Source organism: Micromonospora sp. PLK6-60, assembly GCF_019890675.1.
In the GTDB taxonomy this organism is placed as follows: domain Bacteria; phylum Actinomycetota; class Actinomycetes; order Mycobacteriales; family Micromonosporaceae; genus Micromonospora.
On record NZ_JAIOAA010000011.1, the window covers coordinates 115,343 to 170,106 of the forward strand.

56 protein-coding genes and 1 riboswitch (2 of these 57 running past the window's edge) are annotated in these 54,764 nt (G+C 73.4%); of the genes, 28 read left to right on the top strand and 28 right to left on the bottom strand.

All coding sequences use genetic code 11. The features are described from left to right. Together K7640_RS20645 and K7640_RS20650 are read left to right on the top strand one after the other, a co-directional pair. Window positions 1–765 carry the 3' portion of a multicopper oxidase domain-containing protein gene (locus K7640_RS20645; RefSeq protein ID WP_222956513.1) on the top strand. The gene continues 438 nt to the left of window position 1, outside the view, so only the last 765 of its 1,203 coding nucleotides appear in the window; the start codon falls outside the window, past its left edge; it ends in the stop codon at window positions 763–765. Between the two features lie 34 nt (window positions 766–799). Then, window positions 800–4,768 carry a ThuA domain-containing protein gene (locus K7640_RS20650; RefSeq protein WP_222956514.1) on the top strand — a complete coding sequence of 1,323 codons (3,969 nt, stop codon included), beginning with the start codon at window positions 800–802 and terminating at the stop codon, window positions 4,766–4,768. A 120-nt stretch (window positions 4,769–4,888) separates the two neighbouring features. Here the strand turns inward: K7640_RS20650 and K7640_RS20655 are convergent, their stop codons facing one another. Further along, entirely contained in the window at window positions 4,889–5,218 is a 330-nt protein-coding gene (locus K7640_RS20655) for a hypothetical protein (RefSeq protein ID WP_222956515.1), read from the bottom strand. Between the two features lie 90 nt (window positions 5,219–5,308). Between K7640_RS20655 and K7640_RS20660 the strand changes: the two genes are divergently transcribed. Together K7640_RS20660 and K7640_RS20665 are read left to right on the top strand one after the other, a co-directional pair. Further along, window positions 5,309–6,898: a glycosyltransferase 87 family protein gene (locus K7640_RS20660; RefSeq protein WP_222956516.1), complete on the top strand. Its 1,590-nt coding sequence runs from the start codon at window positions 5,309–5,311 to the stop codon at window positions 6,896–6,898. A gap of 63 nt (window positions 6,899–6,961) precedes the next feature. After that, window positions 6,962–7,246: a DUF2277 domain-containing protein gene (locus tag K7640_RS20665; RefSeq protein ID WP_222956517.1), complete on the top strand. Its 285-nt coding sequence runs from the start codon at window positions 6,962–6,964 to the stop codon at window positions 7,244–7,246. A 29-nt stretch (window positions 7,247–7,275) separates the two neighbouring features. Here K7640_RS20665 and K7640_RS20670 read toward each other — a convergent pair whose 3' ends face one another. The 3 genes from K7640_RS20670 to K7640_RS20680 form a co-directional block, all read right to left on the bottom strand. Beyond that, window positions 7,276–7,647: a helix-turn-helix transcriptional regulator gene (locus K7640_RS20670; RefSeq protein ID WP_222956518.1), complete on the bottom strand. Its 372-nt coding sequence runs from the start codon at window positions 7,645–7,647 to the stop codon at window positions 7,276–7,278. 112 nt (window positions 7,648–7,759) lie between these two features. Beyond that, window positions 7,760–8,776: an LD-carboxypeptidase gene (locus K7640_RS20675; protein ID WP_222956519.1), complete on the bottom strand. Its 1,017-nt coding sequence runs from the start codon at window positions 8,774–8,776 to the stop codon at window positions 7,760–7,762. A gap of 40 nt (window positions 8,777–8,816) precedes the next feature. Then, window positions 8,817–9,680: an NAD(P)H-binding protein gene (locus K7640_RS20680; RefSeq protein WP_222956520.1), complete on the bottom strand. Its 864-nt coding sequence runs from the start codon at window positions 9,678–9,680 to the stop codon at window positions 8,817–8,819. Between the two features lie 87 nt (window positions 9,681–9,767). On the opposite strand from K7640_RS20680, the gene K7640_RS20685 reads away from it, so the two are divergent. The 5 genes from K7640_RS20685 (at window position 9,768) to K7640_RS20705 (ending at window position 12,394) form a co-directional block, all read left to right on the top strand. Beyond that, complete coding sequence (locus tag K7640_RS20685; protein ID WP_222956521.1) at window positions 9,768–10,175, top strand: MarR family winged helix-turn-helix transcriptional regulator; 408 nt, start codon at window positions 9,768–9,770, stop codon at window positions 10,173–10,175. 84 nt (window positions 10,176–10,259) lie between these two features. Further along, entirely contained in the window at window positions 10,260–10,553 is a 294-nt protein-coding gene (locus tag K7640_RS20690; protein WP_222956522.1) for a hypothetical protein, read from the top strand. Window positions 10,554–10,599: 46 nt separating this feature from the next. Next, a complete protein-coding gene (locus tag K7640_RS20695; RefSeq protein WP_222956523.1) occupies window positions 10,600–11,145 on the top strand; it encodes a hypothetical protein in 546 nt (181 codons plus the stop codon). A 38-nt stretch (window positions 11,146–11,183) separates the two neighbouring features. After that, window positions 11,184–11,741 (top strand): dihydrofolate reductase family protein, encoded by a 558-nt coding sequence (locus tag K7640_RS20700; RefSeq protein WP_222956524.1) that lies wholly within the window; start codon window positions 11,184–11,186, stop codon window positions 11,739–11,741. Between the two features lie 95 nt (window positions 11,742–11,836). Beyond that, a complete protein-coding gene (locus K7640_RS20705; protein WP_222956525.1) occupies window positions 11,837–12,394 on the top strand; it encodes a hypothetical protein in 558 nt (185 codons plus the stop codon). Window positions 12,395–12,438: 44 nt separating this feature from the next. Here K7640_RS20705 and K7640_RS20710 read toward each other — a convergent pair whose 3' ends face one another. Together K7640_RS20710 and K7640_RS20715 are read right to left on the bottom strand one after the other, a co-directional pair. Further along, complete coding sequence (locus K7640_RS20710; protein WP_222956526.1) at window positions 12,439–14,856, bottom strand: transglycosylase domain-containing protein; 2,418 nt, start codon at window positions 14,854–14,856, stop codon at window positions 12,439–12,441. Window positions 14,857–15,012: 156 nt separating this feature from the next. Next, on the bottom strand, window positions 15,013–15,792 hold the full coding sequence (locus K7640_RS20715) for a hypothetical protein (protein ID WP_222956527.1): 780 nt from the start codon (window positions 15,790–15,792) through the stop codon (window positions 15,013–15,015). 269 nt (window positions 15,793–16,061) lie between these two features. On the opposite strand from K7640_RS20715, the gene K7640_RS20720 reads away from it, so the two are divergent. Both K7640_RS20720 and K7640_RS20725 read left to right on the top strand, forming a co-directional pair. Next, on the top strand, window positions 16,062–16,469 hold the full coding sequence (locus K7640_RS20720) for a YciI family protein (RefSeq protein ID WP_222956528.1): 408 nt from the start codon (window positions 16,062–16,064) through the stop codon (window positions 16,467–16,469). Beyond that, window positions 16,466–17,620: an RNA polymerase sigma factor gene (locus K7640_RS20725; protein WP_222956529.1), complete on the top strand. Its 1,155-nt coding sequence runs from the start codon at window positions 16,466–16,468 to the stop codon at window positions 17,618–17,620. Before K7640_RS20720 ends, K7640_RS20725 begins: the two co-directional genes overlap by 4 nt. A gap of 95 nt (window positions 17,621–17,715) precedes the next feature. Here the strand turns inward: K7640_RS20725 and K7640_RS20730 are convergent, their stop codons facing one another. From K7640_RS20730 to K7640_RS20780, 11 genes are all read right to left on the bottom strand, one after another. Beyond that, window positions 17,716–18,342, bottom strand: a complete 627-nt coding sequence (locus tag K7640_RS20730; protein ID WP_222956530.1) for a response regulator transcription factor — start codon at window positions 18,340–18,342, stop codon at window positions 17,716–17,718. Further along, window positions 18,339–19,622 (bottom strand): histidine kinase, encoded by a 1,284-nt coding sequence (locus tag K7640_RS20735; RefSeq protein ID WP_222956531.1) that lies wholly within the window; start codon window positions 19,620–19,622, stop codon window positions 18,339–18,341. The genes K7640_RS20730 and K7640_RS20735 overlap by 4 nt, the downstream gene beginning before the upstream one ends. Before the next feature lie 5 nt (window positions 19,623–19,627). Further along, window positions 19,628–20,083: an ABA4-like family protein gene (locus K7640_RS20740; RefSeq protein ID WP_222956532.1), complete on the bottom strand. Its 456-nt coding sequence runs from the start codon at window positions 20,081–20,083 to the stop codon at window positions 19,628–19,630. Further along, complete coding sequence (locus K7640_RS20745; RefSeq protein WP_222956533.1) at window positions 20,080–21,012, bottom strand: hypothetical protein; 933 nt, start codon at window positions 21,010–21,012, stop codon at window positions 20,080–20,082. The genes K7640_RS20740 and K7640_RS20745 overlap by 4 nt, the downstream gene beginning before the upstream one ends. 114 nt (window positions 21,013–21,126) lie before the next feature. Beyond that, window positions 21,127–21,840: a DNA alkylation repair protein gene (locus tag K7640_RS20750; RefSeq protein ID WP_222956534.1), complete on the bottom strand. Its 714-nt coding sequence runs from the start codon at window positions 21,838–21,840 to the stop codon at window positions 21,127–21,129. A 27-nt stretch (window positions 21,841–21,867) separates the two neighbouring features. Beyond that, on the bottom strand, window positions 21,868–22,713 hold the full coding sequence (locus K7640_RS20755) for a helix-turn-helix domain-containing protein (protein ID WP_222956535.1): 846 nt from the start codon (window positions 22,711–22,713) through the stop codon (window positions 21,868–21,870). A gap of 36 nt (window positions 22,714–22,749) precedes the next feature. Beyond that, window positions 22,750–23,682, bottom strand: a complete 933-nt coding sequence (locus K7640_RS20760) for an SDR family oxidoreductase (RefSeq protein WP_222956536.1) — start codon at window positions 23,680–23,682, stop codon at window positions 22,750–22,752. 77 nt (window positions 23,683–23,759) lie between these two features. Then, on the bottom strand, window positions 23,760–24,257 hold the full coding sequence (locus tag K7640_RS20765; RefSeq protein WP_222956537.1) for a hypothetical protein: 498 nt from the start codon (window positions 24,255–24,257) through the stop codon (window positions 23,760–23,762). Then, window positions 24,257–25,054: a hypothetical protein gene (locus K7640_RS20770; protein ID WP_222956538.1), complete on the bottom strand. Its 798-nt coding sequence runs from the start codon at window positions 25,052–25,054 to the stop codon at window positions 24,257–24,259. Before K7640_RS20770 ends, K7640_RS20765 begins: the two co-directional genes overlap by 1 nt. Window positions 25,055–25,063: 9 nt before the next feature. After that, on the bottom strand, window positions 25,064–25,387 hold the full coding sequence (locus tag K7640_RS20775; RefSeq protein WP_222956539.1) for a hypothetical protein: 324 nt from the start codon (window positions 25,385–25,387) through the stop codon (window positions 25,064–25,066). Between the two features lies 1 nt (window position 25,388). Beyond that, entirely contained in the window at window positions 25,389–26,138 is a 750-nt protein-coding gene (locus K7640_RS20780; protein WP_222956540.1) for a YbaB/EbfC family nucleoid-associated protein, read from the bottom strand. A gap of 119 nt (window positions 26,139–26,257) precedes the next feature. On the opposite strand from K7640_RS20780, the gene K7640_RS20785 reads away from it, so the two are divergent. From K7640_RS20785 to K7640_RS20795, 3 genes are read left to right on the top strand one after another with little or no spacing between them, the layout of a single operon-like run. Beyond that, window positions 26,258–27,103: an ABC transporter ATP-binding protein gene (locus tag K7640_RS20785; RefSeq protein WP_305072233.1), complete on the top strand. Its 846-nt coding sequence runs from the start codon at window positions 26,258–26,260 to the stop codon at window positions 27,101–27,103. A 9-nt stretch (window positions 27,104–27,112) separates the two neighbouring features. Then, a complete protein-coding gene (locus K7640_RS20790) occupies window positions 27,113–27,874 on the top strand; it encodes an ABC transporter permease (protein WP_222956541.1) in 762 nt (253 codons plus the stop codon). Window positions 27,875–27,902: 28 nt separating this feature from the next. Continuing rightward, entirely contained in the window at window positions 27,903–28,673 is a 771-nt protein-coding gene (locus K7640_RS20795; protein ID WP_222956542.1) for a MerR family transcriptional regulator, read from the top strand. Between the two features lie 13 nt (window positions 28,674–28,686). Here the strand turns inward: K7640_RS20795 and K7640_RS20800 are convergent, their stop codons facing one another. Beyond that, window positions 28,687–29,661, bottom strand: a complete 975-nt coding sequence (locus K7640_RS20800) for an SDR family NAD(P)-dependent oxidoreductase (protein ID WP_222956543.1) — start codon at window positions 29,659–29,661, stop codon at window positions 28,687–28,689. 84 nt (window positions 29,662–29,745) lie between these two features. Here K7640_RS20800 and K7640_RS20805 point away from each other — a divergent pair, with 84 nt between their 5' ends. Then, window positions 29,746–30,654, top strand: coding sequence for an AraC family transcriptional regulator (locus K7640_RS20805; protein WP_222956544.1), 909 nt, complete (start codon window positions 29,746–29,748; stop codon window positions 30,652–30,654). A 216-nt stretch (window positions 30,655–30,870) separates the two neighbouring features. Then, window positions 30,871–32,982, top strand: coding sequence for a cellulose binding domain-containing protein (locus K7640_RS20810; RefSeq protein WP_222956545.1), 2,112 nt, complete (start codon window positions 30,871–30,873; stop codon window positions 32,980–32,982). Window positions 32,983–33,051: 69 nt separating this feature from the next. Here the strand turns inward: K7640_RS20810 and K7640_RS20815 are convergent, their stop codons facing one another. Together K7640_RS20815 and K7640_RS20820 are read right to left on the bottom strand one after the other, a co-directional pair. Next, the gene (locus tag K7640_RS20815) at window positions 33,052–33,660 is read right to left on the bottom strand and encodes a hypothetical protein (protein WP_222956546.1); all 609 of its coding nucleotides are present in this window, start codon (window positions 33,658–33,660) and stop codon (window positions 33,052–33,054) included. A 102-nt stretch (window positions 33,661–33,762) separates the two neighbouring features. After that, a complete protein-coding gene (locus K7640_RS20820) occupies window positions 33,763–34,752 on the bottom strand; it encodes an AraC family transcriptional regulator (protein ID WP_222956547.1) in 990 nt (329 codons plus the stop codon). A 143-nt stretch (window positions 34,753–34,895) separates the two neighbouring features. Between K7640_RS20820 and K7640_RS20825 the strand changes: the two genes are divergently transcribed. Next, the gene (locus K7640_RS20825; RefSeq protein WP_222956548.1) at window positions 34,896–35,324 is read left to right on the top strand and encodes a DUF6069 family protein; all 429 of its coding nucleotides are present in this window, start codon (window positions 34,896–34,898) and stop codon (window positions 35,322–35,324) included. On the opposite strand, the gene K7640_RS20830 is transcribed toward K7640_RS20825, so the two are convergent. Beyond that, window positions 35,325–36,548: an erythromycin esterase family protein gene (locus K7640_RS20830; RefSeq protein ID WP_222956549.1), complete on the bottom strand. Its 1,224-nt coding sequence runs from the start codon at window positions 36,546–36,548 to the stop codon at window positions 35,325–35,327. A gap of 59 nt (window positions 36,549–36,607) precedes the next feature. On the opposite strand from K7640_RS20830, the gene K7640_RS20835 reads away from it, so the two are divergent. Both K7640_RS20835 and K7640_RS20840 read left to right on the top strand, forming a co-directional pair. Further along, window positions 36,608–37,324, top strand: a complete 717-nt coding sequence (locus K7640_RS20835) for a TioE family transcriptional regulator (RefSeq protein ID WP_222956588.1) — start codon at window positions 36,608–36,610, stop codon at window positions 37,322–37,324. Between the two features lie 70 nt (window positions 37,325–37,394). Beyond that, window positions 37,395–37,646, top strand: coding sequence for a hypothetical protein (locus K7640_RS20840; RefSeq protein ID WP_109802644.1), 252 nt, complete (start codon window positions 37,395–37,397; stop codon window positions 37,644–37,646). Between the two features lie 85 nt (window positions 37,647–37,731). Here the strand turns inward: K7640_RS20840 and K7640_RS20845 are convergent, their stop codons facing one another. Beyond that, window positions 37,732–39,150, bottom strand: a complete 1,419-nt coding sequence (locus tag K7640_RS20845) for a glycine hydroxymethyltransferase (RefSeq protein ID WP_222956550.1) — start codon at window positions 39,148–39,150, stop codon at window positions 37,732–37,734. A gap of 18 nt (window positions 39,151–39,168) precedes the next feature. Beyond that, window positions 39,169–39,258: riboswitch (ZMP/ZTP riboswitch) on the bottom strand. Window positions 39,259–39,384: 126 nt separating this feature from the next. On the opposite strand from K7640_RS20845, the gene K7640_RS20850 reads away from it, so the two are divergent. Continuing rightward, window positions 39,385–40,269, top strand: coding sequence for a metallophosphoesterase (locus K7640_RS20850; protein ID WP_222956551.1), 885 nt, complete (start codon window positions 39,385–39,387; stop codon window positions 40,267–40,269). Window positions 40,270–40,315: 46 nt separating this feature from the next. Here K7640_RS20850 and K7640_RS20855 read toward each other — a convergent pair whose 3' ends face one another. From K7640_RS20855 to K7640_RS20870, 4 genes are all read right to left on the bottom strand, one after another. Further along, window positions 40,316–40,816, bottom strand: coding sequence for a hemerythrin domain-containing protein (locus K7640_RS20855; protein ID WP_222956552.1), 501 nt, complete (start codon window positions 40,814–40,816; stop codon window positions 40,316–40,318). Window positions 40,817–40,927: 111 nt separating this feature from the next. Next, a complete protein-coding gene (locus K7640_RS20860) occupies window positions 40,928–42,406 on the bottom strand; it encodes a S8 family serine peptidase (RefSeq protein WP_222956553.1) in 1,479 nt (492 codons plus the stop codon). A 147-nt stretch (window positions 42,407–42,553) separates the two neighbouring features. After that, the gene (locus K7640_RS20865; protein ID WP_222956554.1) at window positions 42,554–43,423 is read right to left on the bottom strand and encodes an NAD(P)H-hydrate dehydratase; all 870 of its coding nucleotides are present in this window, start codon (window positions 43,421–43,423) and stop codon (window positions 42,554–42,556) included. Next, window positions 43,407–44,138 (bottom strand): histidine phosphatase family protein, encoded by a 732-nt coding sequence (locus K7640_RS20870; RefSeq protein ID WP_222956555.1) that lies wholly within the window; start codon window positions 44,136–44,138, stop codon window positions 43,407–43,409. Before K7640_RS20870 ends, K7640_RS20865 begins: the two co-directional genes overlap by 17 nt. 131 nt (window positions 44,139–44,269) lie before the next feature. Here K7640_RS20870 and K7640_RS20875 point away from each other — a divergent pair, with 131 nt between their 5' ends. The 3 genes from K7640_RS20875 (at window position 44,270) to K7640_RS20885 (ending at window position 45,992) form a co-directional block, all read left to right on the top strand. After that, window positions 44,270–44,500, top strand: coding sequence for a hypothetical protein (locus K7640_RS20875; protein WP_222956589.1), 231 nt, complete (start codon window positions 44,270–44,272; stop codon window positions 44,498–44,500). Window positions 44,501–44,641: 141 nt separating this feature from the next. Next, window positions 44,642–44,968 (top strand): hypothetical protein, encoded by a 327-nt coding sequence (locus K7640_RS20880; protein WP_222956556.1) that lies wholly within the window; start codon window positions 44,642–44,644, stop codon window positions 44,966–44,968. 52 nt (window positions 44,969–45,020) lie between these two features. After that, complete coding sequence (locus tag K7640_RS20885; RefSeq protein WP_222956557.1) at window positions 45,021–45,992, top strand: DNA polymerase domain-containing protein; 972 nt, start codon at window positions 45,021–45,023, stop codon at window positions 45,990–45,992. Window positions 45,993–45,996: 4 nt separating this feature from the next. Here the strand turns inward: K7640_RS20885 and K7640_RS20890 are convergent, their stop codons facing one another. After that, complete coding sequence (locus tag K7640_RS20890; RefSeq protein WP_222956558.1) at window positions 45,997–46,503, bottom strand: Lrp/AsnC family transcriptional regulator; 507 nt, start codon at window positions 46,501–46,503, stop codon at window positions 45,997–45,999. A gap of 106 nt (window positions 46,504–46,609) precedes the next feature. Here K7640_RS20890 and pdhA point away from each other — a divergent pair, with 106 nt between their 5' ends. The 5 genes from pdhA to K7640_RS20915 all read left to right on the top strand — a co-directional run bounded on the left by pdhA (window position 46,610) and on the right by K7640_RS20915 (window position 53,640). After that, complete coding sequence (gene pdhA / locus K7640_RS20895; RefSeq protein ID WP_222956559.1) at window positions 46,610–47,803, top strand: pyruvate dehydrogenase (acetyl-transferring) E1 component subunit alpha; 1,194 nt, start codon at window positions 46,610–46,612, stop codon at window positions 47,801–47,803. Further along, window positions 47,803–48,807, top strand: a complete 1,005-nt coding sequence (locus K7640_RS20900) for an alpha-ketoacid dehydrogenase subunit beta (protein ID WP_222956560.1) — start codon at window positions 47,803–47,805, stop codon at window positions 48,805–48,807. Before pdhA ends, K7640_RS20900 begins: the two co-directional genes overlap by 1 nt. 53 nt (window positions 48,808–48,860) lie before the next feature. Then, on the top strand, window positions 48,861–50,267 hold the full coding sequence (locus K7640_RS20905) for a dihydrolipoamide acetyltransferase family protein (protein ID WP_222956590.1): 1,407 nt from the start codon (window positions 48,861–48,863) through the stop codon (window positions 50,265–50,267). A 121-nt stretch (window positions 50,268–50,388) separates the two neighbouring features. Next, on the top strand, window positions 50,389–52,068 hold the full coding sequence (locus K7640_RS20910; protein ID WP_222956561.1) for a right-handed parallel beta-helix repeat-containing protein: 1,680 nt from the start codon (window positions 50,389–50,391) through the stop codon (window positions 52,066–52,068). Between the two features lie 312 nt (window positions 52,069–52,380). Beyond that, window positions 52,381–53,640 carry an Ig-like domain-containing protein gene (locus K7640_RS20915; protein WP_222956562.1) on the top strand — a complete coding sequence of 420 codons (1,260 nt, stop codon included), beginning with the start codon at window positions 52,381–52,383 and terminating at the stop codon, window positions 53,638–53,640. Between the two features lie 186 nt (window positions 53,641–53,826). On the opposite strand, the gene K7640_RS20920 is transcribed toward K7640_RS20915, so the two are convergent. Further along, on the bottom strand, window positions 53,827–54,764 hold the 3' portion of the coding sequence (locus K7640_RS20920; RefSeq protein ID WP_222956563.1) for an SMP-30/gluconolactonase/LRE family protein. It continues 97 nt past the right edge of the window; 938 of the gene's 1,035 nt are visible here — the last part of the coding sequence; its start codon lies off the right edge, out of view; the stop codon is at window positions 53,827–53,829.

Consider the following 54,764-nt stretch of genomic DNA (forward strand, 5'->3'; position numbering starts at 1 on the left):
GTCTCGCTGCACGTGCACGGCGTGAAGTACACCCAGCTCTCCGACGGCACCACGCAGAGCTTCTCGTACGTCCCGCCCGGCCAGTCGCGCACCTACACCTGGTACGCCAAGAAGCGCGACAAGGAGAAGGGCACGCCCGGCACGGCCGGCTACTGGTGGTACCACGACCACGTGGTGGGTGGCCCGCACGGCACCCAGGGCCTCGGCGCCGGCCTCTTCGGCGGCCTGGTGGTACGCCGCCCGGGCGACCCGCGCCCGGACCGCACCTACACCACGGTCTTCGGTGACCGGCAGAGCATCAACCTGCGCCGGGGCGCGGCGGCCGACACCTGTGACCGCGACAACCCGCAGCCGGGGCCCAGCTGCCTGGTGGCGAAGAAGGGGGAGCGGGTCGAGTTCATCGTGGTCGGCATCGGCAACGACATGCACACCTTCCACGTGCACGGGCACTCCTGGGCGGACACCCGCACCGGGGCGGTGACCGGCACCGACGCCCAGACCGACCAGGTGCCGACCATCGACAACAAGACCCTCGGCCCGGGTGACTCGTTCGGTGTGCAGATCGTCGCCGGCGACTCGGTCGGCCCGGGTCACTGGATGGTGCACTGCCACATGCAGTTCCACTCCGACGCCGGCATGTACACGATGCTGCACGTCCTGGACGAGAACGGAAACATGCCGCCGGGCGGGGAGCACGACCACTCCGCCGCCCCGGCCGCCGCCGCCCCGGCCCCGGCCGGCGCCGCCACCCACCAGCACAACTGAGCTCAGGTCCGCCTCAACCTGAAAAGGAGTCGAGATGGCCGACAGACGCCATTTACCCCGGCGGTTCGCCGCCCTGGCCGGCAGCGCCCTGCTGGCGCTCGGCCTGCTGGCCGTGCCCGCCCAGGCCACGGCCGTCACCCAGACCGCGACCCAGGCCGCCCTGGCCACCCCGGCGCCGGTGAAGGTGCTGGTCTTCCACGGCCGGGCCGGCAAGCAGGACGACCCGGTGGGCCCGGCCACCACCGCGATCAAGAAGCTGGGCCGGCAGCACGGCTTCACCGTCGACGTGGCCACCGACCCGAGCGTGTTCACCTTCGACAACCTGGCCCAGTACCGGGGCGTGGTCTTCCTGTCCGCCAACGGCATCACCCTCGACGACGCCCAGGAGGCCGCCTTCCAGGCGTACGTCAAGGGTGGCGGCGGGTTCGTGGGCGTGCACGACGCGGCGCGCGCCCAGCCGGACTCGGCCTGGTTCACCGGCCTGCTCGGCAGCCGGCCGGCGGCGAGCCTGCCGAACGCGGAGAAGGTGGTCTCGGCCACCGCGAGCGGCGAGAACCCGCCGAACGAGACCGCCGCCAAGGCGGTCGACGGCTCGACCAGCAGCAAGTGGTTGGCCCGCACCCCGACCGGCTGGCTCACCGCCACGCTGGCCAAGCCGGTGGTGGTCTCCCGGTACGCGCTGACCTCGGCCAACGACTTCCCCGGCCGGGACCCGAAGGACTGGAAGCTGCAGGGCTCGGTCGACGGCAGCACCTGGGTCGACCTGGACCGCCGCACCGGCGAGACGTTCCCGCAGCGGTTCCAGACCAAGCAGTACTCGTTCACCAACACCACCGCCTACCAGCACTACCGGCTGGACATCACGGCCAACAGCGGGGAGCCGCTGATCCAGCTCGCCGAGCTGTGGCTGATCGGCCCGGACGCCGGCCCGTCGCCGGACAGCACGGTGCAGGAGGCGGTCGTCGACCTCACCGACCGGCAGCACCCGGCCAACAAGGGCCTGCCGCTGACCTGGACCCGGTCCGACCAGTGGATCAACTGGGACCCGAGCCCGGTCGGGAAGGTGCACACCGTCGCACAGGTCGAGGAGGGCAGCTACAACCCGGGCCTGAGCGGCAACGGGGCGTTCCACCCGATCTCCTGGTGCCAGGACTACGACGGCGGCCGGTCGTTCTACACCGGCATGGGCCGCACCCCGGAGAGCTGGACCGACGACACCCGGTTCCAGGGCCACCTGGCCGGCGCGATCAAGTGGGCCACCGGCATGGTGCGCGGCGACTGCCAGGCGACCATCGCCGCGAACTACCGCATCGAGCGGCTCACCGCGGCGAACCAGCCGGGCCAGCTCGACCAGATCGGTGAGCCGCACGGGCTGACCGTGGCCGAGGACGGCACGGTCTTCTACATCGGCAAGGCCGCCTGCCCGAGCGGGCCGGTGGTCAGCTGGGACGACCCGAACGTCGGTCTCGGCTGCGGCACCATCCACCAGTGGGACCCGAAGAACAAGCAGGTCAAGCTGCTCACCACGCTGAAGGTGATGGGCAACCGGGGCAGCGGCAGCGAGCTGGTGAAGAACGAGGAGGGCCTGGTCGGCATCACCCTGGACCCGAAGTTCGCCGACAACGGCTGGATCTACGTCTACTGGATGCCGCACGAGTCGATCGACCGCGAGCGGCGGATCGGTCAGCGGACCGTGTCCCGGTTCACCTACGACCGGGCGGCGAAGACCATCGACCAGTCCACCCGCAAGGACCTGCTGCACTGGGACACCCAGATCCACAGCTGCTGCCACGCCGGTGGCGGGATGACCTTCGACGACAAGGGCAACCTCTACATCGGCAGCGGGGACAGCAACTCCTCCGGCGGCTCCGACGGCTACTCCGGCAACAACTGGACCGAGGCGTACCAGGGCGTCTCGTTCCAGGACGCCCGGCGCACCTCGGGCAACACCAACGACCTCAACGGCAAGATCCTGCGGATCCACCCGGAGGCCGACGGGACGTACACCATCCCCGAGGGGAACCTGTTCACCGGCCAGGAGGAGGGCGGCGGCAAGACCCGCCGGGAGATCTACGTAATGGGCGTGCGCAACATCTCGCGCATCGCCTGGGACCCGGTGAACAAGTGGCTCACCGCGGCCTGGGTCGGCCCGGACGCCGGCGCCCCCGACCCCGAGCTGGGGCCGGCGAAGTACGACACCGCCACCATCATCACCTCGGCGGGCAACCAGGGCTGGCCGTACTGCATGGGCAACCGGCAGCCCTACCGGGACCGCAGCAACACCGACGCCAAGGTGCTCACCGGCTGGTACGACTGCGACAACCTGAAGAACACCTCGCCGCGCAACACCGGCCTGGTGGACATCCCGCCGGCCCGGGACAACATGATCTGGTACTCGCCGCAGGGCGGCGGGCCGGTCTACCCGAAGCGGGCCGACGGCAGTGGCCTGCCGACGTACGAGCTGGGCGACGAGACGTTCACCGAGCCGTACCTCAAGGGCGGCGGCCAGGCCATCATGGACGGCCCCACCTACCAGCGCGAGCAGGTCGACACCACCAGCGGCGTGGCCTGGCCGGAGTACTGGGACAACAAGTGGTTCATCGGTGACCAGTCCAACGCCAACAACCGGATCGCGGTGACCGTCGACCCGAAGAACGTGCCGAAGCAGGGCCGGCCGGCCTTCGCCGAGGACCTGCGCGCCATCATCCGCGGCGGCAACGGCGGCGACCAGCTCCAGTCCTGGATGGACGCCAAGTTCGGCCCGGACGGGGCGCTGTACCTGCTGGACTACGCCGGTGGGTTCTTCAGCCTGCACGGGAACCAGAAGCTGATCCGGGTCGCCTACACCGGTGGTCCGGCCACCCCCAACCCTGCCGACGCCGGGGTACGGGCCGCCGCGCAGAGCGAGCCGAAGACCGTGCTCTTCTCCGGGGCCCGGGCCGGCGGGGTGGCCTGGGAGTGGAACTTCGGTGACGGCAGCGCCACCTCCACCGAGGCCAACCCCACCCACCGGTACGCCGACTACGGCACCTACCAGGCCACCCTGAAGGTGACCTACGCCAACGGCGAGGTGGCCACCACGGTGCTGCCGATCGACGTCGGCTGCGTCGCGCCGGACACCCGCTCCACCGTCCGCATCCTGGACACCGACACCCAGGTGGCCAACTACGCGGTCGGCGGCGGGTGCACCGTCAACGACCTGATCGACGACGAGCGGGGCTGGACCAGCCACAACATGTTCGTCGCGCACGTGCAGGACGTGGTGGCGGAGCTGCGCGCCGACGGGGTGCTCGACACCCGCGACGGCAACCTGCTCATCCGCGCGGCCCGGCAGTCCGAGGTCGGCACGACCGCCGGCTACCAGAGCATCTTCGACGGGACCGCGAAGTCCCTGGCGGACTGGCGGCAGGCGCCCAGTGGGCTGTTCAACCTGCGCGGGGACGGCTCGATCCGCAGCTCCGGCGGCCTGGGCATGCTCTGGTACGCGGGCCGGGAGTTCGGCGACTTCTCGGTGCGGGTGAAGTTCCGGGACGTCTCGCCGGCGGGCACGTATGCCAACACCGGCGTGTTCACCCGGTTCCCGGACCCGCGGACCCCGGTCGACCAGCGACCCGAGTGCGGCCGGACCGGCTCGGCCGCCGGCTCACCGGCCTGGGTGGCGATCTACTGCGGCCACGAGATTCAGATCTACGACGGCCCGACCGGCGAGCCGCAGAAGACCGGTTCCGTCTACAACTTCGACCCGGTCGGCCTGGCGCAGGCCCGACCGACGCCGAAGGGGCAGTGGAACGACTACGAGGTCCGGGTCGTCGGGCAGCACTACACGATCATCCGCAACGGCGTGGTGATCAACGAGTTCGACAACACGCCGGGCAAGGCGTCGTCGCGGGCCGGTGACCCGCCGACCGACCTGCGCCAGTTCCTCAGCGGGTTCATCGGGTTGCAGAACCACGGCACCAACGACCTGATCGAGTTCCGCGACGTCCGCGTCCGCCAGCTGTAAGTGCAAGGAAGGGCCCCCTGTTAACGCCTCCGGTAGAGCAGGGGCCCCTTCTTAACACCAGCGACACCAGCGACACCGGCGGCGCCGGGTGCGGGGTTTCCCGCGCCCGGCGCCTCGGCGTCAGGCGGCCTGTTCCTCGATCCAGCGGGTGTGCGCCTCCCACGCGGACTGCTTGCTGGTGCCCAGCGCCCCGCCGATCTGCGACCAGGAGGCGCCGGTGGCGCGGGCGCTGCGGACCGCGAGCTGTCGGCCGTAGCCGGCCTTGCGGGCGATCAGCTCGCCGAGCGCCAACAGCTCCAGCGCCTCCTCGCGGGTCAGCGGGGCGGCCTCGGCCGGGTAGGGCTCGTCGTCAACACCGGCCGGGGCGAGGGCGTCCCGGGTGCGCAGCTCGTCGTAGCGGGCGACGGCGGTGAGGAGGGTGTGCTCGCGTTCGAGGCTGTCGGGAGTCATGACCACACTCTGCCGTCAGGATCTCCTGACGTCAAGTTGCCCTGACGGCAGGGGTCACCACCCGCCCGCCGGTTCCCTATGCTCGGGCCCATGCGGGATCGCCGGGTGCTGCTGCTGTGGGCCGGGTTCACCCTGGCCGCCCTCGGGTCGGTGCTGCTCGTGCTGCGCCGTCCGGACCGGCTGTCCGACCTGCACATCTACTACGGCGCACTGGCGCACCTGCGCGCCGGGCACCCGCTCTACACGTACGTGGCGGACAACGGCGGCCCGTTCACCTACCCGCCCTTCGCGGCCCTCGTGCTATGGCCGATGACCCTCGTGCCCGAGGGGATGGTCCAGGCGATCTGGCTGGTGTCGACCTGCGCGGCGGTGGTCGCGGTGGCCGTGCCGGTCGGCGCGGTGCTGGCCCCCGCGGGAGAGCGGCGGCGGCGCGCCGTCGCGGCCGTGGCGGCGGTGCTGATGGTCTCCGCGCCGGTGCAGAGCAACCTGCGCTTCGGTCAGGTCAGCATCTTCATCCTGCTGCTGGCGCTGCTCGACGGGATGGGCCTGGTCCCGGCCCGGCTGCGCGGCGTGCTGGTCGGGGTCGCCGCCGCGATCAAGCTGACCCCGCTGCTGTTCGTCGCGTACTTCCTCGTCGCCGGCCGCTACCGCGACGCCGCCCGCGCGGTGGCCGCCTTCGCCGCCTGCGCGGCGCTCGCCGCCGTGGTGCTGCCCCGGGCGAGCTGGACCTACTGGTCCGGCACCGTGCTGGAGACCTCCCGCATCGGTGACCTGGCGTCGCTGGGCAACCAGTCGGTGCACGGGATGCTGCTGCGGGTGGGCGTCGACGACGCGGCGCTGCCCCCGATCTGGGCCGGGCTGGTCGCGGTCGTCTGCGCGGTGGCGCTGCTGCGCGCCCGGCAGCTGGCCGCGCACGACCGCCCCGGGCACGCCGCGGTGCTCGTCGGCTGCGCCACCGTGGCCGCGTCCCCGGTGTCCTGGACCCACCACCAGGTGTGGCCGGTGCTCGCGGCGATGCTGCTGATCGGCGCGTCCGGCGCCACCCGGCGGGTGGCCGGCGGCGCCCTGCTGGTCAGCATGGTCGTGTCGCTGGGCGCGGTGCTGGGCCCGGTGTCCGGCCGGCCCGGGGTGCAGTTCCTGTTCGAGAACGCCCGCGCACTCGGCGTCTGCCTGCTCTGCCTCGCCGGTTTCGGCGGGGTCGCGGTCGCCGCGACCCGGGCCGCCGGCCGGCCGGGCCGCCGCCGCGCCGGGCTACGGGTGGGCGTCGCGGCCGCGGCGGCGCTGGCGTTCTTCGCCGTGCAGCCGCTGCCCGCCGGGGCCGACCCCACCTTCAAGGCGTACGACCTGGCGGACGTGGCGAATCCCCGGTACTTCTTCGTCTGCCGGGGCGCGGCCGAGTGCGCCGCCTACGGCACCGGCGCGCCGGTCACCTTCGGCACCCGCACCGAGAAGACCAAGGTACGCGTCAACGGGGTGGTCGCCCCGCAGGTCGCCCGGTTGGCGTACTACTCCGCGCCGGGCGGCGCGCCCCGGGCCATCCCGCTGCTGGCCGCGTACCCGGGCAGCCGTACCTTCTCGTTCCGGTCGGCGACCATGACCCACGGCCGGCTCGTCGCCTACGCCCCGGACGGCCGCCCGATCGCCAGCTACGACGACGAACTCGCCGCGGCCTTCTCCTGACCGGCCGGTGCGCCGGCGCGCGGGACGGTTCCCGGCGCGGCCCGGGCCTGGCATGGTGGAGGCATGTGCAGGAACATCCGCGTGCTCCACAACTTCGCACCGCCCGCCACCGACGACGAGATCGAGGCGGCCGCGATCCAGTACGTCCGCAAGGTCAGCGGGGCGACCCGACCGTCCGCGGCCAACGAGGAGGCGTTCGACGAGGCGGTCCGCGCCGTCACGGCGGCCACCCGGACCCTGCTGGAGCGCCTGGTGACGAAGGCGCCGCCCCGGGACCGCGAGGTGGAGGCCGCGAAGGCCAAGGCCCGCGCGGCCGAACGGTACGGCGTGCGACCGGCCTCGGGCTGATCGGCGACGACGAGCCCGAGGCGCGGCCGTCAGCGGGTCCGCTTGGTGGCCCGTTTGCGGGGCGGGGTCAACAGGTCGGCGATGGCCCCGATCGCGGACGGCACCACCCGGTAGTACGCCCAGACGCCGCGCTTCTCGCGTTCGAGCAGGCCGGCCTCGGTGAGGATCCGGAGGTGATGACTGACCGTCGGCTGGGACAGCCCGAGCGGGGCGGTGACGTCGCTGACGGACGCCTCGCCCTGCGGGGCGGACTGGATGAGGCTGAGCAGCCGCAGGCGGGCCGGGTCGGCGAGGGCCTTCAGGACCCCGGCGAGCCGTTCGGCATCGGCGCGTTTGATCGGCTCGCCGGTCAGCGGCGAGATCGAAGGCATGTCAGTTCTGGCAGTTCCCACGCCTTCCATAGTTGCACCAATCGCATCGACGGAGCGGTCGAACCGGACACTGGCCCGATGAGGATCGCCATACCGACTGTGAGGAATATTCGGGAACGGGCGACGGCGGCGCCCCGCCGGCTCAGCCGGCCGCTGGCGTGGTGGCGGGCGGCCGTACCGCCGCTTCGAGCAGCGCCAACGTCCGCCGCTGCGCGTCGAGGCCGACGCGGATGCCGACCTGCATCGGCAGGTTCGGGCCGGCGTGTCCGAACTCGACGTTGCCCAGCACCGGGATGTCGCGGTCGCCGAGGACGTCGAGGACGATCTCGGCCAGGGTCGGGGACGCGCCGGCGCCGAGCCCGTCGATCGCGTGCGGGACGCCGACCACCATGCCGGCGATCCGGTCGAGGATGCCGGCGTGCCGCAGCACGTGCAGGTAGCTCCACACGTACGCGGCCTGCCCGCCCATCTCCTCCCAGAACAGCACCGCGCCGTCGAACCGGTCCAGCGGCAGCGCGTACCGCGTCGCCTGCGCCAGCACGATGCGGTTGATCACCCCGCCGATCAGCCGGCCCTCGGCGCGACCGGCCCGCCAGCACTCCCATGCCCCGCTGGCGGGCAGCGCACCGATCGGCTCCGTACCGGTCAACAGCGCCGAGTAGAGCCGCTCCAGTTCCGCCCGGCGGGCCGCGGGCGCGCGCTGCCACGCCCCGCCGAGCCCGGGGGTGGCCAGGTCGGCGTGGAACCCGACCAGGCCCGTGCGGGCGTAGAGCACCAGATGCAGCAGCGAGATGTCGCTGTAGCCGAGGATCGGCTTGGGGTCGGCGGCGACCGCCGCGACGTCGATCAGGTCGAGGTAGCCCAGCGCCGTCTGGCCGCCGTCATGGGCGATGACGGCGCGGACCTCGGGGTCACGCAGCAGCGCATTGAGCTCCCCGGCGATCTCCGCCGGCGTGGCCGCGCTCCACCAGCGGCGCCGGCCGGCTTGGAGCAGCGGTGCCCGGCGCACCCGGAATCCCATCCGCTCCAGCACCTGAACCGCCTGCCCGAGGTCGGGCTCGTAGGCGGCGTCGAGTGGCCCGGACAGCGACGCGACGACGACGAGATCACCGGGCCGCAGGGCGCGGGGCCGCAGCGGGTGGGGCGGGGCGGCGGTCACCGCCGTAGTGTCCCCACACCCGCCACACCGCGCCACCCGGTTACCGGGCCAGCACGGCGCCCTGGTCGGCCAGGAAGTCCCGCATCGTCCGGGCCGGCCGCCCGGTCACCCGCTCGACGGTGTCGGTCACCGTCGCGAAGCTGCCGGCGTGCACCCGCTCGAACGTCAGCACGAAGAGTTCCCGCTCGAAGCCCGTGGTCCCGGCCACGGCCTCGTCGACGGTGACCTCCCGGTGGGCCAGGGGGTGGCCGATCGCGGCGGAGAGCAGCTCGGCGGTGCGCGGCAGCGAGAGGGCCTCCGGGCCGGTGATCTCGTACGCCTGGCCGGCGTGCCCCTCGTCGAGCAGCGCCCGTTCGGCCACGGCCGCGATGTCCCGGGCGTCGATCCAGGCCAGCCGCTCCCCGCCGCCGGGGAATTCCAGCTTCCCGCCGCCGGCGATCTGGTCGCGATAGAAGCGCGGGTCGGTGAAGACCTGCATGAACCAGCTCGGCCGCAGGATCGTCCAGGCGCGCCCGCTGTCCCGGACCGCCCGCTCGGCGCGCGGCGCCCAACCGTCGGGCCCCATGTAGTCGGCATCCTGCTCGGACAGCAGGACGACCCGGGTCCGCGGCGACGTCTCGGTGAGCAGCGCGCCGATCAGCTCCGGCGCGTCCGCGCGATCCGGCCGGACGACGTACACGGCGTCCACGCCCTCGGTCGCGGCCGGCCAGCCGGACGGGTCGTCCCAGGAGAAGGCGGTCGGGCGGACCCCGTCGATGCGGACCGTGGCCGGGTCGCTGCTGCCGCCGAGGACCTCGACGCCCCGGGCGACGAGCAGTCGCGCCAGCGGTGCGCCGGTCTTGCCGCGGACCCCGGTCACCAGCACGCGGGTGATGCCGTCTCCGGCCGAGTGCGGACGCGTCACGTCGTACCACTCCCTTTTCCTTTAGTGGCTAAAGTTTCTCGACCCACCTAAACACGGATGCCTGAGTGGGTCAAGTAATCTCTCGGCATGACCGAGGTGACGGAGGGCCTTGACCAGCAGGTGTCGGACCTCGTGTTCGCGTACGACGCCGCGTACGGGCGGGCCGCGCAGACGGTGTCGTTGAGCGCCGCCCAGGCCTGCCTGCTCGAACACCTGACCGCAGACGGCTGCTCGATGGGGGAGCTGGCCGGCGAGCTGCTGTGCGACGCCTCGAACGTCACCCAGCTCGTCTCCCGGCTGGAGGCCCGCGGCCTGGTGGCCCGCGTGCCCGACCCGGCCGACCGGCGGATCAAGCGGGTGTCGATCACCCCGGCGGGGCAGCGCGTGCGCGACGCCGTCCGGCGGGCCTTCGACTTCCCGTCCGACCGGCTCGGCCGGCTGACCCAACCGGAGCGACACCAGCTCGCCGCGCTGCTGGCGAAGGTGCTGGCGTAGCCGCTGCCGGCTATTGCTGGTGACAGCCGCACCCCTGGTTGGCTACGGTGCCGGGGACGCCGGATCGAGTCGACGGGGTGGTCGGTGAGGCGACGTTCGCCGCAGGAGAAGAAGGCGCTCAGCTATGCCCGGGACCGCCGGAACAGCTACGGCGCGAACGACAAGAGTTCGCGCCGCGGCATTCGCCGTAACAAGCGGTTCCCGCACCGGGCGAACCGGCACCAGGAGCGGCTGGACCTCACCACGCTCACCGGGGCACCCGATCCGCTGACCGTCGAGGCCGTCGAGGACCGGCTGCGGGGCCGGCGTCCGAAGTCCTGGCGCAAGGTGCCTGACCAGCCGCTCGGTGTGGTGCTGGCGGCCCGCCGTACGCGATGATCGTTGCCGGTGGCCGGCCCTCTCTGCCCGGCGGGAGCGGTGGCTGATGGCTGACGCGGCGGGACCGGCGGGCCCGGCCGGACCGTCCCGGTTCGAGCGGGTCGTGCTGGGCTGGGTACGGGGCGACGGCGAGACCGCGCTCACCGCCGGGCTGTGGCTGGCGTTCACCGCGCTGCTGACGTCGGCGTTCCTGTTCGTCCTCGGTTGGGAGGTGCGCGACGGCCTCGCCCTGGAGAACCGGGGCCGCCTCGCGGAGGCCCGGGTGGTGCGGGTCAACGAGGGGCGGGGGGTGACCGCCAACATCGTCTTCGTCAGCGGCCCGACCGGGACCGAGGCGCTGATGGAGGACCCCGCGGGCCCCCCGGAGCCCGGCGAGGTGATCCTGGTCCGGTACGACCCCCGGGACCCGGGTGTGGTCCGGGACGCGGCGGCCCCGATCTGGCGATGGCCGTTGCTGCTCATCGGTGCGGTGATCTCGGCGTCGGGCTCGGTGGTCGTGGCGGCCGAGTGGCTGCGGTTCGCGCGGCGGCTGCGGGAGCGCCGGTGGCGGCGGGGACCGGGTGCGGGGCGGCACCCGGGCGGGTCACGGTAGCGGCTCGGGTGCGCCAAGTGCCGTTAGACTCGCCGGCCATGGGACGCCTCACCTTCAGCCTCAACCTCACCCTGGACGGGTGCGTCGACCACCAGGAGGGGATCGCCGACGACGAGACGCACGCCTTGTTCACCCGTCTCATGGACGAGAGCGGGGCGATGCTGTGGGGTCGCGTCACCTACGAGATGATGGAGAGCTACTGGCCGGCCGTCGCCCGCGGCGACGAGGAGGCGCCGCCGGCCATGCGCGAGTGGGCGGTCAAGCTGGAGGCCAAACCCAAGTACGTGGTGTCGTCGACGCGCACGGACTTCCCGTGGACCAACAGCCACCACATCGCCGGCGATCTGCGCGAGGGCGTGCAGAAGCTCAAGGACGCGACCCCGGCCGGGGTCCTCCTCGGGAGCGGCAGGCTGGCGAACGAGCTCGACCGGCTGGACCTGATCGACGAGTACCGGCTGCTCGTCCATCCCAGGATCGCCGGCCACGGCCCGACGCTGTACCAGGGCGGGCTGCCCGGCACGCGCCGGCTCGAGCTGCTCTCGGCGGCGCCGCTGCGCAACGGCGCGGTGGCCATGCACTACCGCCGCGCGCGCTGAGGCATCGGAACCCATCGCGTCATTGCTCGGTGGGCCTGGACCGAGGTGACCTCACCCGGCCCACGCCCATCCGAAACGCGCCCTAGGGTTGGCGCATGCCGGTGGAGCCACCCGTGATCGACCTCGACACCCAGGAGCCCGCCCGACCCGACAGCCGGCGGGCCGGCGGAGCCGGGGGCACCGTACGCGTCCTCGCCGCGCTGGTCGTCGGCCTGCTCGTCGGCGGCGTCGGGGTCAGCGTGCTGCGCGACCACCGCGACCAGCGGGCCCGCGACAGCGTCGTCGCGCTGGTGGCCACGCCCACTGGAGCGACCGAGACCGGCGGGTCCGCCGGCGGCAATGCCTGGGTGGCGGGGCACCTGATGGTGGTCAACGCCGGGCCGGAGCCGGTCACCGTCCGCTCGGTGCGGGCGCAGCGGGACGGCCTCCTGCTCGCCGACGACAAGCACAGCGTGACCATCCGTTCCGCCGGCACCGGCTGGATCCGCGTCCGGATGGAGTTCGACTGCGCGACGCAATTCGAACCGACCCCGTTGACGCTGCGCTTCTCGGTGCAGACGGCGGACCGCCGAGTGCGGGAGGTCGGCCATCCGGTCGCGCTGATCGGCAGTAGCTGGCTGGAAACGGGCATTCAGATCTGCCCGCGCGGCTGACCGCCAGGCCGGCCCGCCTGCGGCGGCGGGCCGGCCGGGTCCGGTCAGCCCGGCAACGGCAGCCGGGTCGGCTCCACCGTCACCGACGGGCTCGGCGACGAGGTACGGCTCGGCCGCGGGTTCGGCCTGCCGGTGGGGGAGGGGCTGGTCGTCCGCGGCGACGGCGACACCCGGCTCGGGGTCGCCGACGGCGTGCTCGGCGTCGGCCTGGTCGGCTCCGGCGTGGTCGGCTCCGGCCGGGCGGTGCTCGGCCGCGGGGCCGGCGCGCTGGTCGCCGGGGCGTCGTCGGGGAACTTCGGCTCGGCGAACCGGTACTTGTCCGGGTTGAGCTTCATCGCCGCGGTGGCCGAGGTCAGGAACTGCCGCCAGATCGGCGCGGCCCCGGCGGAGCCGAACACGTTGTTGTTGCCGTCGGTGGTCCGCAGCGGCTTGCCGTCGGTGGTGCCCAGCCACACGGCGGCCGACAGCGCGCCCGTCCAGCCGACCATCCAGGTGTGCGCGTTCTCGGTCAGGCTCTGCCCGGACTGCCAGGTGCCGGTCTTGCCGGCGGAGTCCCAGCCGTTGTCGAGCTTGGCCGCCCTGACCTGCCGCAGCGTCCAGTTGAGCTGGGCGGTCGCCTCGTCGTCCAGGCCGACGTCGGTCTGGGTCAGCTTCTCCTCGTAGAGGCGGTCGTCGCCCTTGGCGACCATCCGGACGAAGTGCGCCTCGGCGCGCTTGCCGCCGGCCGCGAAGGTGGCCATCCCGTTGGCGTGGTCCTGCACGGTGATGCCGTACTGGCCGAGGCCGACCTCGGTGGAGAACTTGCCGGCGACGTCGGCGCCGCTCTTGCCACGCAGGTCCACCCGCTGCGGCTTGCTCTCGCCCGCGGCGTTCTCCCACATCGACTCGACGCCCGCCCGGGTGGCCATGTCGATCACCTTGTCCACGCCGAGCAGCTCGGTCAGCTCGAAGTAGGTGACGTTGAGCGAGTGGACGGTGGCCTCCCACAGCGCGCAGTCGGGCTGGCAGTCGGCCTTCTCCGCGTTGCGGATCGGGCCAGCCGGGCTGCTCTTGGTCCGCCCCGACGAGGGGAACTCCTTGGTGTCGGGCGCGTCGAAGTGCTTCTTGACCGAGATCTTGTCCCGTACGGCGGCGGCCAGGTCGTACACCTTGAACGACGACCCCGGCGGGTGCTGGCCGAAGCCGACCGGCTGGCCCTCCTCGTCGTAGTACCAGCCGGCGTAGTCGGCGCCCTCGCCGTCGTTGCCGCCGTAGTAGCCGAGCACCCGGCCGGTGCCCGGCTCGACCGACACCAGCGCGGCCTGCCAGTTCTTCGGCTGCCCGCGTACCTGCTCGGGGGCGGTGTCGCGGCGGATGTCGGCGGCGTTCTCCGCCGCGTCCTGCACCCGCTTGTCGATGGTGGTGACGATCTTGAAGCCGCCGTTGCGGATGTAGTCGGACGTCTTGTCCTTGAACGGCTCGGTCTGCCGCAACTCGCTGAGCACGTGCTTGACCACCAGGCCGGTGGGCCGGTTGGTGTTGGACTGCCGCCCCTTGCGGTCGATCGGCTTCACCGAGTCCGGGTACGCCAGGTCCGCCGCCTGCTGCGGGTCGAGGTAGCCCAGCTTCACCATGCCGTCGCGGATGTACGACCAGCGTTCCATCGAGTTCTGCTTGGCCTTCGGGCCGCGCGCCGGGTCGTAACCGGGCTGCCCCTCGGGGTCGTCCGGGTTCGCCTCGGGCTGCTTGACCATCGCGCACAGCATCATCGCCTCGGACACGGTGAGCTGCCGGGCGGCGGGCGCGTCCTTGCGCACGGTCTTGCCGAAGTACGCCTGGGCGGCGGCCTCGATGCCGTACGCGCCCCGCCCGAACGGCACGGTGTTCAGGTAGAAGCCGAGGATCTCCTCCTTGGAATACGTGTCGTCGAGCTTCCAGGCGACGACCGCCTCGCGCAGCTTCCGCGAGTAGGTGACGCCCTTGAGGTCGGCGGCCACCCGGGCGTACTGCTGGGTGATGGTCGACGCGCCCTGCCGCTGCCCGCCGGTGACGTTCGACCAGGCGGCGCGGAGCACACCGGCGAAGTCGATGCCCGGGTTCTTCCAGAAGCTGCGGTCCTCGGCGGCCACGATCGCCTGCTTGGCGGTGTCGTTCATCTCCGCGTACGGCACGATCGTCCGGTTCTCCGCACCGAGCGTCGCCATCGGCGTCTTGCCGTCGGCGTAGTAGACGGTGGTCGACTCGGGCAGTTTCAGGTCGGTGGGGGTGGGCACGCTGTCGACGTAGTAGGTGCCGCCGATCAGCCCGATGCCGGCGAGCAGGGCGAGGACCGCCAGGATGATCGGCCACCGCCGCCGGCGGCGCGCCTTCGGCGCCGGGGCGGCCGGCCGGCCGGCGTCGTGGCCACGGCGGGGCGCGGCGTAGCCGCCCGGACCAGCGGGTCCGTATCTGCCGCCGTCGTCGTAGTTACCGGTATCAGACACCCGCACCCGGTACCCCTAGCTCGGCTCGCCGAATCGTGGACGGGTGCGGTGAGCCTGGTCGCGCCTGCCCACCCCGCCCGTTACCGGCCGGGCCGGGGTTGCCGACCTTACCGCTCCCACCTGCGCAAACGTAATCCGGTGCCGGCCGGGGCGCGGTCAGCGACCAGTGTTGATCTTCAGGTCGACGCCCTGCGCCGCGCAGGCGTCCTTGAGCCCCTTCAGGTGCTCGGTCAGCTGCGTGACGTACGTCATCGCCTGGTCGAGGCTGTCGCGCTGCGTCTTGTCCAGCTGGGAGATCCGCCAGGCCACGTCCACCGCGCCGGTGCCGTGCGTACGGATGTCGTCGTACCTCGAATCCGCGAACTTGGCCCGCATCTCGTCGTACGTTTCCTTGCTGAGCTGGTCCTCGCCGGCCGGGCTCGGTTCGCCCCGATCGGCCCGGTCGGCGTTCGCCGCCATCTCCTTGCAGGCGGCGACGCCGGAGTCCTCCTTGACGAAGCCGTCATAGACGGCCCAGCCGCCGACCCCGAGCACCAGCGCGGCCACCACGCCGGCGGCCGCGAGGAGCACCGGCTTGCGGCCCGCACCCGACGCGGGCGGCTGCCCGTCGTAGCCCCACGGGCCCGGCGCCGGCGGATACTGGCCGGCCTGCTCCGCAGCCCCCGGATACGGCGGCTGGCCCGGGTACGGCGGCTGGCCCGGATACTGGGCCTGGCCCGGGTACGGCGGCTGGCCCGTGGCCGGCGCCGGGTAGCCCTGCTGGCCGGGCTGCTGCGGGTAACCCGGCTGCTGCTGGTGGGGGTACGGCGCCTGCCCCGGGTACGGCTGCCCCGGATATGCCGGCTGCTGCTCGGCGGCCGGCGGGAACGGCTGCTGCGGCGCCGTTGGTTCGCCCGGCTGGTACGGCGGCTGCGGCCCCGGATACGGACTGCTCATGAGGGTGCTCCCGAGGTGGGTCGGCGGTGCGGTCGAGGTGCGTCGACAGTCGGGCCCGGCAACCGACGGGGGACAGGTCTGTCCGGGTACGCCTGCGCGATCGTACTGAAATCCCGGCCCGGCCGTTGACCCGCACGCGGCGCGGGCCGTCGGTCAGTATGTTCGAGCAGTTCCACCGGTAGCCGCCCCGCGGATGTCGAGAACGGGACGCCGGCTCCGTCCCAGGGGCACGAGCGGCCACCACGGGCCGTGCCGAGAGGGAGAACGACATGAGGTACCTGCTGCTGAAGCACTACCGCGGCGGCCCGGCGCCGGTCGAGGGCTGGACGACGATGGACCGGTGGACCCCGGCGGAGGTCGACGCGCACATGCGGTACATGCGTGACTTCGCCGACCGCCTCCAGGAGTCGGGCGAGTTCGTCGACGGCCAGGCACTCGCGCCCGAGGGCACGTTCGTGCGGTACGACGGCGCGGGGCGACCGCCGGTGACCGATGGCCCGTTCGCCGAGACCAAGGACCTCATCGCCGGCTGGTTCGTCATCGACGTGGCGTCCTGGGACCGCGCGGTGCAACTGGCCGGGGAACTGTCCGCCGCTCCCGGTGCCGGCGGCAAACCGATCCAGGAGTGGCTCGAGGTGCGGCCGTTCCTCACCGAGGCGCCCACGGTGGCCGGGTGAACGAGTCGCTGCTGCGGGAACTCGTGCCCGCGGTGATCGGGGTCCTCGTCCGACGCGGAGCTGACTTCGCGTCGGCCGAGGACGCCGTGCAGGAGGCCCTGATCCGGGCGCTGGAGACCTGGCCGGACGACCCGCCCCGCGAACCGAAGGGGTGGCTCGTCGCAGTCGCCTGGCGCAAATTCCTCGACGCCGCCCGGGCCGAGACGTCCCGACGCGGGCGGGAGGTCGCCGTCCAGGTCGAGCCGCCCGCCGGTCCGGCGCCCGCCACGGACGACACGCTGCGGCTCTATTTCCTGTGCGCGCACCCGACCCTGCCGCCGGCCTCGGCCGTCGCCCTGACCCTGCGCGCGGTCGGTGGCCTGACCACCCGGCAGATCGCGGCGGCGTACCTGGTCCCCGAGGCGACCATGGCGCAGCGGATCAGCCGCGCCAAGCGGCGGATCACCGGGCTGCCCCTCGACCAGGCCGGTGACCTCGGCACCGTGCTGCGGGTGCTCTACCTCGTCTTCAACGAGGGATACGGCGGGGACGTCGACCTGGCCGCCGAGGCGATCCGCCTCACCCGGCAACTCGTCGCCCTGACCGCCGAGCCCGAGGTCGCCGGGTTGCTCGCGCTGATGCTGCTGCACCACGCCCGCCGCGCGTCGCGTACCGGCCCGCAGGGTCGCCTGGTGCCGCTGCGCGACCAGGACCGGTCGCGGTGGGACACCGGCCTGATCGCCGAGGGCGTGGTCATCCTGCAGGCCGCGCTGGCCCGCGACCGGCTGGGGGAGTACCAGGCGCAGGCCGCGATCGCCGCCCTGCACGCCGACGCCCGCACCACCGCCGAGACGGACTGGGTGCAGATCGTGGAGTGGTACGACGAACTGCTCCAGCTCACCGGCAGTCCGGTGGTGCGGCTCAACCGCGCGGTGGCGGTCGGCGAGGCGGACGGGCCGCGGGCCGGCCTCGCGGCGCTGGCCGACGTGTCCCCCGACCTGCCCCGGTACGCGGCGGTGACCGCGTACCTGCACGAACGCGCCGGTGACCTCGACCGCGCCGGCGAGCTGTACGTCGAGGCCGCCCGCGCGGCCACCAGCGTGCCGGAGCGCGACCACCTCACCCGGGAGGCCGCCCGGGTGCGGCAGGTGCAAGGCGGGGCCCCTTGTTAACGCATTCGGTATAGGAGGGGCCCCCTGTTAACGCCCGCAGCGAGCTCAGGCGCCGCGGGTGAACAGCTCAGGCGCCGCGGGCGAACAGCGCGGGGTCAGGCGTCGCGGGCGAACAGCGCCAGGCGTACCCGGTTGGGGCTGCCGGTCTTGGCCATCAGGCTGGTGATGTGGGTCTTGACGGTGGTCACCCCGATGTGGAGCCGATCCGCGATCTCGGTGTTGGACAGTCCCTCGGCCACCAGGTCCAGCACGTCCTGCTCCCGCGCGGTCAGCCCCTCGACCGGCCGGGGCGCCTCCGGGCGGGCGTGCACCGCGCGCTGCACCAGCCGGCGCAGCACGTCCTGGCTGAACGGGCTGTCGCCCACCGCGGCCCGGCGGATGCCGTCGAGCAGGTCGGTGGGGGGCGCGTCCTTGAGCAGGAAGCCGCAGGCGCCGGCGGTCAGCGCCGGATAGAGGTGGTCGTCGTCGCCGAAGGTGGTCAGCACCAGCACCCGGGTGGCGGGCCGGTCGGCGAGGATGCGGGTGGTCGCGGTGATCCCGTCGACGCCGGGCATGCGCAGGTCCATCACGACGACGTCGGGGACCAGCCGCGTCGCGAGGGTGATCGCCTCGCGGCCGTTGTCGGCCTCGCCGACGACCTCGATGTCGGGCTGGGCGTCGCAGAGCATGCGCAGGCCGGCGCGGATGAGGTGCTGGTCGTCGACCAGCAGGACCCGGATCATGCCGGCTCCGGCGCGTACGGTCCGGCCGGCGGCCCGCCACCGCGCGGCGGTCCGGACGGGGTGCCCCGCGGCGGCCGGGGCGACGGCGGCGCGGCGGCGACCACCGGCCCGGTCTCGGTGACCGGCAGGACGGTACGCACCCGCCAGCCCGCCCCGACCGGCCCCGCCTCCAGCGCGCCGCCGAGCACCTCGACGCGCTCCCGCATGCCGGTGATGCCGTGCCCGCCGCCGGCCGGCACCGTCGCTGGCCGCCGGCCCCGCCCGTCGTCGCTGACCTCCCAGTGCACGGCGCCGTCGACCACGGACACCAGCAGCCGGGCCCGGGCGGACGTGCCGGCGTGCTTGGCCACGTTGGTCAGCGCCTCCTGGGTGAGCCGCAGCACCGCCATGCCGCGTACCGCGTCGAGCGCGCCGACCGCCGGGTCGATCTCCGCCTCCACGGTGACCCCGGCCTGGCGGGCCCGGTCGACCGCCGCGCCGAGCGCGGCCGGCAGCGCGGACGGCTCGATCGCGGTCAACGCCGCGTCCCCGCGTACGCCGTCGGGGTCGCGTAGCACCGCGACCAGCCGGCGCAGGTCCGCCAGGGCGTCGGTCCCGGTCCGGTGCACGTCGTCGAAGACCTCGCTCACCCGTGGGTCGAGGTCGGGTAGGACGTGCCGGGCCACGCCGACGCGCAGCACCATGGACGCCACGTGGTGCGCGAGCACGTCGTGCAGTTCACGGGCGATGGCGCTGCGTTCGTCGGCGCGGGCGGCCCGGCTCTCCGACTCGCGCCGACGCTGCTCGGCCGCCGCCCGCTCCTGCGCCTGCCGGGTCAGCTCGCCGGTGGTGCGGATGACCAGGCCGAGCAGCAGCGGCACGCCCACCTCGACGAGCAGCCCGAACACCCCGGACAGCGCCCGGCGCAGCGGGTCGCCGATCGAGTCGGTCAGGTCCACCACGGCCAGCAGGCCGGCGGCCAGCCACACGGTGCGCAGCCGGCCCGCCCGCATGGTCAGCTCCAGCAACGCCCAGCTGGCGCCGACCTGGTTGATGGTGACGTCGTCGAGGGTGTGCAGCGCCACCGCCAGCAGCGCGGTCTGCACGACCAGGTTGACCCGTGCCCGGCGGTGCAGCGCCATCCCGGCCGCGAACGCGGGCACCGCCAGCAGCCACTGGGCCGTGGTCGGCGACCGGTCCGCCTGGCCCCCGACGAGCAGGTAGCAGAGCCCGCTGAGGTTCAGCAGCAGCATCCGGACGAACGTGTCCCGCGCGTCGAACAGTCGCGCCACCCAGCCCACCCGCATCAGGGTAGGCGCTGCGGCCCGGCCGCAGTAGGTACCGGCTGGCGGACCCACCGGGTGCGCAGCGCCAGGTAGCCGCCCAGACCGACCGGGCCGAGCAGGATCGTCAGCAGCAGCACCGGCGCCATCACCAGCGCCGGCACCCCCCGTTGGCGGCTGTCGAGCCATGCCCATCGGCCGGCGAACAGGTCGAACCCGACCAGGTGCGCCCAGGCCGCCGCCGCGCCGTCCGGGGTGCCGAGCAGGTCGCGCACCCCGTCCAGCGTCGGCGACGTCACCGCCGGCAGCACCGTGCCCAGCGCCGGCAGCACCAGTGCCGCGTAGATCACCAGGACCGGCGCCACGATCAGCGGGGAGCCGATGATCCGGGCGGTCACCGGGCGGTTCGGCAGCAGGATCATCAGCGCCCAGAAGGGCGCGGCCACCGCGAACGTCAGCGTGAACAGAGCGCCGGTCATCCGGCCAGCGCCAGTCGCGGGGCGGGCCGGCGCAGGACGACGACCGCGGTGGCGGTGGCGGTCGCCGTCAGCAGCGCGGTGGCGGCGGCGACGGTGAGCGCGTCGGGGCGCAGCAGCGGCTGCCCGCGCAGCGCCTGCCAGGTGAGCAGGATGGTGAGCAGGCCGTACGCGGCGCCCGCGACGGTCAGCAGCCGTGTCCGGGTGCGCTCGTCGAGCCGGTGGGCGGCGAACCGGTGCAGCAGCATTGCCAGGATCGGCAGCGCCTGCAGGGCGTGCAGCCCGACGAAGTGCCCGATGCGCAGGTCACCGCCGGTGGTGCTCCACCCGAGCAGCGGCAGGCCGGGCCCGCCGTCCGCGACGCCCACGCTGTGCGCCCCGGCGACCCCCTCCACCGCCGGCGCCGGGTCGCCCGCCACCATCGGGAAGGCGACAAGCATGCCGAGCAGCGACAGCCCGAGCCCCCAGCCGACGGCACGCGCGGCGGCCCGGTCGGGGATCCGCCGGCGCAGCACCACGACCGCGATCACCACGTGCGCGACGAACAACGCCATGATCAGCATGCCCATCATCTGCCACAGCGCAGCGTTGAACGGGGTGCTCTCGTTGAAGTGGCTGGCGGTGCCGCGCAGCACCTGCCCCACGATGATCGCCATCTCGCCGACGCCCACCGCCACGATGGCGGTGCCCGCCCACTCGGCCACCCGGCTGCGCCGCGGCAGCAGGGACAGCATCCAGGCGAGGGTGGCGGCGTACACCACGAACGACACGGCGAACTTGAACGGCTTGACCCAGATCGGCGCGCCGGTGAGCACGCGCGGGTCGGCGACGATGCCGACCGCGGCGACGACGGCCAGGACCGCCATCGCCGACACGAAGACCATCAGGGGGCGGTGCCAGTGGGCCGCCCGGCCCAGTGCGGTGGTTGTCATGCCATCGATGCTGGTGCGCCGGCTGATCGACTTCGTCGGACCGGAAGCCCCGGTTGCGGCCGCCGGTCGGAGCGCGTCTCCACCCCTGGTAGGAGACGGCGGCGCCGGGCCGCTCTAGACCGTGCCCGACAGGTACGCCCGCCGCCGTTCCGGCTCGAACTTCTCGATCGCGTACCGCAGCATGACCCGCGGCATGGCCCGATGGTGCCGGCCCAGGAACGCCTCCGCCGCGGCCCGGTCCCGGTTGCCCACCTCGCGCAGCATCCAGCCCACCGCCTTGTGCACCAGGTCGTGCGGGTCGCGCAGCAGCCGCTCGGCGAGCCGGAAGGTCCAGTCGAAGTCGCCGGCCCGGACGAACGCGAAGGTCGCCATGACCGCGATCCGCCGCTCCCACACCAGCCGCGACCCGGCCAACCGGTCCAGCACGCTCCGGTCCTTGTCGAGCAACCACGGGCCCACGATGTACGGCGCGGACGAGTCCACCAGGTCCCAGTTGTCGATCCGGTCGGTGTTGGCCAGCACGAGGTCGAAGATCTCGTCCCGTTCCGGCTCGCTGCCCCTGGCGAACTTGCGCACCAGGACGAGGAGCGCGGTGAGCCGCTCCTCGTGCACGTCGCTGCGCAGCAGCGCCGCCGTGTCGGTCAGCGAAAGGTCACGCCAGTACCGGCCGGCCACCCGGCGCTGGTCCGGCACGGTGACGCCGATGGCCCGGTCGCCCTCGCCGTAGCCGCCCGGCTGCATCTGCAGGAACCGGCTGACCTGCTCCGCCCGCCGCGGATCGGCGAGGCGGGCGAGGTCCCGGCGGACGTCGGCGGCGGTGGTGGCCATGACTGTGCAAGCTACCGCCGCCGCCCGTCACGGGACCGGCGACCCGTCGTACGCGCCGATGACCGACAGCAGCCGCAGCTTGTCGTAGCTGTCCGTGCCCGGGGTGGCCGTGTAGACCACCAGTTGCTGCGACTGGTCGGGATCGATCAACCGCTGGCACTGCAACTCGAGCAGGCCGACCTGGGGATGTGCGATCCGCTGCGGTCCGCAGTACGGGCCGGCGACGGGATGCCGCCGCCACAGCGCGGTGAACTCGGGGCTCGCCGCGAGCAGCGCGTCGACGATCGCCGCCGCCCGCGAGCCCTTGCCGTCGCGGACGAACGAGGCGTGCAGGTCGGCCACGACGGTGAGGCTCTGCGCCGCCCGCTCCGGCTCGGGGTGGATCAGCCGGGTGTCGGGATCGGTGAACCAGCGGTAGTGCAGGCTGCGTGCCAGGCCGGTGTGTCGCCGCTGGTCGCCCAGCAGGGCCACGGCGAGGGGCGTCTGGAGCATCGTCTCGCCGAGGTGGGAGACGACCTGCGCGGCCGCGTCGTGCAGGCCGTCGAAGATGCGCAGCATTCCCGGGTTGATGTGTTCGGCCTCCGCCGACCGGGGCGGTGTCGCGTAGCCCGCCAAGCGGAACAGGTGGTCGCGTTCCTCCAGCGACAGGCGTAGCGCGCGGGCGAGCGCCGCCAGCATCTGCTCGGAGGGGTACGGACCGCGCGGCTGTTCGAGGCGGGTGTAGTAGTCGACGGACATGTCGCCGAGCACCGCGACCTCCTCCCGGCGCAGCCCCGTGGTGCGGCGGCGCCGCCCGCGGGGCAACCCCACGTCCTCGGGCTGCAACGCCTCCCGCCGGGTACGCAGGTATTCGGCCAGTCGGGCGCGGTCCACGAAGGGCCCTCCTCGAGGCTCGAACGGCATCGGTGCTCAGCCGAGTAAGCCGACCCGGTCCAGCGAGTATTCCCACAGCCGGGCGGCCTCGGCCTCGTCCCGGGCGGACCGGTAGAGCGTCAGTTCGGCCGGGCCCCCGGTGAACTGCCCGAACCCGTCCGGCCCGTAGAGGCGTCCGCCCTGAGCGCGAGGGCTCGCGGCAGCGTACAGCGGCGGAAGCGCGCCCCGGTCCACGCTCTGGACCAGTACCCCCATCCGGTGCAGACGGGTCATGATCGCCTCGTGCGGGGCCGGCCGCCGGCGGCCGAGGTTGGGTCCGGCGGTGTAGAGCCCGGTGAGCGTGGTGCCCGGGTGGGCGGCGTTGCTGACGATGCCCCAGCCGGCGTCCCGGCTGCGCCGGTCCAGTTCCAGGGCGAACAGCAGGTTCGCCAGCTTGGACCGCCCGTAGGCCCGGACCGGGGAGTAGCTCCGCTCACTCTGCGGGTCGGTCCAGTCGAACCGGGCCTGCCGGGCGGCGCTGCTGGTCACGGTGGTCACCCGGGCGTGCCCGGCCCGCAGCAGCGGCAGCAACCGGACAGTGAGCGCGACATGCCCCAGGTGGTTCGTGCCGAACTGCAGTTCGAAGCCGTCGGCGGTGGTGTGCCGGGTGGTGGGTGCCATCACCCCGGCGTTGTTGATCAGAATGTCGATCGGCCGGCCGTCGGCGATCAGCTCCTCCGCCAGGGTGGCCACCGAGGTCAGTGCCGCGAGGTCCAGCGTCCGCAGAGACGCGGCGGCGCCGGGCGCCTCCCGCCGGAGACGGCCGAGGGCCGCCGCGCCCTTGGCGGGGTCCCGGACGGCGAGGAGCACCTCGGCGCCCGCGGCGGCCAGCCGGGTGGCCAGGCCCAGGCCCAGCCCGCCGCTCGCCCCGGTCACCAGGGCGAGCCGGCCGGTGAGGTCGGGCAGCGGGGAGACGGTCAGTTTCTTCATGGCAACTCCAGGTCAGCGGGTTCGCCTCCACGCTGACGCGCCCGCCGGCCGGTAACCATGCTCTGCCGCTACATGCGTCACCGGGGCCGGTCAGCGTCGCCGCCCGTCCAGTGCCGCCGGATCCGGCCGGCGCCCCGGAACAGCAGCCAGAGGAACAGGGCGATGACGGCACCGGTCAGCAGGGTCCACGGGTCGCCCTGGACCAGCCGCACCAGTGCGTACGCCGCCAGGGCGAGCAGGGCGACGAGCAGCACCCCGCGAAGCCCGGCGAGGATGCGCAGCGTCGCGGCGACGCGGGACCGGGAGATGCTGCGACCGTCGCCGCCGGCCCGGGCCCAGAGCGTGGCCAGCACGATGACGACGACGGCGAGCTGGGCGAGCGCGCCGCCGACGGCGAACGGCAGGCCCGGCAGTTCCCCGGCGGCGAGCATCGCCGCACCGCCGGCGGTGAACCCGGTGAGCAGGACGACCAGGACGAGGCCGGCGAGGACCGTCCGGCGGGCCCCTCGGCGGGCGGCGGCCGGATCGGGCAGCGGGACGCGGTCGTCCGGCGGGTCCACGGGCGCGGTCGCCATCAGGGCTTGATGTTCCAGTCGAGGGTCCGGCCGCCGTCGTGGACCCGGCCGTTCGAGATGTCGGAGACCAGGGTCGGCCAGTTGCCGCCCGGCAGGCCGTCGCTGTTGTGCAGCCGCTGGTCGAGGTCGCGCATCTGGGTCCACAACACCGTCAGGTAGGTGATGCCCGCGGTGACGACCGCCGTGGTCAGCGCGATCGCCTTGGCCGTCGAACCGGCGGCGGCCGCTGCCGCCGGCGGGGCGGTGATGATGCCGAGCGCCGCCGCGGCCTCGGCGATCAGCTCGACGATGAACGGCACGACGACCGCGGCGATGCCGAGCCAGAATGCGATGATCGCGCCCGCGATCTTCCACAGCGCGTCGTCCAGCTCGTCCGTGGCGGCCTTGACGGCGGCCAGCGCCTTGCCCTGCAGGGGGAGGATCCCGGTGTAGGCGCTGGCCGCCGTGCCGCTCCAGTAGTCGTCGACGAGCAGTTGCCCGGCGTCGACCCGGGCGGCCAGCTCGTGCGCCGGGCCACCGACCTGTCGGGTCCAGGTCTCGCCGTGCGAGTAGAGCGTCCAGGGCACGCCCCAGCGGGTGAAGAACTTGCCGACCTCGGAGAAGAACTTCGCCAGCAGCTCACCGAACCTGCGGAGCAGGTCGAGCGCCTGCTGGGCGAGTGGTCCCAGCCACTGCAGGGCGCTGTTCACCCCGTCGATGATCTCGTTCGCGAGCCGCTCGACCCGCTGGATCCCGTCCTCGATCGACCGGATCAGCTCGTCGAACTCGCCTTCGGACAGCGGGAGTGGGCGGGTCACCGGGGCTCCTCAGTAGATGTTGTTCAGCCGGTGGACGGCGTCGGCCTCGTCACGCTCGTAGCCGTCCGCCGCGTTCCGCAGCGACACCGCCACCGTCTCGCAGGTCGCGCTGCCCTCGCCGAGCAGCCGGATCAGCCGGTCCTGGAGTTGCCGGTACAGGTCGACGAGGCCGACCTTGTCCCCGATGTAGGAGAAGTGCAGCGCCGCGAGGTCGAGGCGGGCGGCCACCTGGGCGGCGTCGCGCAGGATGTCGCCCGAGTCGTCCCAGACCGTGGCGTCGCGGCGCAGCGCCTCGATCGAAGCCTTCAGTTTCTCCGGGCCGGGTGGCGGCATCTCAGGCGCTCCCTGGGGGTCGTCGGGGTGCCAGGCCGAGGCTGGCGAGAAGCTGGGCGGGGTCGCCGGCCATCCGGTCGAGCTCCCGGTAGGGCCACGAGCCGCGCAGCGGGGTCGCGTCCGCGCGTTGCGCGTACGCCTCGTGCACCGCCTGGGTCACCGCCGCGCCCACCTGTTCGGCGTCGGCGGACCCCAGCCACTCGTCGTCGAAGGTGACCCCGGACAGCCGGTCGCCGGCGAGGGTCACCCGCACCCGGTCGTCCGGACCGCCGACGGATGAGGTGGCCAGGGCGGCCGCGCGGGCCTCGCGTTCGAGCTCGTCCAGCCCCGCGAAGGAGTCCCTGAGCACGTAGAACAGGCTCCGGGCGTAGTTCACGGCCGAGTCGTCGACGGGATCGGTCAGGCCGGCGACCGACGGGCTGGCGCCCGGCACCGGGTCGGCCGCGTCGTCGGTCGGCTGCTGCGTCACCCCGTGCACCCACGCCTGGGCCCTGCGCCGGGCCGCCTCGTCGGCCGCCGCCACGATGGCCGGGCCCAGGTCGTCCGCGCCGACCCGCCGGTCCCAGTCGGGAAACACCTCGACCGCGTCGATCCGGCCTTCGGCGGCCAGGGCCACCCGCACGACCTCGTGGGGATCCCGGGCCGACGCCTCGACCGCCTCCCGATCGCCCGCCGCCAGCCGTCGGGACAGCGCCTGCGCCTCTCGGCGCAGGTGCTCCAACTCGGCGATCTCGTCGAGCGGGTCGCTCACGATCGCTCCCCATCACGCAGGTCGGCACTGGCCCTCACAACCTAACGGGCGCGCGTCGTCGCCGCTGCCCCGGATGCCGGCTTGACCTTGACGCAGCGTCAACCCCGCATGCTGACGCCATGACCGTTGAATCCCCGATGACGAGCCAGCCGGCCTCCGGGCCCGCGATCCAGGTCCGGGGCCTGGAGAAGTCCTACCGGGAGCTGCACGTGCTGCGCGGCGTGGACCTCGACGTCGCGCGGGGCAGCATCTTCGCCCTGCTCGGCTCCAACGGCGCGGGAAAGACCACAGTCGTGCGGATCCTGGCCACGCTGCTCAAGCCGGACGCGGGGACGGCCGGCGTCAACGGCTTCGACGTCGTCCGGCAGGCGGCGAAGGTGCGCGAGTCGATCAGCCTGACGGGACAGTTCGCGGCCGTCGACGAGATCCTGACCGGGCGGGAGAACCTGGTGCTGGTCGCCCGGCTGCGGCGGCTGCGGGATCCGGGCCGGATCGCGGACGACCTGCTGGGCCGCTTCTCGCTGGCGGACGCGGCCGGTCGGCGGGTGTCGACCTACTCGGGTGGCATGCGTCGCCGCCTCGACATCGCGATGAGTCTCATCGGGAACCCGCCGGTGATCTTCCTCGACGAGCCGACGACCGGCCTCGATCCGCAGGCCCGGCTGGAGGTGTGGCAGGCCGTCCGGGAACTGGCCGGGCAGGGCACCACCGTCCTGCTCACCACGCAGTACCTCGACGAGGCCGAACAGCTCGCCGACCGGATCGCGGTCCTGCACCAGGGCCGCATCATCGCCGACGGCACCCTCGACGAACTCAAGCGGCTGCTGCCGCCCGCCACGGTCGAGTACGTCGAGAAGCAGCCGACCCTCGAGGACGTCTTCCTGGCCATCGTCGGTGACCAGGGCGTCGCCGGCACCGCCACCGCCACCGCCGGCACTGCCACCACCGCCGCCCCGAAGAACTGAGGAGCCACGATGAGCACGCGTTTCGTCGGCGACACCGCCGCCCTGCTGGGCCGGTCCCTGCGCCACATCAGCCGCAGCCCGGACACCATCATCTCGACCGCGATCATGCCGGTCGCCTTCCTGCTGCTGTTCGTCTACGTGTTCGGCGGCGCGATCCGCGCCGGGTCGGACCGGTACGTGAACTACCTGCTGCCCGGCATCCTGGTCATCACGGTGGCCTCGGGCGTCTCCTACACCGCGTACCGGCTCTTCCTGGACCTCAAGGGCGGCATCTTCGAGCGGTTCCAGTCCATGCCGATCGCCCGCTCGTCGGCGCTGTGGGCGCACGTGCTGACCTCGCTGGTCGCCAACCTGGTCTCGCTCGTGGTGGTGGTGCTGGTCGCCCTGGTCATGGGCTTCCGCACGGGTGCCGGCGTGCTCGACTGGCTCGCGGTGGCCGGCATCATGATGCTGTTCACCCTGGCCCTGACCTGGCTCGCCGTCATCCCGGGCCTGACCGCCAGGTCGGTGGACGGCGCGAGCGCGTTCTCCTATCCGCTCATCCTCCTGCCGTTCGTCAGCTCGGCCTTCGTACCCACGGAGAGCATGCCCGGCCCGGTGCGCGCCTTCGCCGAGAACCAGCCGGTGACGTCCATCGTCAACACCATCCGTGAGCTGTTCGCCGAGCAGCGGGTCGGTGCCGACAGCTGGATCGCCCTCGGCTGGTGCGCCGGCCTGCTCGTCGTCGCGTACGGCCTCGCCACGGCCGTGCACCACCGCAGGATCAGGTGACGGCGGGACCGGGTGGCAGGCTGAGGTCATGCTGACGATCGGACGGCTGGCGTCCTACGCCGGGGTGACCATCCGCGCGGTGCGGCACTACCACCAGGTCGGGCTGCTCCGGGAGCCGGAGCGCGACGCCTCCGGCTACCGGAGCTACGACGCCGCCGCCGTGGTGCGCCTCATCCGGATCCGGACCCTGGCCGAGGCCGGGGTCCCGCTGGCCCGGGTCCGCGAGCTGCTCGACGCCGACCCCGAGACGTTCGCCGCCGCGACCACCGAGATCGACCGGCAGTTGCGGACGCAGATCCGCACGTTGCAGGAGCACCGGCGGCGGATCGCCCGGCTCGGCTCCGGCGACACCCTGGCCGTTCCGGCGGAGGTGGTCGACTACCTGGACCGGCTGCGTGCCCTCGGCGTGCCGGCGGCCGTCATCGACGGTGAGCGCGACGGGTGGATCCTCATGGCGGCACGCTGGCCGGAGGCGATCCCGGCGTTCATGGCCGACAAGGTGGCCCAGCTGGGGAACCCGATGGTCGTCCGGTTCTACGGCCTCATCGGTCGGATCGCGGAAGACCCGCACGACGAGGACTTGCTGCGCGAGACGGCCGACCTGATGAGCGAGATGTTCGCGCAGGCGGAGGCCGCCGGGGAGCTGGACCAGCAGAACGACGTCATGCCCGACGCGGCGTTCGTGCGGCTGATGGACGCGTTCGCCGATGCCGCCCACCCCGTCGTCGCCCGGCTGCGGGAGTTGGTCGCCGAGCGCGGGTGGACCGGGTGGACCATGGTCGAGAAGCGGGCGCCCTGACGGCCGCACCGGGTCAGCCGCGTTCGCGGGAGGCCAGGGCCTGTTCCGCGTACGCCCAGAGGCGGTCGGCGGCGGCCGGGTCGACGGCGTGCGCGGCGACCCCGCCGGTGGCGTCCGGGCCCCCGGCCACCACCTCGAGTTCCTGGTTGTCCTCGAAGTACCGGCCGGTGATCCCCTCGACCAGCGGCGACGCCGCCAGCAGCACGGTGGTCGCCGCGCCCTGGGCGGGCGTCTTGAAGTGCGGCGGGTCGATCCGGTTGCCCGCCTCGTCCAGCGCCCCGAACCCCCGCAGCGTGTCGTCGTCCAGATAGCGCTGGAGATTGGTGTTGATGTAGCCGGGGTTGAGGGCGTTGCCGGTGATGCCGTCGCCGGCCCAGTGCTGGGCGATGCCCACGGCGAGCAGGACGTCCGCGGTCTTCGACCGGCCGTACGCCGCCCACGGGTCGTACGGCTGCGCCGCGAAGTGCGGGTCGGCGAAGTCGAACGGCTGGGACAGGTGCGCCCCGGAGCTGACGGCCACCACCCGGGCGGCGCCGGCGGCGCGCAGGTTGTCGTGCAGGCCGCGGGCGAGCGCGAAGTGGCCGAGGTGGTTGGTGCCGAGCTGAAGCTCCCACCCCTGTGCGGTGAGCCGGCGGGTCGGCACGGCCATGATCCCGGCGTTGGCGACCAGCGCGTGCAGCGGCCCGTCCCAGCCGGCGACGAAGGCGTCGACCGAGGCCAGGTCGGCCAGGTCGAGGGCGGCGGCCCGGACGGCGCCGGGGCCCGGTCCGGCGAACTCCGCCACCAGGGCGTCGGCGCTGCCCGGGTCGCGGGTGGCCACCGTGACCTCCGCCCCGGCTGCGGCCAGGGCCCGGGTGGCGGCCGCGCCGATCCCGGAGGCGCCGCCGGTGACGATCATCCGGCGGCCGGTCAGGTCGACGCCGTCGAGGATCTCGGCGGCGGTGGCGCGGGCGGTGAACGGGGTGCTGACCCGGGTGTGCGTTGTCATGCCCTCGACGCTACGGACGGACGCCCTGGACTGTCCGTAGTCTGGAGTCCGCCATTCTTCAGCAGGCGTCCAGGGGAGGGTTTCGTGGATCCGTTGGAGGACGTGCTGGCGGTCGCCGGCACGACCAGCCGCCTGTCCACGGCCATGTCGGCCGGCGGTCGCTGGGCGCTCCGCTTCGACCCGCCGGCCGGCGTCAAGTTCAACGCGGTGCGGCGCGGCAGCTGCCTGCTGCGGGTCGACGGCGTGCCCGAGCCGGTCGCGCTGGTCGAGGGCGACTGTTTCCTGCTCACCCGGCCCCGGAACTTCATCCTGGCCAGCGATCCGGACACCCCGCCGGAGGCGGCCGGGCCGGTCTTCGCGGCGGCCGTCGACGGGGTGGCCCGGGCCGGCGTGGGTGACGACGTGTTCCTCATCGGCGGCGCGTTCTCGTTCACCGAACGCGCCCGTGCCCTGCTGCTGGACGGCCTGCCGCCGGTGGTGCACGTGCCCGCCGCGCGGCCGGAGGCCGCGACCGTCCGGTGGGCGATCGGGGAGATCGCCGCCGAGCTGCGGGCGGCGCCGCTGGCCGGCCGGCTGGTCGCCGAGCACCTCGCCCTGGTCATGCTGATCCGGATCCTGCGCCTGCAGCTGGCCCAGGGCGGTGGCACCGGGTGGCTGGCCGGCCTGGCCGATCCGGTGCTCGCCGCCGCGCTGCGGGCCATCCACGCCCGCCCCGACCACCCCTGGACCGTGGCCGAGCTGGCCGGGGTCGCCGCGGTCTCCCGGTCCACGCTGGCCGCCCGGTTCAAGGAGGTCGTCGGCCAGGGCCCGGTGGAGTACCTCACCGGCTGGCGGATCGAGCTCGCCGCCGACCGGCTCCGACGCGGCGACGACACCCTCTCCGTGATCGCCCGGGCGGTCGGTTACGGCTCGGAGAGCGCCCTCAGCGTGGCCTTCAAGCGCGCCACCGGCCTGTCGCCGCGCGCCTACCGCAACCGGGCGGCGCACGGATAGCTGCCGGGGACGGCTCGCTCCCTTGAGGCGTCCGTGAGCCCTGTGCCATTCTTATCCCTCGATGGGACGCCGCGCGGGCGGAACCCGCCGTCCGACTGGGCAACCGGGACCTCCTCCCGGGGGACGGCGACGAGCGAACACCAGCAGCGCCGCCGGCCGCAGCCACACCGCTGCCGGCCGGGCGCATCCCCGATCGTCGCCCACGAAGGAACGAACATGGACAACCCTGGTCCCGCGCGGGTCCACCACCCTGCCCCGCCACCGTCCCGGTTCCACCACCGACGCTGGCCGGCCCTCGCCGCGAGCCTGCTGCTCGCCGCGGCCGGCCTGGCCGGTGCCGCTCCGGCCGGTGCCGCCGCCGCGGCCGACCCGGTGACCGTGACCGTCAACGCCCGGGCCGGGCTGGCCACCGTGCCGGACACCGCGCTGGGCGTCAACCACGCCATCTGGGACAGCAATCTCGGCACCGCCGAGACCTCCGACCTGCTGCGCGCGGCCGGCGTGCGGATGCTGCGCTACCCGGGCGGGTCCTACGCGGACATCTACCACTGGCGCACGCACACCGCGCCCGGCGGATACGTCGCCCCGAACACCGACTTCGACACCTTCATGGCCGCGACCAGGCGGGTCGGCGCCCAGCCGATGATCATCGCGAACTACGGCACCGGCACCCCGGCCGAGGCCGCGGACTGGGTCCGGTACGCGAACGTGACCAAGAAGTACGGCGCGAAGTACTGGACGGTCGGCAACGAGAACTACGGCAACGGCCTCTACGGGTCCGCCTGGGAGGCCGACGACCACCCCGACAAGAGCGCCACCCAGTACGCCAACATGGTCGTCGAGTACGCCGACGCGATGAAGGCGGTCGACCCGACGATCAAGGTCGGCGCGGTGCTGACCATGCCGGGCAACTGGCCGGACGGGATCAAGGCCGACGCCGACCCCGGGCCGTGGAACCGCACCGTGCTGGAGATCGCCGGCCCGAAGATCGACTTCGTGGACGTGCACTGGTACCCGGGCGGCAACGCCGCCGAGTCGCTGTCCCGCACCGCGCACATCGACGACGCGATGTATCTGCTCCGCGAGGCGCTCACCCGGTACGCCGGGCCGGGCGCCGCAAGGATCGGCATCAGCTTCACCGAGCTGAACGTCGGGCAGGGGCAGAACACCCAGCCGGGCGCGCTGTTCCTGGCCGACGCGTACAGCGACCTGCTGGAGAACGGCGTCTTCACGGCGCAGTGGTGGAACGTGCACAACGGGATCGGCGAGGTGTCGACGGTGGCCGGGCAGACCGACTACGGCGACTTCGGGATGCTGTCCAGCGGCGGGTGCACCGCGGACGGCTCGGTCTGCGAGCCGCCGCTGAACACGCCGTTCGCGCCGTACCACGGGCTGTCCATGATGAACCTGTTCGCCCGGCCGGGTGACCAGTTCATCCGCGCCGGCACCGACCAGCCGCTGGTCGCCGCGCACGCGGTACGGCGCGGCAACGGTGACCTCGCCGTGCTGCTGCTGAACAAGGACCCGGACAACGCGTACCCGGTGACGATCGACTACGCCGGCTACACCCCGGCCGCCGGCGCGCCGACGGTCTACACGTACGCGAACGGGGCGACCGCCATCGCGCAGGACCAGTCCGGCAGCGCGACCAGCCGGACCCTGCCGGCGTACTCGCTGACCACGCTGGTGCTGCGCCCGGCCAGCCCGCCGACCGGCCAGCCGGCCGCGCCGGGGCCGCCGGTCGCCAGTGCCGTGACGGACCGCACCGCCACCATCTCCTGGCCGGCGCCGCCGCCCTCGGGGCTCCCGGTCAAGGTGGAGATCCATCGGCAGTTCGGGACCGTCAGCGAGCAGCTGGGGGAGACCACCGGTTCGTCGTTCACCGTCCGCAACCTCACGCCGGGCACCCGGTACACCGTCAACCTGCTGGCCCGCGACGGCGCCGGCCGGGTCTCCTGGTCCTCCCCGCCGGTCACGTTCACCACGGGTAGCCCGGCCAGCAGCAGCTGCGCCGTGCGCTTCACCGACGTCAACGACTGGGGCAACGGCTACGTCGGCAGCGTCGACATCGTCAACAACGGGTCGCAGCCGATCAACGGCTGGGCGCTGACCTGGCGCTGGCCGACCTCCTGGCAGCAGGTGAGCAGCGGCTGGAACGCGACCTGGACGCAGACCGGCGCGACGGTGAAGGTCACCAACGCCGACGGCAGCCCGCCGATCCCGGGCGGCGGCGGCAGCACCACCGTCGGCTTCGTCGGCGCGTACGGCGGACCGAACGTGCTACCCACGGTGTTCACCCTCAACGGGGTGCTCTGCACCACGCTGTGAGCCGAGCCGGCCCGCCGGACAGCCCCGGGCTGTCCGGCGGGCCGAGGCGTGCCGGGGGCGCCGGACGATCTAGCCGCCGAGGAGTTCCACCGGGCCGCCCTGCTCGATGATGATCGGAATGGCGGTGCCGTACCGCTTCGGCAGTTCCGCCCGCGCCCGGGCGACCGCCAGGGTGCTCACCACGACACCCGAGCCGTCGTGGCGCGGGCCGACCGCGTTCACGTCGACGCCGCGCGTGCGCCAGTAGTCCATGTCGTCGGTGATCCGATCCTGCAACGCGCTCAGCTCGGCAGCGGAGTGGGCGGCGTCGCGCAGGAGCACGCACTGCCCGGCGGCGACGTCCCGCACGTACGCGTCGAACCGCGCCGACGGCAGGCGGTAGACGATGACGTAACCCTGCTCGGGCACCGTCTCCAGGCCGGCGAAGACGTCGCGGAAGGTGGACTCCCCGGCCTGCTGGATGCTCCCGAGCGCCTCGGACAGCTCGTCGGACTCCGGATACATGGTCGCCCCAGCGGTGACTACGGATTCCGGCGGACTCGGCGGCGTCGCGCACCCCTCGACGCCCGGCGTGCCGCCGGCTTCCGGTGCCGCGTCCGCAGCGCCACCCGCCTCCCGGGCGCACCCACCGACGGCGACGATCATCGCCGCCAGCCCCACCAACAGGATCTTCCGCACGACGCCTCCCGAACCCCGATCGTCGGCAGGATAGACGCACCGGCGCCGGCATGGGTTCCCGGACGTCGCCGACGAGATGCGGATCCGCGCGCGGGCGACGCCTCAGTGGACGCGGGTCGTACCCATCGTCCGTGCGCGCCCCGGGCGGACGCCGTCGGGGCCGGCGCGGCGGTACCGGCCGGGAGCGGCTCCGAACCGGCGCTTGAACGCGTTGGCGAAGGCGAACTCCGAGGTGTATCCGACCTTGCCGGCGATGGCGCCCAGTGGCGCGTCGGACTCCTGCAGCAGCCGGGCGGCGGTCGTCATCCGCCACCAGGTCAGGTAGGTCAGCGGCGGCTGGCCGAGCAGGGCGGTGAAGCGGCGGGCGAACGGGGTCCGGGACAGCCCGGCCTCGGCGGCCAGCGTGGCGACCGTCCACGGCCGCGCGGGATCACGGTGGATGGCCTGCAAAGCGGCGGCGGTGGGCGGATCGTTGAGCGCCGCCGCCCAGCCCGTGGTGGTGCCGCGGGCCGGCTGCTGCTCCAGCCAGGCCCGCAGGATGTGCAGCAGCAGGGTGTCGAGCAACGCGGGAACGATGGCGTCGGTGCCGAGACGTGGGCGGGCCAGCTCGCCGGCGAGCAGCTCGACGGTGGCCCGCAGCTCTGGATGGCGCCCCAGGTGGGCCGGCAGGTGGACGAGTTCGGGCAGGTCCCGCAGCAACGGATGGGCCCGGGCGGGATCGAGCTGGTATCCGCCGCAGAGGGTGACCGTGGTCGGGGGGCCGCCGGCGGACCCACCGACGGTGTCGTTGGCGAAGCGGTGGGGGAGCTGCAGGTCGGTCGGGTCGCAGGCGGGCGCGGCCGGTGCGGTCGACGGGTTGTCGGCCAGCGTGTGCCCCCGCCCGTGCGGCCGGAAGACCACGTCCCCGGCGGAGAGCGGCACGGCCTCGCCCGCCGGGTGGATGAGCCAGCACGGTCCCTGCAGGATCACCTGGAAGCCGGCCGACCCCGGCACGGGCGCGAACTGTTGCGCCCACGGGGCGTGCCAGGCCACCCGCGCCGAGCGTGGTTGCCCGGTCCGCATCACCGCGATCACGTCGCTGAGCACGTCCACCCGTCGAGCGTAACGTCGCGGGACGATCGCGCATGAATCAAGGCCTTGCAAGCATGGTTCGTCCTCAGTGGTCGCCATAGTTTCGACGGGTGAAGGCGATCAAGCGGGCGGCGAGATCATCCATTTCCCGAACGGAGCCATCGATGACCACTGTCTCCACCTTTTCGAAGCCCACCCGGCTGGGCACCGGCCTGCTCGCGCTCGCCGGGGCGGTCGTCGCCGTGGCGCTGGTCTGGGCCGCCTCCCGGGTGCTGGGCATCGAGCTGCGCGTCGACCCCGGAAACGGCCAACCTCCCGGCGTCATCAGCCTGCCGTTCGCCGCCGTCCTCACGCTGCTGGTGTCGGCGCTCGGCTGGGGGGCGCGGGCGCTGCTGGGGCGGCTGACCGGCCGGGCGGCGACGATCTGGACGGCGCTCGCCGGCGGCGTCCTGCTGCTGTCGTTCCTGCCGCTGTTCGGGGTCGAGGCGACCGGCGCGGCCAAGACCGTGCTGGCGCTGATGCACCTCGCGGTCGCCGCCGTGCTGATCCCGGTCTTCGGTCGGCGTGGGGAGGCGGCCGGGCCCGGCCGGTGATCACGCCGTCGGCCACCACCGCTGCCCCTCGGGGACGTCCCGGACGAACACCAGCCCGTCGATGCCGGCCAGCTGGGCCGGGTCCAGCGGCGCGTAGCCGAACCAGGGTGACACCCGGGCGGCGGGCACCGCGTCGCCGAGCGCCTCGGCCAACCGGCCCGGGTCGGCCAGGAGCCGGTCCTCGGACAGCGCGTGGAGCAGCCCCTCGATGGTGTCCGGGGGCGGGGTCCGCACGCCGTGGTGGTGCAGCGTGCCGAGCGCCGTGGCCAGGAAGGCGTACTCCTCGCCCAACCGGGCGGCGGCGATCGCGCCGGCGCTCCACCACTGCACCGGTCCCTGCCACATCCGCATCGTGATCCGGTGTCGTTGCAGGTGCGCGTTGTTGGCGTGCACCAGCGCCGGGCCGCGTTCGGCGAGGGCGAGCAGGTTGTCGGCCATCATCGAATCCCGCAGCGCACCCAGCCGCGACATGCGGCTGGGTGCGGGGTCGGCCATCGCGGCGTGGTAGCGCAGCAGCCCGACCGCGGTACGCCCGAACAGGCGGGCCCGGTCCCACTCCTGCGGTGTGGACGCCGCGACCAGGTGGGGCGTCTGCGCGTCGAGCAGCGCGACCAGGTCGTCGGCGACCAGCCGCAGCTCGCGGGCCTCGGGCGTGTGACCGATCGACCGGGCGGGCTCCATCATCGCGGCGGGATCGGTCCATCGGTCGTCGGCCCCGAGCAGGCGGTCGAGCGTTTCCGCGGTGCAGGGCAGCGCGTCGGTGTCCACCCGGGCGGCGAGGTAGCCGTGCAGCGCGGTGAGCGCCTGCCGGGGGCTCGCCGCCTCGGTGAGCTCCAGCGGGCCGTCGAACCCGGCGAAGCGCACCTGCTCGGTTGCGGTCCGGCCCTCGTTGTACGCGCGCATCCAGCGCACCAGCTCGCGGTTGGCCGGGGAGGCGCCGAAGCCGTGGCTGAAGCCGCGCGTCATGACGTCGTCGAGGGTGCCGGTGCCCGAGGTGATGTGGTCGTCCACGACCAGGCCCCGCAGGCAGTCGCTCTCGATGGCGATCGTCCGGTAGCCCGCCTGCTCGACGAGTTGCCGGAAGAGTTCGTTGCGCACGTCGAGCAGCACGTCCTCGCCGTGGGTGGGCTCGCCGAGGGCGAGCAGCCGTGGCCGGGTCGCCAGCAGGCGCAGCACGGTGGTGGCGTCGACGGGGTGTACGGCGGCGGTGACAGCAGCGGTCATGGCATAAACGGTATCGTTGAACCAACGGTTGAGACTTCCACCGCGATGTGAGCGTGAGGATGCGGCAAAACCTTCAAAGCGGGCGTCATCTGCGGCCGGTCGACCTGGCGCGCGGGCACGGGCTGTCCACGCAGGCGGTCCGCAACTACGAGGCGGCCGGGATCCTGCCGGCCGCTGAACGCACCCCGCACGGCTACCGCACGTACACGCCGCGGCACGCGCACGCGCTGCGCGCGTTCCTCGCTCTTGTGCCCGGCCACGGCCACCGGGCGGCAACGGCGATCATGCAGGCGATCCACCGGGGCGCGACCGAGGAGGCGCTCCGGCTCGTCGACGAGAGTCACGCCCAGCTTCTCGACGACCGCCACACGCTCCGGGCCGTCGAAGCCGCGCTGCGCGACCTCGACCCCGCGCCGCCGGAGCGCGGCGACACCTTCGTCGGCCCGCTGGCCCGCCGGCTCGGCCTGCGCCCGGCCACCCTGCGCAAGTGGGAACGGGCCGGCCTGGTCCAACCGCGCCGCGACCCGCACACCGGCTACCGCGTCTACCGGGCGGCCGACGTCCGCGACGCTCTCCTGGTCCACCAGCTCAGACGAGGCGGCTACCGGCTGGAGCAGATCGCCCCGCTGATCGCCCAGGTCCGCGCCGCGGGTGGTGTCGCACCCCTGGAATCGATGCTGCGGGACTGGCACGCCCGCCTGTCGGCCCGCGGTCGCGCCATGCTCACCGGTGCCGCCGCGTTGGACGCCTACCTCGGCCACCGGCCGTCGGGCTGAGCGGGGGGCGATCCGGCCTCGGTCACCCCTGGTGTTCCGGCCGTACACGGCCGGCCACCATAATGGACGGATGGTCGCTTGGGAGTACGCCCTGCTGGTCCGCCGCTACCAGGGGCAGGGCCGCAATTTTCACGTCTCGTTCGTCTGGTACGGCCCGGACGGGTCACGCACCGACATCACCGCGTACGGAGACACCGCCATCGCGCACCTCAACCGGGCCGGTCGGGAGGGCTGGGAGCTGGTCTCCGCCGCCGAGGACGTCAACAACGTCCAGGGCAGCACCGAGGTCCACCGCTACCACCTCAAGCGCCCGCTGGCCTGATCCCCCCGTTCCACCTCGTCGATCAAGGGGTTCACGTCGCCGCCGACGCTCCGGGGCGACGCGAACCCCTTGATCGACCAGGAGGTCAGGACAGGGTGACGGTGGGATAGAGGGGGAAGTTGCCGAGCAGGTCGGTGGCCTGCCGGCTCACCTTGTCGGCCAGGGCCGGGTCCAGCACGTACTTCGCCTTGGACTCGCCGGCGGTGGTCTGGCTGAGCACGGTGTGGATCAGCTCGGCGGTGGCGTCCATCTCGGCCGTGCCGAGACCCCGGGTGGTCAGCGCGGGCGTGCCGATCCGGATGCCGGAGGTGTACCAGGCGCCGTTCGGGTCCTGCGGCACGGCGTTGCGGTTGGTCACGATGCCCGAGTCGAGCAGCGCCTGCTCCGCCTGCCGGCCGGTCAGGCCGTAGGAGGAGACGTCGATCAGCACCAGGTGGTTGTCGGTGCCGCCGGTGACCAGCGTGGCGCCCCGGCGGGTCAGCCCCTCGGCCAGCGCCTGCGCGTTGCTGACGATCCGCTGGGCGTAGTCGGCGAAGTCGGGGCGGCGGGCCTCGGCCAGCGCGACCGCCTTGGCGGCCATCACGTGCGGCAGTGGGCCGCCGAGCACCATCGGGCAGCCCCGGTCGACCTGGTCGGCCAGCTCCGGCCCGCAGAGCACCAGGCCGCCGCGCGGACCGCGCAGCGACTTGTGGGTGGTGGTGGTGACGATGTGCGCGTGCGGCACCGGGTCGAAGTCGCCGGTGAAGACCTTGCCCGCGACCAGGCCGGCGAAGTGGGCCATGTCCACCATGAAGGTGGCGCCGACCTCGTCGGCGATCTCCCGCATGATCCGGAAGTTGACCTTGCGCGGGTACGCCGAGTAGCCGGCCACCAGGATCAGCGGCTTGAACTCCCGGGCCGCCTCGGCCACCAGGTCGTAGTCGATCAGGCCGGTGGCCGGGTCGGTGCCGTAGCTGCGCTGGTCGAACATCTTGCCGGAGATGTTCGGCCGGAACCCGTGGGTGAGGTGGCCGCCGGCGTCCAGCGACATGCCCAGCATCCGCTGGTTGCCCAGCTCGCGGCGCAGCGCGAACCAGTCCGCCTCGGTCAGCTCGTTGACCTGACGCACCTGGGCCTTCTTCAGCGCCGGGGACTCCACCCGGTCGGCGAGGACCGCCCAGAACGCCACCAGGTTGGCGTCGATGCCGGAGTGCGGCTGCGCGTACGCGTGCGACGCGCCGAACAGCTCCCGCGCGTGCTCGGCGGCGAGCGCCTCCACGGTGTCGACGTTCTGGCAGCCGGCGTAGAAGCGGCGGCCGACGGTGCCCTCGGCGTACTTGTCGCTGAGCCAGTTGCCCATGGCCAGCAGGGTCGCCGGGGAGGCGTAGTTCTCGCTGGCGATGAGCTTGAGCGACTCGCGCTGGTCGGCCAGCTCCTGACCGATCGCGTCGGCCACCCGGGGCTCGACGGCCCGGATGACCTCCAACGCGCTGCGGAAGGCGGTGGACTCGGCGTTCGGCGACATGCGACCTCCTGGAGAATGTGCGAAGGCCCAGGCGCTCGGCGTGCGTCCGTATGACGAGACCGCTTCCCGATGGTGCTCCATCCCCACGCGCCAGTCACGGCCCGCAGCCGATCCTAGCGGGTTCGTCCGGCCTCGTCCCGGTGCACCCGCCGACGCGGGCGGCGACGGTGCGGGCCCGCCGCCGGACCGGTCGCCGGCGGCGGACCCGCGACTCCTCACCTAGGATCGAAAGCCATGACGGTGACCGCGGACGACGGCACCCTCTTCGCGATCAGCGACCTGCACGTCGGTCACGCCGCCAACCGGGCCGTCGTGGAGTCGCTGCGTCCGCGCTCGCCGCGGGACTGGCTGCTGGTCGCCGGGGACGTCGGTGAGCTGGTGGCCGATGTGGAGTGGGCGCTGGGCCTGCTCGCCGGGCGCTTCGCCCGGGTGGTCTGGACGCCCGGCAACCACGAGCTGTGGACCCCGACGAGCGACCCGGTGACGTTGCGCGGGGTGCCGCGCTACCAGCACCTGGTGGCGATGTGCCGGCGGCTGGGCGTGCTCACCCCGGAGGACCCGTACCCGGTCTGGCGGGGCCCCGGCGGGCCCGCGCTGGTCGCGCCGCTGTTCCTGCTGTACGACCACAGCTGGCGCCCCGACGGGCTGGCCAGCCGGGAGGCGGCGCTGGCCGAGGCGTACCGCAGCGGCGTGGTCTGCACCGACGAGTTCCTGCTGCACCCCGACCCGTACCCGAGCCGGTGGGATTGGTGCGCCGCCCGGGTCGCGGAGACCGCCCGCCGGCTCGACGGCAGCGACCCGGCCCTGCCGACCGTGCTGGTCAACCACTTCCCGCTGGTCCGCGAGCCGACCCGGATCCTGCGGCATCCGATCTTCGCCCAGTGGTGCGGCACCGCCGCCACCGCCGACTGGCACCGGCGCCACCACGCGGTCGCGGTGGTCTACGGGCACCTGCACATCCCGCGCACCACCTGGCACGACGGGGTGCGCTTCGAGGAGGTGTCGGTGGGCTACCCGCGGGAGTGGCGGCCCCGGCCCCACCCGCCCGGGCGGCTGCGCCAGATCCTGCCCGCACCCGACGAACCGGCCGCCGGGCCGGAGGGGATCTTCCGGTTCTGACCCCCGGCGGTGCGGACCCGGCCGGGTCCGCACCGCGCAGCACGGGTCAGGCGTTGACCGCGTCGACGGCCTTCTTGATCGCCTTCGGGTCGGTGGGGGTCTTCGGCGCGTCCTTGCGCAGCGCGATCATCCGCTCGCCGATCTCCTGGAGCACGTTACGGCCGAGCGCCTGGCGCACCTTCGGGAACCACTCCTGCTCCTCCTCCTCGACGTGGTGCAGCACGTTCTCGATCAGCACCGTGGTCTTGGCGTTGAAGTGCTCGTCGGTGGCGTCCATCGCGTACAGCTCGGCGCAGAGCAGGTCGGCGACGTGGTGCTCCTCGTACGACTCGAGGATGTCGTCCTCCAGGTCCGGCAGCAGCTTGCGGACCTCCGGGTACATCACCTCGTTCTCCAGATAGGTGTGCACCGTCAGCGCCTCGAGGATCTGCCCGACCAGCTTCTGCCGCCTGGCCGCCGGGGCGTCCTCGGCCTGCTGGAACTCCTTGAACAGGCGGCGCATTTCCTTGTGGTCCTCTTTGAGCAGGACGATGGCATCGGTGGACACCCGTACCTCCTAGTTTGTCGCTGGTCGTCCCCCCGGTACCCCGCCTCGGACCTGCGAAAACGGACGGGCCCGGCGCGTGTCGCGCCGGGCCCGCCACCGATGGTGCTACCGCTACTTCACCGCGTTGTACGCGTCGACGATGCCGGCGCCGTAGAACCCGTTACGCGCCCCGCCGGAGCAGGTCGCGTCCCAGGCGTGCGGGCCGTCCGGGTGCAGCGGCGCCGGGTTGTAGACGCCCTGCGGGCAGGAGCCCGCCACCGCGGTCCGCTCCAGGAACGACGCCAGCTGGCCCGGGGTCATCCCCGGGTGCGCCGACAGCGCCAGCGCCGCCACGCCGGCCGCGTGCGGGCCGGACATCGAGGTGCCCTGCTTGTAACCCCAGCCGTTGGCCTTCGTGTTCTTGTCCCAGGTGGTGGACAGGATCTGGTCGGTGGTGGTCGGGGTCGCGCCCTGCGTGCGGATCCGGCTGTCGCCACCCGGCGCCGTCACGTCGATGACACCCTGGCCGTACGAGGAGTAGTAGCTCTTCTGACCGGTCGGGCCGACCGCGCCCACGGTCACCACGCCCGGCACCTCGGCCGGCAGGTCGAGGCAGGCGTTGGTGAGGTCCTCACGGTTCTCCGGCTTCCCGTTGTTCGGGCTGCCGGTGTCCGTGATCTTGTGCGCGAGGTCGTAGTTGCTGTTGCCCGCCGACGCCACGTTCAGCACGCCCTTGGACTGCGAGTAGCGGATGGCCCGCTGCACCGCCTGCCACACCGGACGCTGGCGGGCGTCGTTGCGGCAGTTGAGCTCCCACGGGTCGATGTAGTAGCTGTTGTTGGTCACCTGCATGCCGTGGTCGGCGGCCCACAGGAACCCGCAGACCGCGGCCTCCGGGTAGATGTAGCCGTCGTTGTCGACCACCTTGACGGCGGCGACCTTGGCGCCCGGCGCGATGCCGGTCACCCCGACGCCGTTGACGGCGGCGGCGATGGTGCCGGCCACGTGGGTGCCGTGGTCGCTGGTGGTCGGGTTCCACGCCGCCTCGGCGGTGTCGGTGACACCGCCGATGCACGAGGTGGACTTGTCCTTGGCGATCTGGGTCGCCAGGTCGGGGTGGCTGCTGGAGATGCCGCTGTCCAGCACGCCGACGACGACGTCCGGGCTGCCGGCGTTGACCGCGTGGGCCTGCGGGACGTGGATCATGTCCATGTCCCACTGCTGCCCGTACAGGGGCTCCTTGGTCGGGTCGACGGCGGCGATGTCGGCCGCGGCGACCTCGACGGTCTCGCCCTCGTCGAGGGCGGTGCCCAGGCCGGCGGTGGAGGCGACCGACTCCACGCCCGCGCCCGCCACCTCGGTGGCGAAGTTCGGGTTGGTGGAGCGGGCGACGAGCACGCCGATCTGGCCGTAGCTGGCCACGACGGTGCCCTTGGCGGCCGCCACCCGGGCGGCGGCCTTGTCGGTCTTGCCGCCCTGCGGGGCGAGGACCAGGAACGTGGTGTCCGGGCCCACGGCCGCCGCCGGGGCCAGCCCGCCGGCGAGGGCGAGGCCGGCGCCGAGCGTCGCGGCGGACGCGGCGGCCAGTGTCTTGCGACGGAGGTTCTTCACACAGACTCCCAGGGGGGCTGATCCAGCCGGGCCGCCGCCTGGCGGGCGGCGCTCCGACGGAGAACGCGCAGGTCGCACGCTCTCGGGAGGTTCAGCGTAGGGACCGTCTGTGGTGTTACACACAGTCGAAAGGTTGACGAACGTCCGTCATACGGTGGCGAGCGTGTGCGGGATCTCGTCCAGCAGCTCGCGGGCCAGGAAGCCGATCCGGCCGTACCGGGGGACCAGCCGCTGGCCGCTCACCGCGTGGGCGAACGCGGCCCAGCAGGCGGCCTGGGCCGGCGGCACGCCCCGGGACAGCAGCCCGGCCAGCAGCCCGGCCCGGACGTCGCCGCTGCCGGAGGTGCCCAGCCCGGCGTCGCCGCTCTCCTCCCGCCAGCCCTGCCCGTCCGGGGTGGCGATGTGGCCGTACAACGACACCACCGCGTCGTAGCGGCGGGCCAGCTCGGCGGCCTCCGCGTCCAGGTCGTCGCCGGGCTCCCGGTCGAGCAGGTGCCGGGCCTCGGTCAGGTTCGGGGTGAGCACCGCCGGCCGGCCGGAGCCGACCAGCAGGTCGGGCGTGTGGCTCAGCGCCCCCAGCGCGTACGCGTCGAGGACCAGCGCGGTCTCCGGGCCGGTCGCGTCGAGGATCAGCCGCAGCAGCCGCCGGGTCTCGTCGATGTCGTTGAGGCCCGGGCCGACCGCCACCACCGTCGCCTCCCCGGCCAGCTCGCCCAGCCGGTCACCGGCCTGCCCGGCGACCGCCCCGGTCGGGGTCTCCGGCAGGCCCACGACCAGCGCCTCCGGCACCTGGATGCTCAGCGCCGCGGCAGTCGACTCGGCGGCGGCCAACTGGAGCACACCCGCACCCGCCCGCAGCGCGGCCACCCCGGCCAGCAGCACCGCCCCCGGGGTGAACCGGGAACCGCCGACCACCAGCACCGTGCCCCGGGCGTCCTTGCCCCCGGAGGGTACGGGCAGCGCCCAGTCGCGCAGCAGCGCCGGGGTGATCACCTGCGGTTCAGACCGGTTCGGCATGGACCTCGTCCTCCCTGGTCGGCGTGGCGCCCTGCTGGTGCAGGTGGCCGACGTCGTTGAAGATCTCCGTGACCAGCCGGCCGTCGGGGGCCGCCGACCAGCCGGTCACCGAACAGTTGGCGATCACGTGCTCCCGGGTCAGCGCCATCAGCTCCGCCTCGGTCAGCCCCTCCACCAGATAGCGGAGCAGGAAGACCAGCGCGTCGTGGCCGAACAGCAGCACCCGCTGACCGGCGTGGTCGCGGCGCAGGTCGGCCAGGAGGGCGCGCAGCCGCAGGGCCACGTCCGTCCAGGACTCGCCGCCCGGCGGCCGGTAGTAGAACTTGCCCAGCCGGGCCCGGCGGGTCGCCTCGTCCGGGAAGCGCCGGCGCACCCCGTGCCCGGTGACGCCGTCGAGGATGCCCAGCTCCCGGTCGCGCAGCCGCTCGTCGAGGCTGGCCGGCACGCCGGTGCCCGCGAGCGCCAACTCGGCGGTGCGCACCGCCCGCAGGTACGGCGACACCACCGCCAGGTCCGGCCGGCGCGCCTCGGGCAGGCCGGCCAGCCAGCGGCCGGTGGCCCGGGCCTGCTCCTCACCGGTGGCCGACAGCGGCACGTCGGCGTCCCGGTGGGTCAGCTCGATCAGCTCGGCGCCGGACTGCTCGGCCGCGGTCGCCGCCACGTTCGCCGTGCTCTCGCCGTGCCGGACGATCCAGAGGGCTGCCAGTTCCGCCATGCGGCCACCCGTACCCGGGCGGGCGGGCCGGTAACCGCCCGGTCCGGGCCACGGCCGGGCGTGAACGGGGCGCCGGCGGGTAAGCGCGGGGCGCCACGACAGCGACATGGGGGAGGTGTGCCGTGGCCACGATGGTCAGGGAGCCGGCCAGCCCGGTGAAGGACAAGAACTACGACCTGATCCACGCGGTGCAGATGTCACTTCAGCACATCTGGCAACTGGAGACGTACATCGCCGACGCGGACGCGCGGGGCGACTCGGAACTCGCCACCTGGTTCCGCAAGATCCAGGAGAACAACCGCAAGGCGGGCGAGCAGGGCAAGCAGTTGCTGAAGGACCGGATCATGCAGGAAAACGGCTGAGCCGGACGACGGTGACCGGGCGGGAAGATCCCCGTCCGGTCACCGTCGTGTGCGCGGCTGCGGGGCAGCGGCGGCGGGCGCGCCGGGTGCACCATGTCGGTACGGCCGGCGCCGGCCGTACCGACGGGGAGGTGACGGTCGATGACCGTGCTGCGCGGGCTGCGGGAAGCCCTGGTGTTGATTGTCGTCACGGCGGCGCTCGCCGCGCTCTGCGTCGGGGTCTGGGTGGCCGTCTCCGGTGGCGGATTCGTCCACCGCTTCGGCATCGCGCTGGTGGTGGTCGCGCTGCTGCTGGCGATCACCGGTGACCTGACGCTGAGCCGGATCGGCATGCTGGACGCGCGGACCACCTTCGGCCTGGCGCCGGAGCGGGAGGACGCCGGCGGCGGGCGGGTGCTCACCGGCATCGGGATATTCCTGTTCGTCTCCGTCCCGCTGCTGGTGGTCGGCGTCCTGCTGGCCGGCTGACCGCGCCCGCGTCGGCCCACCGGTCGGCCCCGCGACCGCTACCGTGTGAGGCGTGGCGACACCGGCCGAGGAGATCCGGGTGGGGGAGCGGGTGGTGCGCGTCTCCAGCCCCGACAAGCCCTATTTTCCCGAGCGCGGCCTGACCAAGCTGGACGTGGTCCGCTACTTCCTGGCGGTCGGGGACGGCATCCTGCGCGCGCTGCGCGACCGGCCGACCATGCTGGAGCGCTGGCCGCGCGGCGTCTTCGAGGGCGCCACGATCGCCACCCGGCAGACCAACAAGGGTGACGCGTTCTACCAGAAGCGGCTGCCGGCCGGCGCGCCCGACTGGGTGCGCACCGCGCACATCACCTTTCCCAGCGGCCGGACCGCCGACGAGGTGGCCCCCAGCGAGCTGGCGGTGGTGATCTGGGCGGCCAACCTGGGCACGCTGCGGTTCCACCCGTGGCCGGTGTCCGCCGCCGACGTGGAGCGCCCCGACCAGCTGCGCATCGACCTCGACCCGATGCCGGGGGTGGACTTCGCCCAGGTGGTGCCGGTGGCGCACGAGGTGCGCGCGTTCCTCGACGAGCTGGGGCTGACCGGCTACCCGAAGACCACCGGCGGCCGGGGCATCCACGTCTACCTCTCGATCGAGCCGCGGTGGAGCTTCGGCGAGTGCCGGCGGGCGATGCTGGCGCTGGGCCGCCAGATGCAGCGCCGGCTGCCGGAGCTGGTCACCACCACCTGGTGGCGGGAGCAGCGGGACCGGCCGGTCTTCGTCGACTACAACCAGATGGCCCGGGACCACACGATGACCTCGGCGTACTCGATCCGGCCGACGCCGGCGGCGCTGGTCTCGGCGCCGCTGGAGTGGGCGGAGCTGGACGACGCCCGGCCGGAGGACTTCGACGTGCTGAGCATGCCGGCCCGGTTCGCCGAGCGGGGCGACCCGCACGCCGGGCTGGACGAGCGGCGGTTCTCGCTGGAGCCGCTGCTGGAGCTCGCCGACCGGGAGGGGCTGGCCGCGCCGCCGGAACGCTGAGCGCCTATTCCCAGGGGCTCCGCGCGCCGCCGAACTCCTCGAACACCAGCCAGGTGCGCGTCGACAGCACCCCGGCGATGCTCTGCACCCGCTCCAGCACCACGTTGCGCAGGGTGGCGTTGTCCGGCGCCCGGACCAGCGCCAGCACGTCGTGCTCGCCGCTGAGCAGCGCCACGTGCTCGACGTAACGCACCCGGGCCAGCTCCTCGGACACCTCGCGCCAGGTGTTCTGCTCGATGGTCAGCGCGATGTACGCCGAGGTGCCCAGCCCGGCCGGCTCGGGCGCGACCTGGGCGCGGAATCCGGTGATGACGCCCTCGCGCAGCAGCCGCTCGACCCGGGCGTACGCGTTGGTGCGGGAGACGTGCACCCGCTCGGCGAGGGTACGGATCGACAGCCGGCCGTCCTGGACCAGCTCGGCGAGGATCCGCCGGTCCACCTCGTCCAGCGGTCCGGCCGAACGTCCCGCTCCGGCCGGCAGGCCCGCCTCCGGGCCGGTCTCCTGGCTCATCCCGCCCCCTTCCGGATGCCATTCGTCCCACGTTCATCCTGGATCTTGAGTCAATCATCCGACAGCAGGAGCATAAGGGTCACCACACGTCCAGGAGGTCCTTGTCGTGACGACCACACCCCAGGCGGTCCGCAGGGCATCCCCGCGCTCCCGCCGCCCGGCCGACGCGCCGGTGGCCACCGCCGCCGCGCCCGTCGCCGACCCGTCCGCCGGGCTGCTACCGGCCACCGAGCCGGTCCGCCTGCTCGACCCGAGCGGCACCCCGCTGCCGGCCCGGGACGACTACCCGGAGCCGCCCGTGGCGGAGCTGCGCGAGCTGTACCGCCGGATGGTGGTCGGTCGGCGCTTCGACATCCAGGCCACCGCCCTGACCAAGCAGGGCAAGCTCGCCGTCTACCCGTCCTCGCGCGGCCAGGAGGCCTGCCAGGTCGGCGCGGTCCTCGCCCTGCGCGAGGGCGACTGGGTCTTCCCGACCTACCGCGAGTCGATGGCGCTGACCGCCCGGGGCATCGACCCGGTCGAGGTGCTCACCCTGCTGCGCGGCGACTGGCACTGCGGCTACGACCCGGCCGCGATGCGCACCGCGCCGCAGTGCACCCCCCTCGCGACCCAGTGCGTGCACGCCGCCGGGCTGGCCTACGGCGAGGCGTACCAGGGGCGGGACACCGTCGCGCTGGCCTTCATCGGTGACGGCGCCACCAGCGAGGGCGACTTCCACGAGGGGCTCAACTTCGCGGCCGTGTTCAAGGCCCCGGTGGTTTTCTTCGTGCAGAACAACAAGTACGCGATCAGCGTCCCGCTGTCCCGGCAGACCGCCGCGCCGAGCCTGGCCTACAAGGGCGTCGGCTACGGCGTGCCCAGCGAGCAGGTCGACGGCAACGACCCGGTCGCCGTGCTGGCTGTGCTCACCCGCGCGGTGCAGCACGCCCGGTCCGGCCGGGGACCGTTCCTCATCGAGGCGCACACCTACCGGATGGAGGCGCACACCAACGCCGACGACGCCACCCGGTACCGCGACGGCGCCGAGGTGGACGCCTGGCGCGACCGGGACCCGGTCGCCCGGCTGGAGACGTACCTGCGCGAGCGCGGCGAGCTGGACGACGCCGCCGTGGCGGCGATCGCCGAGCAGGCCGAGGCGTACGCGGCCGACCTGCGGGAGCGGATGCACGACAAGCCGGCCGTCGACCCGATGAGCCTGTTCGACCACGTCTACGCCGAGCCCACCCCGCAGCTGGTCGAGCAGCGCGAGCAGGTCCGCGCGGAGCTGGCCGCCGACTCCGACCAGGAGGGTGCGCGCTGATGGCCACCACCACCATGGCGAAGGCGCTCAACGCGGCGCTGGCCGACGCGATGGCCGACGACGAGCGGGTGCTCGTCTTCGGTGAGGACGTCGGGCAGCTCGGTGGCGTCTTCCGGATCACCGACGGGCTCCAGGCCCGGTTCGGCGACAAGCGCTGCTTCGACACCCCGCTGGCCGAGTCCGGCATCGTCGGCTTCGCCGTCGGCCTGGCGATGACCGGGTTGCGGCCGGTGGTCGAGATGCAGTTCGACGCCTTCGGCTACCCCGCCTTCGAGCAGATCGCCTCGCACGTGGCGAAGCTGCGCAACCGCACCCGCGGCGCGCTCAGCGTGCCGATCGTGATCCGGGTGCCGTACGCCGGCGGCATCGGTGGCGTCGAGCACCACTGCGACTCGTCCGAGGCGTACTACGCGCACACCCCGGGCCTGAAGGTGGTCACCCCGGCCACCGTCGACGACGCGTACTCGCTGCTGCGCGAGGCGATCGAGGACCCGGACCCGGTCGTGTTCATGGAGCCGAAGAAGCTCTACTTCTCCAGCGCCGAGGCGGAGCTGCCGGCGCGTACCGCGCCGTTCGGCAAGGCCGTGGTGCGCCGGGCCGGCACCGACGCCACCCTGGTCGCGTACGGCCCGGCCGTGCCGGTCGCGTTGGAGGCCGCCGAGGCCGCCCGCGAGGAGGGCTGGGACCTGGAGGTCGTCGATGTCCGCAGCATCGTGCCGTTCGACGACGCCACCGTCACCGCCTCGGTCCGCCGGACCGGCCGGTGCGTGGTGATCCAGGAGGCGCAGGGCTTCGCCGGGGTCGGCGCGGAGATCGCCGCCCGGGTGCAGGAGCGCTGCTTCCACGCCCTGCACGCCCCGGTGCTGCGGGTGTCCGGCCTGGACATCCCGTACCCGGCGCCGATGCTGGAGCACACCCACCTGCCCTCGGTCGACCGGGTGCTCGACACGGTGGCCCGACTCCAGTGGGACGACCAGCCCGACAGCCGGTGGGTGGCGGCATGAGCGCACGCACCGAGCGCAGCGAGGGCCGTGCGGGCATGCCCGGTCAGCACGGCATGAGCGCCAGCGCTGTCGGGAACCGCGACTTCCTCCTGCCGGACCTGGGCGAGGGGTTGAGCGAGGCGGAGATCGTCGAGTGGCGGGTCGCCGTGGGCGACGTGGTCACCGTGGACCAGACCGTGGTCGAGGTGGAGACCGCCAAGGCCGTCGTCGACGTGCCCTGCCCGTACGCCGGGCGGGTGGTGGCCCTGCACGGCGCGGCCGGTGAGGTCCGCCCGGTCGGCCAGCCACTGATCACCATCGCGCCGCTGGACGCGGACGGCGACGACCCGCACGCCACCTACCGCGAGGAGGAACGGGCCGGTTCCGGCAACGTCCTCATCGGCTACGGCACCGGCCACGGCGGCGCGGGCCGGCGCCGCCGCCGGCCCCGGCTGGCTGTGGCGCCGGAACCCTCGGCGGGCGTCGGGGCCGACGGCGCGGCCGGTGCGGCGCCGGCCAAGCCGGACACCGACGGGTCCGCCCCGGTGGCCGGCGCACCGACGGCCACCGACGCGGCGTCCGGGCCGGCCGGCGGCGCGCCGCTGGTCATCTCGCCGATCGTCCGGCGGCTGGCGAAGGAGCGCGGCGTCGACCTGGGGTCGCTGACCGGCACCGGGCCCGGCGGCGTGATCCGCCGCGCCGACGTGGAGGCGGCGCTGAGCGCGCCCGCCCCGCGGCTCACCGCGGTGCCCGACGCCCCGGCGGCGCACGTCGGGCTCGCCCCGGCCGGCGACACCGTCATCCCGCTCACCGGCATCCGCAAGGTGATCGCGGACAAGCTGTCCCGCAGCCGCCGGGAGATCCCGGAGGTGACCATCTGGGTGGACGTCGACGCGACCGGGCTGTTGGCGACCCGGGCCGCCATCAACGCGGCCACCCCCGACCAGCCGGTGAGCATCCTGGCCCTGCTGGCCCGGATCTGTCTCAGTGGGCTGCGGAGGTTCCCCCAGCTCAACGCGCAGGTGGACACCGAGGGTCAGCGGATCGTCCAGTCCGCCGGGGTGCACCTGGGCATCGCCGCGCAGACCGACCGGGGCCTGCTGGTGCCGGTGCTGCGCGACGCGCAGCGGCTCACCACCCGGGAACTCGCCGCCGCGCTCACCGACACCACGGCGGCGGCCCGCGCCGGCACCCTGCCGCCGGCCCGGCTCAACGGCGGCACCTTCACGCTGAACAACTACGGGGTGTTCGGTGTGGACGGTTCCACCCCGATCATCAACCACCCGGAGGCGGCGCTGCTCGGGGTGGGCCGGATCGTGGACAAGCCGTGGGTGGTCGACGGGCAACTCGCGGTGCGCAAGGTGACCCAGCTCAGCCTCACCTTCGACCACCGGGTCTGCGACGGCGGCGTGGCCGGCGGTTTCCTGCGGCACGTCGCCGACTGCGTCGAGCAACCGGCACTGCTGGTGGCGAACGTCTGACCCGCCACGCCCCCGGCCCCGGCACCGCCCACCCTCCGGTGCCGGGGCCGCGGTCGTGGCGCCGGGAGTTTCTTCCGGCCCCGAGCGGGAACGCTGGCCCGGTCGCAGGGGGAGGAGGGCGATGACGTTCCCGCACATCGCCGCCCCGGGCAGGGGAAGCACCCATCCGGTGGCCGGCGCGCCGCTGCTGTGCAACGCGCTCGAACACGGCCTCGCCGGGGACGGCACCACCAACGACCAGCCGGCGCTCGCCGCGCTGGTGGACCGTCTCGGCGACGCGTACGCGGCGGACGGGCGGGCGCGGGTGATCTACTGCCCGCCCGGCGTCTACTCGATCCGGGACGCGGGCACGGTGTGGCGGGCCGGGGTGTCGCTGGTCGGCGCCGGTCCCGGCGCGACCCGGTTCCTGCTCAGCAACGCGGGCAACCGCGCCGACCCCACCCCGCTGGCGTTCTACACCGCCGCGCTGCACGACGCCGACCCGCAGCGCCACCTGGAATACTGCACCTTCGCCGACTTCGAGATCGACGGCTCCGGGGTGGCGATGGCCGAGTACAACCCGCTCGCCAAGGGACTGGGCCTGCAGTACGTCGTGCGCGGCGTGTTCCGCAACCTCTACATTCACCACACCGCCGCCACCGGCCTGGGCTGCGACTTCCTCCAGGACTGCCTGATCGACGGGGTGCTGGTGGTCGGCTGCGGCCGGCTGGACAACGGCACCGAGATGGGCGGCGCGGGCATCGGCATCGGCGTGGGCGGGTGGGGCAGCGTCGAGCGGGCCAACGTGGTCAACTGCTCGGCCGTCGGCAACGCCACCAACGGCATCTTCTTCGAGTTGCAGGTGGAGGGCGCGCTGCGCCCCCGGGGCCTGCGGGTGATCGGCTGCCACGCCGAGGGCAACCGGTTCGGCGTCTCCGACTGGGGGGCCAACGGGCTGATCGTGTCGGCCTGCACGATGACCGGGAACGTGGAGGCCGGCTTCCACGTCTCCGCCAAGGGCACCACCAGCACGGCCGGTCGGGGCGGCATCCTCAGCGACTGCGTCATCGACGGCAACCTGCGCGACGGGATCAGCATCGGCAACACACCCGGCCCGTACACCATCCGGGGCAACCGGATCAGCGGCAACGGCCGGTACGGCTACCACCAGCGCAGCCTGGGTGGTGAGCAGCAGGAGTGCGCCCGGGAGATCGTCATCGACGGCAACGACTTCTACGGCAACAGCCTGGACGCCATCCGGCTCGACCGGCCCATCCGGGACGCGCTGATCACCAACAACCGGATCCGGGCCAACGGACGCCAGTGCGGCACCGGCAGCCGGGGTGGCGGGGATTCGGTCCGGTACAGCGAGAAGACCGCCGTCGACCGCCGCGCGACCTGGCAACACGACGAGCATCGCGGCAAGGTGCTCCGGGTGGGCGAGCGGGTGGCGGTGGTGGCGGCCAACGACTCGACCGACCTGCACCTGGCCCCCAACCGACCGGGTGCCTTCACCGCGTGGAGCGCGGACACCCCGGCGCCGGGCACCCCGTACGAGCTGCCCGCGGCGCCGGACGTCCGGGCCGGCATCACCGTCGACGCCGCCCTGGACGCCGCCACCATCCGGGCCAACCGGATCTGGGACAGCCACGAGCCGCAGACCCAGACCCACGGGATCTGGGTCACCGAGCACGGCAGTTGCGTGTCCTGCCGGGTGGAGGAGAACGACCTCGCCGGCAACGCCGAGGCGCCGATCCGGCTGGACACCCCGCCGGTGGGCGGCCGGTGGGAACGCAACCACGGCGACGAGGCGCGGGACTGAGGCCGGTGGTCGTCCGGGCTCGCCGGATCCGGTCGGAACGGGGCGGCCGGCACCGGAGCGGGCGAGGTGGACCCGGACCGGTCCCGAGCGGCTGATCGGGGTCGCCCCGGGGCGAGCGCGGCCGATCGGCCTCGGCCGGGGACGACGAGGGCCGGGACGGCAGCAGGCGGGCGCAAAGTGCATTCGGACCCCATTGTCGAGCAATTACTGAAATAGCGGCGGCCGACTTCGGGCAATTCTCGGAAGTGCGCATACGCAGTTCGGTGAGCTGCTCACAATGGGCGGGAATGCAGCCGGAACGGGGAGCGCGTGATGAATTTGAGGCGAGGGGTGGGACTGCTCGCGGCGGTCGTCGTCATGGTGCCGACGGGATGCACCGCGCAACGAAAGGCGGCCGACCGGGCCGAGGCCCGGGACCAGGCGGTCGCGGTCACCGTCACGCCGGCCGACAAGACCCGCGACGTCCCGATCAGCGCCGAGGTGGGAACCTCGGTCCAGCACGGCCGGATCACCTCGGTGAAGCTCACCGACGACAAGGGCGGGCAGGTGGCCGGCGCGCCCCGCGAGGACGGGTCGAGCTGGGTGCCGAGCAAGCCGCTGCAGAACGGGCGTACGTACACCGCGGAGGTGACGGCCACCGGGGCGAAGGGGCGGACCGCCACCCGCGCCACCACGTTCACCACCGCCAAGAAATCCGACAAACAGGCGATCACCAGCGTCCTCTATTTCGCCGGAAATCAGACGTACGGAACGGCGATGCCGGTAACCGTCGCCTTCGAGCCGGCAATTCCCAAAGAGGCCAGGGCGGCGGTGCAACGACGTTTGTTCGTGAAGACCGACCCGCCGCAGCCGGGCACCTGGTCGTGGCTGGAGGACGGCACCCAGGTCTACTACCGGGCCCCGGACTTCTGGCGCCCGGGCACGAAGATCAGTGTCCGGTCCGCCCTGGAAGGGCTGCCGATCGGCAAGGAGTACGTCGGCGACAGCGACCGGAGCTCGACCTCGAAGATCGGCCGGCAGGTCAACCTGAAGATCGACAACGCCACCAAGCAGATGTCGGTCTACCAGGACGGCAAGCTGACCCGCAAGATCCCGGTCAGCCTCGGCAAGCCGAGCACGCCCAGCTCCAGCGGCAAGATGGTGATCATGGAGAAGCACCAGCAGACCACCTTCGACACCCGCGGCGAACCCGACGGCGGCTACGTCGTCGACGTGGAGGACGCCCAGCGGTACACCTGGGGCGGCGAGTTCATCCACGCCGCGCCCTGGTCGGAGGGGGATCAGGGCTACACCAACGTGTCGCACGGCTGCGCCAACGTCTCCTCCGCGGCGGCGGACTGGCTGATGGGCGTCACGCAGGTCGGCGACCTCATCGAGGTCGAGGGCACCGAGGTGCCGCTGCGGCCGGGCAACGGCTGGACGGCCTGGAACGTCAGCTGGGACGAGTTCGCCAAGGGCAGCGCGCTGCCGGTGCCCGCCGGGCTGAAGCCCTCGCCCACCCCGACCACGCCGCACCCCGGTGCGGTGGCCGGCGGCTCGCCGGAACCGGCCCCGTCGGGCAGTGGCGGCTGACGGCACAGGGAGGAACGGCCGCGAACCGGCCGGCTCGGCGCCCACCGGCACCGGGCCGGCCGCGCCGTTCCCGCCCCGCCTCGCTCTCCGCGGACCCGTCCCGGGATGGGCCGGGATGCCGCAACTCGGCCTGACCCGCCCCCGGGTCGGGCTGGTGGCCGCTGGCGTCGGGCTGGGTGGCGCGGGTCAGCCCAGTGGGACCCGGGCGATCCCCGACCCGGTGAGGCTGCCCAGCCAGAGCTGGTCGCGATGCTGCCGTACCCCGGTGATCATCGGGTACCGCCCGGCCGGGCCGTGCAGGGTGCGCAGCACCCGACCGTCGCCGTCGACCAGCGCGACCAGGCCGTACCGGGCTGGGCGGGGCTGCGCGGCGGTCGGCAGCAGCGCCACCAGCTGGCGGACCCGCGGGTGCGGCAGGAGCCGCTCCACGATCGCCCGGCGTGGGCTGGGCAGGGCGATCCAGTACGTCCCGTCGCCCACCGCCGCGAGATTGTCCGGGTACGCAGGCAGATCCGCCAGCACGGTCACCGCGCCGTCGGGCAGGCCGACCCGCAGCAGCCGGTGGGTGGCGGTCTCGGCGACCAGCAGCGCGGCGCCGTCCGGGGTGAGGGCGATGCCGTTGGGGAAGTACAGCCCGGCCACCACCACCTCGGTGCGCCCGGAGTCCGGCTGGTAGGCGAGCACCTTGCCGTTGGGGCGGTGCTCCAGCAGGTCCCGCCGCCAGTGCTCGACGGGGAACCGGTCGCTGCTGTCGGTGAAGTAGATCGTCCCGTCCGGCGCGACCGTGGCGTTGTCGGCCAGGTGCACCGGCGACCCGGCCCCGCTGAGCCGGCGTACCGCCCCGTCGGGCGTGACCCGCAGCAGGCCCTGGTACGCGTCGCAGATGACCAGGGTGCCGTCGGTCGGGTCCAACTCGATGCCGAGCGGCCGGCCGTCGGTCTCGGCCAGCAGCCGGGGCCGGGTGCCCGGTTCGGCGTCGGCCGGCCACCACCACAGCCGGCCGTCCTCGTCGCCGCTGATCACCCGGCCGTCCGGGTGCACCAGCACGTCCTCCGGCCCGTGCGCGCCGTCCGGCAGCGGGAACGTGTCGGCCGCGTCGAGCCGGCGGTCGTCCGGCGCCCACG

Excerpts from the sequence above, each read along its gene's own strand:
- K7640_RS20650 (WP_222956514.1), top strand. The coding sequence starts at position 800 with ATGGCCGACAGACGCCATTTACCCCGGCGGTTCGCCGCCCTGGCCGGC.
- K7640_RS20655 (WP_222956515.1), bottom strand. The coding sequence starts at position 5,218 with ATGACTCCCGACAGCCTCGAACGCGAGCACACCCTCCTCACCGCCGTC.
- K7640_RS20660 (WP_222956516.1), top strand. The coding sequence starts at position 5,309 with ATGCGGGATCGCCGGGTGCTGCTGCTGTGGGCCGGGTTCACCCTGGCC.
- K7640_RS20665 (WP_222956517.1), top strand. The coding sequence starts at position 6,962 with ATGTGCAGGAACATCCGCGTGCTCCACAACTTCGCACCGCCCGCCACC.
- K7640_RS20670 (WP_222956518.1), bottom strand. The coding sequence starts at position 7,647 with ATGGAAGGCGTGGGAACTGCCAGAACTGACATGCCTTCGATCTCGCCG.
- K7640_RS20685 (WP_222956521.1), top strand. The coding sequence starts at position 9,768 with ATGACCGAGGTGACGGAGGGCCTTGACCAGCAGGTGTCGGACCTCGTG.
- K7640_RS20695 (WP_222956523.1), top strand. The coding sequence starts at position 10,600 with ATGGCTGACGCGGCGGGACCGGCGGGCCCGGCCGGACCGTCCCGGTTC.
- K7640_RS20700 (WP_222956524.1), top strand. The coding sequence starts at position 11,184 with ATGGGACGCCTCACCTTCAGCCTCAACCTCACCCTGGACGGGTGCGTC.
- K7640_RS20705 (WP_222956525.1), top strand. The coding sequence starts at position 11,837 with ATGCCGGTGGAGCCACCCGTGATCGACCTCGACACCCAGGAGCCCGCC.
- K7640_RS20715 (WP_222956527.1), bottom strand. The coding sequence starts at position 15,792 with ATGAGCAGTCCGTATCCGGGGCCGCAGCCGCCGTACCAGCCGGGCGAA.
- K7640_RS20720 (WP_222956528.1), top strand. The coding sequence starts at position 16,062 with ATGAGGTACCTGCTGCTGAAGCACTACCGCGGCGGCCCGGCGCCGGTC.
- K7640_RS20730 (WP_222956530.1), bottom strand. The coding sequence starts at position 18,342 with ATGATCCGGGTCCTGCTGGTCGACGACCAGCACCTCATCCGCGCCGGC.
- K7640_RS20740 (WP_222956532.1), bottom strand. The coding sequence starts at position 20,083 with ATGACCGGCGCTCTGTTCACGCTGACGTTCGCGGTGGCCGCGCCCTTC.
- K7640_RS20745 (WP_222956533.1), bottom strand. The coding sequence starts at position 21,012 with ATGACAACCACCGCACTGGGCCGGGCGGCCCACTGGCACCGCCCCCTG.
- K7640_RS20750 (WP_222956534.1), bottom strand. The coding sequence starts at position 21,840 with ATGGCCACCACCGCCGCCGACGTCCGCCGGGACCTCGCCCGCCTCGCC.
- K7640_RS20760 (WP_222956536.1), bottom strand. The coding sequence starts at position 23,682 with ATGAAGAAACTGACCGTCTCCCCGCTGCCCGACCTCACCGGCCGGCTC.
- K7640_RS20765 (WP_222956537.1), bottom strand. The coding sequence starts at position 24,257 with ATGGCGACCGCGCCCGTGGACCCGCCGGACGACCGCGTCCCGCTGCCC.
- K7640_RS20775 (WP_222956539.1), bottom strand. The coding sequence starts at position 25,387 with ATGCCGCCACCCGGCCCGGAGAAACTGAAGGCTTCGATCGAGGCGCTG.
- K7640_RS20785 (WP_305072233.1), top strand. The coding sequence starts at position 26,258 with ATGACCGTTGAATCCCCGATGACGAGCCAGCCGGCCTCCGGGCCCGCG.
- K7640_RS20790 (WP_222956541.1), top strand. The coding sequence starts at position 27,113 with ATGAGCACGCGTTTCGTCGGCGACACCGCCGCCCTGCTGGGCCGGTCC.
- K7640_RS20795 (WP_222956542.1), top strand. The coding sequence starts at position 27,903 with ATGCTGACGATCGGACGGCTGGCGTCCTACGCCGGGGTGACCATCCGC.
- K7640_RS20800 (WP_222956543.1), bottom strand. The coding sequence starts at position 29,661 with ATGACAACGCACACCCGGGTCAGCACCCCGTTCACCGCCCGCGCCACC.
- K7640_RS20810 (WP_222956545.1), top strand. The coding sequence starts at position 30,871 with ATGGACAACCCTGGTCCCGCGCGGGTCCACCACCCTGCCCCGCCACCG.
- K7640_RS20825 (WP_222956548.1), top strand. The coding sequence starts at position 34,896 with ATGACCACTGTCTCCACCTTTTCGAAGCCCACCCGGCTGGGCACCGGC.
- K7640_RS20830 (WP_222956549.1), bottom strand. The coding sequence starts at position 36,548 with ATGACCGCTGCTGTCACCGCCGCCGTACACCCCGTCGACGCCACCACC.
- K7640_RS20835 (WP_222956588.1), top strand. The coding sequence starts at position 36,608 with ATGCGGCAAAACCTTCAAAGCGGGCGTCATCTGCGGCCGGTCGACCTG.
- K7640_RS20840 (WP_109802644.1), top strand. The coding sequence starts at position 37,395 with ATGGTCGCTTGGGAGTACGCCCTGCTGGTCCGCCGCTACCAGGGGCAG.
- K7640_RS20845 (WP_222956550.1), bottom strand. The coding sequence starts at position 39,150 with ATGTCGCCGAACGCCGAGTCCACCGCCTTCCGCAGCGCGTTGGAGGTC.
- K7640_RS20850 (WP_222956551.1), top strand. The coding sequence starts at position 39,385 with ATGACGGTGACCGCGGACGACGGCACCCTCTTCGCGATCAGCGACCTG.
- K7640_RS20865 (WP_222956554.1), bottom strand. The coding sequence starts at position 43,423 with ATGCCGAACCGGTCTGAACCGCAGGTGATCACCCCGGCGCTGCTGCGC.
- K7640_RS20870 (WP_222956555.1), bottom strand. The coding sequence starts at position 44,138 with ATGGCGGAACTGGCAGCCCTCTGGATCGTCCGGCACGGCGAGAGCACG.
- K7640_RS20875 (WP_222956589.1), top strand. The coding sequence starts at position 44,270 with ATGGTCAGGGAGCCGGCCAGCCCGGTGAAGGACAAGAACTACGACCTG.
- K7640_RS20880 (WP_222956556.1), top strand. The coding sequence starts at position 44,642 with ATGACCGTGCTGCGCGGGCTGCGGGAAGCCCTGGTGTTGATTGTCGTC.
- K7640_RS20890 (WP_222956558.1), bottom strand. The coding sequence starts at position 46,503 with ATGAGCCAGGAGACCGGCCCGGAGGCGGGCCTGCCGGCCGGAGCGGGA.
- K7640_RS20900 (WP_222956560.1), top strand. The coding sequence starts at position 47,803 with ATGGCCACCACCACCATGGCGAAGGCGCTCAACGCGGCGCTGGCCGAC.
- K7640_RS20905 (WP_222956590.1), top strand. The coding sequence starts at position 48,861 with ATGAGCGCCAGCGCTGTCGGGAACCGCGACTTCCTCCTGCCGGACCTG.
- K7640_RS20910 (WP_222956561.1), top strand. The coding sequence starts at position 50,389 with ATGACGTTCCCGCACATCGCCGCCCCGGGCAGGGGAAGCACCCATCCG.
- K7640_RS20915 (WP_222956562.1), top strand. The coding sequence starts at position 52,381 with ATGAATTTGAGGCGAGGGGTGGGACTGCTCGCGGCGGTCGTCGTCATG.